Origin of the sequence: Streptomyces kurssanovii, from assembly GCF_040677245.1 — a bacterium.
Classification (GTDB): domain Bacteria; phylum Actinomycetota; class Actinomycetes; order Streptomycetales; family Streptomycetaceae; genus Streptomyces; species Streptomyces kurssanovii.
In genome coordinates this window covers 57,672-115,342 of the sequence record NZ_JBFAQK010000011.1, presented here as the reverse complement: position 1 = coordinate 115,342, position 57,671 = coordinate 57,672, and the positions used below count along the sequence as shown (strand labels likewise).

Below are 57,671 nucleotides of genomic sequence, written 5' to 3'. Positions count from 1 at the left end.
CATGCAGACCGCCTTCAAGGAAGGCAAGGTCGCCATGATGATCAACGGCCCGTGGGCCGTCGCCGACACCTACGCAGGCCCGCAGTTCACCGACAAGGCCAACCTCGGTGTCGCCCCCGTGCCCGCCGGCTCGGCCGGTCAGGGCGCCCCGCAGGGCGGCCACAACCTCGCGGTCTACGCGGGCTCCAAGAACCTGGACGCCTCGTACGCCTTCACCGAGTACATGACCTCCGCCGAGACGCAGGCCCAGGTCGCCAAGGAGCTCAACCTGCTCCCGACCCGCACCTCGGTCTACTCGCAGCCCGGTGTCGCCAGCAACGAGATCGTCAACTTCTTCCGCCCGGTCGTCGACAAGGCCGTCGAGCGCCCCTGGATCCCCGAGACCGGCAGCCTCTTCGCCCCCCTCGTGACCGAGTACACCAAGGTCCTCACCGGCCAGACCACCCCCGAGAAGGGCGCGAAGGCGGCGGGCGACGCCTACCGCAAGCTCCTGAAGGACTGGAAGTAACAGGAAGGTTGGCCGGCTGATGGCTGTGGACACCAGCAGCCAGTCGATGGCGAAGGCCGCGGGCGATGTCGCCCGCGGCCGGAGCCGCGGTACTGGCAAGCCCGAGACGAAGCTCAAGCGTTCCCTCTCCACGCACTGGTACGCCTGGGCGATGGTCGCCCCGGTGACCGTCGTGATCGCCGTGATCATCGGCTACCCGCTGTTCCGCGGCATCTACCTGTCGCTGACGGACGCGAACGAGCGGAACGTCGCCCGGAGTATCGGCGTCAACGAGATCCCCGCGACCTACGAGTTCGTGGGCCTGGACAACTACACGGAGGCCCTGACCGGCGACCAGTTCCTCGGCACGCTCGGCTGGACGCTGGTGTGGACGGTGGCCTGCGTCTCGGTCACCTTCGTCCTCGGCCTCGGCCTCGCCAACATGCTCAACCGCAGGATCGCCGGCCGCTCCCTCTACCGGATGCTGCTGATCCTGCCCTGGGCGGTGCCCGGCTTCGTCTCCGTCTTCGCCTGGCGCTTCCTCTACAACCAGGACAACGGACTTCTCAACAAGATCCTCGCGGGCGGCGGCATCGACGCCGTGCCGTGGCTGAACGACCCGACCTGGGCCAAGTTCTCGGTGATCGCCGTCAACGTCTGGCTCGGTGTGCCGTTCATGATGGTCGCCCTCCTCGGCGGCCTCCAGTCCATCCCCGGCGAGCTGTACGAGGCCGCCGAGATGGACGGCGCGAGCGCCTGGCAGCGGTTCCGCAACATCACCCTGCCCGGACTGCGTTCCGTGAGCACCACCGTGATCCTGCTGAGCACCATCTGGACGTTCAACATGTTCCCGGTGATCTTCCTGCTCACCCGGGGCGGGCCCGGCGAGGCGACGCAGATCCTGGTCACCCAGGCGTACAAGTTCGCCTTCGAGATCAGCCCGCGGGACTTCGCCCAGTCGTCCACGTGGGGCGTACTGATCCTCGTCCTGTTGATGCTCTTCGCCGCGGTCTACCGGCGAGTCCTCCGCAAGCAGGGAGAAGTCTGGTGACCACCGCCGTGAACACCTCCCGACGCGGCCGCCGTTCGCCGCTGGCCTCCGTCGGTCTGCACGCCACCCTCGTCGTGGCCTCCGTGATCGCCGTCTTCCCGGTGCTGTGGGTCTTCCTGACGTCCCTCAAGCCGGCGAAGTACGCGATCACCACGGACTTCGTGAAGGAAACGACCCTCGCGAACTACACCGACCTGCTCGAGAACACCGAATTCCTCACCTGGTTCGGCAACTCGCTGCTGATCGCGGGCCTCACCACCGTCCTCGGCGTCTTCGTCTCCGCGACCACCGGCTACGCGGTCAGCCGCTTCCGGTTCCCCGGCAAGCGCGGACTGATGTGGACCCTGCTCATCACCCAGATGTTCCCGGTCGCGGTCCTGATCGTGCCGATCTACAACATCATGGCCACGATGGGGCTGCTCAACCAGCCGGTGGGCCTGGTCGTCACGTACCTGACCATCGCCGTCCCGTTCTGCGCGTGGATGATGAAGGGCTTCTTCGACACCATCCCGATGGAGATCGACGAGTCTGGCCAGGTCGACGGACTCACCCCGTTCGGGACGTTCTGGCGGCTGATCCTGCCGCTCGCCAAGCCCGGCATCGCGGTCACCGCGTTCTACTCGTTCATCACCGCGTGGGGCGAGGTGGCCTACGCCTCCGCCTTCATGGTCGGCGACGAGAACCTGACGCTCGCGGGCGGTCTGCAGAAGTTCGTCAACCAGTACGGCGCCCAGTGGGGCCCGATGGCGGCGGCCTCCGTGCTCATCGCCATCCCGGCCGCGCTCGTGTTCCTCTTCGCCCAGCGGCATCTGGTGACCGGTATGTCCGCCGGTGCCGTCAAGGGCTGACCACTCGTATGAAGCGGCGACGCCGGTCCGTGCCTGATCCCCGGGCCGGCGTCGCACCCCACCCCATCACCTCCAGGGATGACATGACCCAGCACCTTGCTGCCCCCGCCGCCCCCACGTCCGGCACGCACACGGGCTGGTGGCGCGACGCGGTGATCTACCAGGTCTATCCGCGCAGCTTCGCCGACGGGAACGGCGACGGCATGGGCGATCTCGAAGGCGTGCGCAGCAGACTGCCGTACCTGAAGGACCTCGGTGTCGACGCCGTCTGGCTCAGCCCCTTCTACGCGTCCCCGCAGGCCGACGCCGGTTACGACGTCGCCGACTACCGTGCCATCGACCCGATGTTCGGCACGCTCCTCGACGCCGACGCGCTGATCCGCGACGCCCACGAACTGGGTCTGCGCATCATCGTGGACCTCGTCCCCAACCACTCCTCCGACCAGCACGAGTGGTTCAAGCGCGCGCTGCGCGAGGGACCGGGGTCCCCGCTGCGGGCCCGCTACCACTTCCGCCCCGGCAAGGGGGCGAACGGCGAACTCCCGCCCAACGACTGGGAGTCCATCTTCGGCGGCCCGGCCTGGACGCGTACCGAGGACGGCGAGTGGTACCTGCACCTCTTCGCCCCGGAGCAGCCCGACTTCAACTGGGACAACCCGGCCGTCGCCGACGAGTTCCGCTCGATCCTGCGCTTCTGGCTCGACATGGGCGTGGACGGATTCCGCGTCGACGTCGCCCACGGCCTGGTCAAGGCCGAGGGCCTGCCGGACCTCGGCGGCACCGACCAGGTCAAGCTGCTCGGAAACGATGTCATGCCGTTCTTCGACCAGGACGGTGTGCACGAGATCTACCGCAGTTGGCGCACCATCCTCGACGAGTACCCGGGCGACCGCATCGCCGTCGCGGAGGCGTGGACGCCGACCGTGGAGCGCACCGCCAACTACGTGCGCCCCGACGAGCTCCACCAGGCGTTCAACTTCCAGTACCTCGGCACCCCCTGGGACGCCGCCGAGCTGCGCGCCGTCATCGACAGCTCGCTCGCCGCGATGCGCCCCGTCGACGCCCCCGCCACCTGGGTGCTGTCCAACCACGACGTCACCCGGCACGCCACCCGCTTCGCCAACCCGGCGGGCCTCGGCACCCAGCTCCGCACGGCCGGGGACCGCGAGCTCGGTCTGCGCCGGGCCCGCGCCGCGACGCTGCTGATGCTGGCCCTGCCCGGCTCCGCCTACATCTACCAGGGCGAGGAGCTGGGCCTGCCCGACGTCACCGACCTCCCGGACGAGGTGCGCCAGGACCCGTCGTTCTTCCGCGCTGCCGGCCAGGACGGATTCCGCGACGGCTGCCGGGTGCCGATCCCGTGGACCGTGGAAGGCTCCTCGTACGGCTTCGGCAACGGCGGCAGCTGGCTGCCGCAGCCCGCCTCCTGGGGCGGCCTGAGCGTCGAGGCGCAGACCGGCGATCCCGGCTCCACGCTCGAGCTCTACCGCAGCGCGCTCGCGGTGCGCCGTGAGCACCCGGGCCTCGGCGCCGGGGCGGCCGTGGAGTGGCTGGAGTCCCCTGAGGGTGTGCTCGCCTTCCGCCGCGACGGCTTCGTCTGCACCGCCAACACCACCGGCGCGACGGTCCGCGTCCCGGTGCCCGGCCGCACCCTGCTCGCCAACGAGACGGTGATGATCGTGGACGACATGGCGGAGCTGCCCGCCGACACCACCGTCTGGTGGGCGGTGTGACGATCCCGCTGCCTCGGGGCGACGGAAACGGCGCCCCGAGGCTCGCCGACCTCGCCCTCCAGGCGCAGGTCAGCGAAGCCACGGTCAGCCGGGTGCTGAACGGGAAGGCAGGCGTCGCCGCCGCCACCCGGCACAAGGTGCTGGCCGCCCTCGACGTGCTCGGTTACGAGCGGCCCGTGCGCCTGCGGCAACGCAGCGCCGGGCTCGTCGGCCTGATCATCCCCGAGCTGACGAACCCCATCTTCCCGGCGTTCGCGCAGGTCATCGAACAGGTGCTGGCGGGGCACGGCTACACACCCGTGCTGTGCACGCAGATGCCCGGCGGGTCGACGGAGGACGAGCTGGTCGAGCAGCTCGAGGAACGCGGCGTCACGGGCATCGTGTTCCTCTCGGGGCTGCACGCCGATACGACGGCGGACCCTTCCCGCTATCTCAAACTGGCGGGCCGTGGCATCCCGTTCGTCCTGATCAACGGCTACAACGAGGCCGTGGAGGCGCCGTTCGTCTCGCCGGACGACCGGTCCGCGGCACGGATGGCCGTGCGGCACCTCGTCGAACTCGGCCACGAGCGCATCGGTCTGGCCATCGGTCCCACCCGCTACGTGCCCTCGCTGCGCAAGGCGGAGGGCTTCACCGAGGCCCTCCAGGCGATGCTGGGGCTGAACGAGGACGAGGCGCAGGGGTTCATCCAGCGCACGCTGTTCTCCGTCGAGGGCGGCCAGGCGGCCGCCGGTCTGCTGCTCGACCAGGGGTGCACCGGCATCGTCTGCGGCAGCGACCTGATGGCGCTGGGCGCCGTCAGGGCGGTGCGGGCGCGGGGGCTCGAGGTGCCCGGGGACGTCTCGGTCGTCGGCTTCGACGACTCGCCCCTCATCGCCTTCACGGACCCGCCGCTCACGACGGTGCGTCAGCCGGTTCAGGCCATGGCGACGGCGGCGGTCGACGCGCTGGTCGAGGAGATCGACGGAAACCCCGTGCAGCGCACGGAGTTCGTCTTCCAGCCGGAACTCGTGGTGCGCGGCTCGACGGGTGCGCCGCGGCGCTGACGGCGGCGCCGCGCAGGCGCCGGCAGACGCCGGTCGGGTGAGCGAGCGTCGGTGACGGGCGTGGTGCGGGGGCGGCTGCGGCAGCAACTCGTGGTGCGTGGCGCTGAACGGCGCCGGTCGGCCCAGAGAGCGTCGGTGACGGGCCTGGTGCCGGGGTCGGCCGCGGCAGCAACTCGTGGTGCGGGGCGGCGCGGAGGCGGCGCCGGTCGGACGAACAGGTCGGCGGTGAGGGCACGGCGCCGGGTCCCACGTCCCGGGGGACGGCGGGCCGAGGCGCCGGCGCTCGTGCGAACGCCGCGTCGCCGTGCGGCTGTTCGGGAGGCCCGGGGCCTGCCCCTGGTCGGGGCGCGGCGGGGTATTTCGGCGGCCCCGGGCCTCCAGCTTGTGGGTGTCGGCCGGTGAGCGGGGCGGGTGGCCCGACGCCCGTGACTCCACGGCCTGTTGAGCGCTCCGGCTGCCGGCCGGTGACCGGCCCGGCCGGCCGGGCGCGTAGGGCCCCGGCACTGACCGGAACCCCCGGCCGGCCGGGCGTGCAGGGCCCCGGTCCTCACCGGAACCCCCGGCCTGGGCAAGGCCGGTGGAAGGCACCCGCTGGGGTGACCGCCGACAGCCCTTGCCCGGACTCGCCACGGCCCGACTCAAGGGCCGGACCGGAGTCATGGTTGAACGTAACACCGTTGCAATGGCTTGCGAAAGAGTTTGCGGCCAGGAAACAGCGGGTTTTCAAGCATGTCACCGGAGTATGCCCGAAGGGTTGACCGGCGGCCGGGCGGGCCCTACGGTCTCGTCCGCAACGAGTTTCAGACTTCTTGCAGCAAGAAATCCCCAAGGCCTTGCGGGCACGGCGCGTTGCCGCACGAGGCTGACCCCTCGCATCCGCACCTTCTGTGAGCCCCAGGAGGAATCATGGCCAACAGAACCGTGGCCGCGGCACTCGCCGTTGTGGCAGGAGCCGCCGTCGCCGTCACGGCCCCCAGCACCGCCCAGGCCGCCCCACCCGGCGACAAGGACGTCACCGCGGTGATGTTCGAGTGGAAGTTCGACGCCGTCGCCCGCGCCTGTACCGACTCCCTCGGCCCCGCCGGCTACGGATTCGTGCAGGTGTCGCCGCCCCAGGAGCACATCCAGGGCAGCCAGTGGTGGACCTCTTACCAGCCCGTCAGCTACCGCATCGCCGGACGTCTCGGTGACCGGGCCGCCTTCCAGAGCATGGTGAACACCTGCCACGCGGCCGGCGTCAAGGTCGTGGCCGACTCCGTCATCAACCACATGTCCGCCGGTTCCGGCACCGGGACCGGCGGATCCGCGTACACGAAGTACAACTACCCGGGCCTGTACTCCTCGCCCGACATGGACAACTGCACCTCGCAGATCACCAACTACCAGGACCGCGGGAACGTGCAGAACTGCGAGCTCGTCGGGCTGGCGGACCTGGACACCGGCGAGGAGTACGTCCGCGGCAGGATCGCCGGATACCTCAACGACCTGCTGTCGCTCGGCGTCGACGGCTTCCGCATCGACGCCTCCAAGCACATGCCGGCCGACGACCTGGCCGCCATCAAGGGCAAGCTCACGAACCCGGGCATCTACTGGAAGCACGAGGCCATCCACGGCGCGGGCGAGGCCGTCTCCCCGAGCGAGTACCTCGGCAGCGGCGACGTCCAGGAGTTCCGCTACGGACGCGGCCTCAAGCAGGTCTTCACCAGCGGGAGCCTCGCCCACCTGAAGAACTTCGGCGAGGGCTGGGGCTTCATGGAGTCCGGGAAGTCCGCCGTCTTCGTCGCCAACCACGACACGGAGCGCGGCGGCGACACCCTCACCTACAAGGACGGGGCCAACTACACACTGGCCCATGTCTTCATGCTCGCCTGGCCGTACGGTTCGCCCGACGTCCACTCCGGTTACGAGTTCACCGATCACGACGCCGGCCCGCCGAACGGCGGAGCGGTGAGCAGCTGCTACAGCGACGGATGGAAGTGCCAGCACTCCTGGCGCGAGATCTCCTCGATGGTCGGCTTCCGCAACACCGCCCGCGGCCAGGGCGTCACGAACTGGTGGGACAACGGCGCCGACCAGATCGCCTTCGGGCGGGGCGACAAGGCGTACGTGGCCATCAACCAGGAGGGCGCCGCGCTCACCCGCACCTTCCAGACCTCCCTGCCGTCCGGCACCTACTGCGACGTGCAGAGCGGCAAGGGCGTCGCCGTCAACGGCTCCGGCCAGTTCACGGCCACCCTCGGCGCGGGCACCGCCCTCGCACTGCACGCCGGCGCGCGGGACTGCGGCGGCGGCTCGACCGATCCCGGACCGGTGAGCGCGGGCGCGTCCTTCGCCGTCAACGCCACCACGGTCGTCGGCCAGAACATCTACGTCACCGGCAACCAGCCGGCGCTCGGCAACTGGAACCCCGCCGGCGCGGTCAAGCTCGACCCGTCGGCCTACCCCGTCTGGAAGGCGGACGTGAACCTCGCCGCCGGCACGTCCTTCGAGTACAAGTACATCCGCAAGGACGGAGCAGGCAACGTCACCTGGGAGAGCGGCGCCAACCGCACCGCCACCGTCCCGTCCTCCGGCAAGGTCACGCTGAACGACACCTGGCGCAACTGACGCCTTCCCCGTGCTGCCCCGCGTCCCTCCCCGGGCGCGGGGCACCGCACTCGTACCACAACCACCCTCATCCAGGAGAGACCCGCCTTGATACGCCCCCGTGTCCCGCTGCGCCACATCGTGGCCGCCGCCGCGGCGACGGCGACGGTCGCGGCGCTCGTGACCGCCCTTCCGGCGGCCGCGGCGCCCGAACCGCCGAAGCCGCCGTCGGACAGATCGCTCGCCGCAGAGCCCGCCCGCCACGACCTCACCCGCGAGCAGTTCTACTTCGTCCTGCCCGACCGCTTCGCGAACGGCGACCGGAACAACGACCGCGGCGGACTGACCGGTTCGCGCCTCACCACCGGCTACGACCCCACCGACAAGGGCTTCTACCAGGGCGGCGACCTCAAGGGGCTCACCGAGAAGCTGGACTACATCAAGGGTCTCGGCACCACCGCCATCTGGATGGCGCCCATCTTCAAGAACCAGCCCGTGCAGGGCGAGGGGAAGGACGCGGGCGCCGGCTACCACGGTTACTGGATCACCGACTTCACCCAGGTCGACCCGCACTTCGGCACCAACGCCGACCTGGAGAAGCTGATCGACAAGGCCCACGCCAAGGGCATGAAGGTCTTCTTCGACGTCATCACCAACCACACCGCCGACGTCGTGGACTACAAGGAGAAGTCGTACGGCTACCTCTCCAAGGGCGCCTTCCCCTATCTGACCGAGGACGGCGTGCCGTTCGACGACAGCGACCACGCCGACGGCACCAGGCGCTTCCCGCGCACCGACGAGGACTCCTTCCCGCGCACCCCCGTCGTGCCGGACGCCAAGAAGAACCTCAAGGTCCCCTCCTGGCTCAACGACCCGGAGATGTACCACAACCGCGGTGACTCGACCTTCGCCGGCGAGTCCTCCGAGCACGGCGACTTCGTCGGCCTGGACGACCTGTGGACCGAACGTCCCGAGGTCGTCGAGGGCATGGAGAAGATCTACCAGCGCTGGGTCCGCGACTTCGACATCGACGGCTTCCGCATCGACACGGTCAAGCACGTCAACACCGAGTTCTGGACACAGTGGGCGACCTCGCTGGACGAGTACGCCGCGAAGCGCGGCCGTGACGACTTCTTCATGTTCGGCGAGGTCTACTCCGCGGACCCGGCCATCACCTCGAAGTACGTCACCCAGGGCCGTCTCGACGCCACGCTCGACTTCCCGTTCCAGGACGCGGCCCGCGCCTTCGCCTCGCAGGGCGGGCCCGCCGAGAAGCTGGCGAACCTCTTCGGGCAGGACTACCGCTACACCACGGACAAGGCCAACGCCTACGAGTCGGTGCCCTTCCTCGGCAACCACGACATGGGCCGCTTCGGCACCTTCCTGGCGCAGGACAACAAGGACGCCGACGACGCGGAGCTGCTGAAGCGCTACCGGCTCGCCAACGAGCTGATGTTCCTCAGCCGCGGCAACCCCGTCGTCTACTACGGCGACGAGCAGGGATTCACCGGGGCCGGCGGCGACAAGGACGCGCGTCAGACGCTGTTCGCCTCGAAGACCGCCGACTTCCTGGACGACGACCAGATCGGCACCGGCCGTACCCACGCCGAGGACGCGTACGACACCTCGCACCCGCTCTACCGGCAGATCGCCGCGCTCGCGAAGCTCACCAAGGCGCACCCCGCGCTGCGTGACGGCATCCAGCAGCAGCGGTACGCGCAGGACTCGGTGTACGCCTTCTCCCGCACCGACGCCCGGGCGGCGACCGAGTACGTCGTGGCGGTCAACAACGCCACGGAGGCGAAGACCGTCCAGGTGCCGACCGGTTCGGCCGCCATGGACTTCACCGCGATCCACGGCGCCGACGGCACCGTCCGCAGCGGGGCCGACCAGAAGATCGAGGTGACCGTCCCGGCGCTCTCCTCCGTCGTCCTCGAGGCGGGCGGACCGCTCGCCGCACCCGCCGCCGTGCCGTCGATCACGCTCGAGGCACCCGCGGCCGGCGCCACCGGAACCGTCGAGATCTCCGCGGACGTCGACGGCGGGCAGCTGAACCGAGTCGTGTTCGCCGCCCAGGCCGGCAACGGCAAGTGGCAGGTCCTCGGCTCCGCCGACCACGCCCCCTACAAGGTCACCCAGCACATCACGGCCCCGGCCGGAACGGCCCTGCGCTACAAGGCCGTCGTCGTCGACAGCGCGGGCCGTACCGCGAGTGCCACGGCCTCCACCACCAGCGGCGCCCCGGCCGTCGAGCAGCCGCCGAGCGCCACCCAGCGCGACTACGCGATCGTCCACTACAAGCGCGCCGACGGCGACTACGACGACTGGGGCCTGTACACCTGGGGCGACATCGCCGAGGGCGAAGGCACCACCTGGCCCGCGGGCAAGCCGTTCACCGGCCGTGACGCCTATGGCGCCTTCGCCTACGTCAAGCTCAAGCCCGGTGCCTCCTCCGTCGGCTTCATCGCCGTGAACAAGGACGGCGTGAAGGACACCGACGCCGACCGCGTGATCGACCTGTCGAAGACGGGCGAGGTCTGGATCGAGCAGGGCAGGCCGGAGGTGCGGAACGCGGCGCCGGAAGGCGCCTACCCGCCGCAGGACACCACCAAGGCCGTCCTGCACTACAAGCGCGCCGACGGCGAATACGCGGGCTGGGGCCTGCACACCTGGACCGGGGCCGCGAACCCGACCGACTGGTCGAAGCCGCTGGAGCCGGTGCGGACCGACGCGTACGGCGCGGTCTACGAGGTGCCGCTCGCCGCCGGTGCCACGTCACTCAGCTACATCCTGCACAAGGGCGACGAGAAGGACCTGCCGTCCGACCAGTCGCTCGACCTCAAGGCGAACGGCCACGAGGCGTGGCTGCTCGCCGGCCAGGAGAAGTACCTGCTTCCGCAGCCCAAGGGCGGCGGAGCGGCACTGGACCTCACCAAGGCGCAGGCGGTCTGGATCGACGAGAACACGGTCGCCTGGAACGGCAGCGACGCCGCGGCCTCCAGCGCCCTGCTCTACTCGCGCGACGGTTCGATCGCGGTCAAGGACGGCACCCTCACCGGTGACCGCCGCGTGCTGCGCCTCGCGAAGACCGAGCTCACCGACGCGCAGAAGGAGAAGTTCCCGCACCTGTCGAAGTACACCGCCCACACGGTCGACCCGCGCGACCGCGACCGTGTCCGGGAAGCGCTGAAGAGCCAGCTCGTGGCGGCCCAGTACGCCGCGAACGGAGCCGCGGTCACGGCCACCGGGGTGCAGATCGCGGGAGTGCTCGACGACCTGTACGCCGCCGGCGCCACCAAGGCCGATCTCGGTGCCACCTTCGACCGCCACGGCGTGCCGACGCTGCGGCTCTGGGCGCCCACCGCCCAGCACGTCTCCCTCGAACTCGAGGGGAAGACCGTCGCGATGCGCCGCGACGGGACCAGCGGCGTCTGGTCGGTCAAGGGCAGGAAGAGCTGGAAGGGGGACACGTACCGGTACAACGTGAAGGTCTGGGCCCCCACCGTCCAGAAGGTCGTCACCAACAAGGTCACCGACCCGTACTCGCTGGCGCTGACCGCGGACTCGGAGAAGAGCGTCGTCGTCGACCTGTCCGACAGGTCATTGGCGCCCAAGGGCTGGTCGGCGCTGAAGAAGCCCGCCGCCGTGCCCCTGAAGGACGCGCAGATCCAGGAGCTGCACATCCGCGACTTCTCGATCGCGGACGCCACCGCCGAGAACAAGGGCACCTACCTCGCCTTCGCCGACAAGGACAGCAAGGGCTCGAAGCACCTGCGCGAACTCGCCGGCGCCGGGACCTCGTACGTGCATCTGCTGCCCGCCTTCGACATCGGCACCATCCCCGAGAAGAAGTCGGACCAGCGGCAGCCCGAGTGCGACCTGAAGATCTACGCACCCGACTCGGACGAGCAGCAGGCGTGCGTCGCCGCGGCGGCCGCGAAGGACGCGTTCAACTGGGGCTACGACCCGCTGCACTACACCGTCCCCGAGGGCTCGTACGCCACCGATCCGGACGGTACGAAGCGCACGGTCGAGTTCCGGCAGATGGTCAAGGCGCTGAACGAGGACGGCCTGCGCACCGTCATGGACGTGGTCTACAACCACACCGTGGCCGCGGGACAGTCGGACAAGTCCGTACTGGACAAGATCGTGCCCGGCTACTACCAGCGGCTGCTGGCCGACGGCAGCGTCGCCACCTCCACCTGCTGCGCCAACACCGCGCCGGAGAACGCGATGATGGGCAAGCTCGTCGTCGACTCCATCGTCACCTGGGCGCGGAACTACAAGGTGGACGGCTTCCGCTTCGACCTGATGGGACACCACCCGAAGGAGAACATCCTGGCGGTGCGCGCCGCGCTCGACGAGCTGACGCTCGAGCGGGACGGCGTGGACGGCAAGAAGATCATCCTTTACGGGGAGGGCTGGAACTTCGGCGAGGTCGCCGACGACGCCCGGTTCGTCCAGGCCACGCAGAAGAACATGGCGGGCACCGGCATCGCCACCTTCTCCGACCGGGCGCGCGACGCCGTCCGCGGCGGCGGACCGTTCGACGAGGACCCGGGTGTGCAGGGCTTCGCCTCCGGTCTCTACACCGACCCCAACACGTCCAAGGCGAACGGCAGCGAGGCCGAGCAGAAGGCGCGGCTGCTGCACTACCAGGACCTGATCAAGGTCGGTCTGTCCGGCAACCTCGCGTCCTACTCCTTCACCGACACCAGCGGCCGCACCGTCAAGGGCTCCGAGGTCGACTACAACGGCGCCCCGGCCGGCTACGCCGCCGTGCCCGGTGACGCCCTGGCCTACTCCGACGCCCACGACAACGAGTCGCTGTACGACGCCCTGGCGTTCAAGCTCCCGGCCGGCACGTCACCGGCCGACCGGGCCCGGATGCAGGTGCTCGCGATGGCGACCTCGGCCCTGTCGCAGGGACCCTCGCTCTCGCAGGCGGGCTCGGACCTGCTGCGGTCCAAGTCGCTGGACCGCAACTCGTACGACAGCGGTGACTGGTTCAACGCCATCCACTGGGACTGCCGCGACGGCAACGGATTCGGCCGCGGACTGCCGCCGGAGGCCGACAACAAGCCCAAGTGGGGCTTCGCGAAGCCGCTGCTCACCGACCCGTCGCTGACCGTGGGCTGCGCCGAGATCAACGGCGCCTCCGCGGCCTACCGTGACCTGCTGAGGATCCGCACCGGGGAGCCGGCGTTCGGCCTGTCCACCGCCGGGCAGGTCCAGTCGGCGCTGTCCTTCCCGCTGTCGGGCAAGGAGGAGACCCCGGGCGTGATCACGATGCGGCTCGACGACCTGGTCGTGGTGTTCAACGCCGGTCCGCGGCAGCAGACCCAGCGGGTCGCGGCACTGGCTGGTGAGGACTACGCCCTCCACCCGGTCCAGCGCGCCGGCGCGGACGAGACCGTCAAGTCGGCCGCCTACGAGAAGGGTTCGGGCACCTTCACGGTCCCGGCACGCACGGTCGCCGTCTTCGAACGCGGCTGAGCCTGTGCCGCCGATCCCCTGGCCCGGAACCCCCGGGCCAGGGGATCGCTGTGTTCCCGGGCACGGCTTCCTGTTCCTCCACCCGTGTCGCTGTTGGGCCGAACGGGTGAGGGGGGTGAGGATGGACCCATGAGTAGGTACGAGAGGTACGACGTCACCGACGAGCAGTGGGAGGGCCTGGCCCAGGTGGTCCCGCTGCGCGGCCGCAACGAGTGGCCGTCGCGGGTCGACCACGTCACGGTCCCACGGGAGTACGAGGCCGCCGAGCACCGTCGTTTCATCGTCCTGCGCGTACAGGTCTTCGGTGACGCGCGCGAGGTCGCCGAGTACCTCGTCGCGGGGATGCCGGTGCTGCTGGACCTCACCGGGGCCGACACCGACGTCGCCAAGCGGATCCTCGACTTCAGCAGCGGTGTGGTGTTCGGACTCGGGTGCCAGATGCACCGGGTCGACCGGAACGTCTTCCTGCTCGCGCCCGTCGGCACCGAGGTCGAGGGGGCCACGGCCGCCGCCGTACCTCATTCGTAGGAAGGTCCCTCAGGCGGAACGGTTCGGCGTGTCCAGGGCTGCGTACCGTCCCGATCATGGACACGAAGACGCAGGTCATGGACGCGAGAGAGCCGGTCATGAGCCGCCCGCCGGGCGTGGATCCGGACACGTCGCCCGGCCGCGGGAGCAACGCCCGGCCCGCCGTCACACAGTTACGGCTCTCCGCCTTCAGATCGCACCGCGCCGCCGCCTTCCCGCTCGGCCCCATGACGCTCTTCGCGGGGCCGAGCGGCAGCGGCAAGTCGAACGCGCTCCAGGCGTACGAGGCGCTGGCGCTCCTGGGCGCCGGCCGCGACCTGGCCACCGCGTTCCCCGACCCGGCGGAGTGCGTCCCGGAGCGGGCCGTCGCCGACAGGCAGGGGCGGCGCGGTTTCCGTATCGGCTGCACGGTCGACGGCCCGGCCGGCCCGGTCCTGCTCGACCTGGCCGTGCAGACCGAGCCGAGCCTGCGGGTGGCGGGCGAACGGCTCACCGCCGGCGGCCGGACCCTGCTGACCACGGCACTGCGCGACCCCGCACGGTCCGTCGTGGAAGCGGCCTGGCACACCGCCGGCTCCGCGACCGTCACCCGTGGTCCGCTGCCCGACGACAGGCTCGGCACCGCGCTGCTGCCGCTGCGCGTCGCGGGGAGCACCGAGGCGCAGTTGCAGGTGCTCGCCGCGGCCGAACAGGTCGTGGTGGCACTGCGGTCGGTGTTCGCCTGCGACCCCCGGCCGGAGCGGATGCGTCAGCCCGTGCCGGCGGGGGCGGGGCGGCTCCGCCGCGGCTGCGACAACCTGGCGGAGGTACTGCACCGCACCCGCAGTGAATGCGCCAAGCGGCACGCGAGGCTCGCGTCGGCGGCGCGGACGGGGTGCGCGGGAGCGGTGGCCGACGTCGCGGTCGAGGAACTGGCGGGCGGGCGGGTACGTGCCCTGCTGGCGCGCGGCGGTGCGCTGGGCTCGACACCGGTGGGGCGGCTCGGTGAAGGGGAGCTCAGGTTTCTGGGGCTCGCCCTGGTACTGCTCACCGGGCCGGGCGTGCTCGCCATGGACCAGGTGGCGGAGGTGCCCGTGGCCTACCAGTCGCTCACGGTGCTCGCCGACGGCTTCGACCGCAGCCTCGACCCCGAACAGACCCGTCAACTGGTGGCGCTGGGGGCGGAGATGTGCGCGCGGGGGCACATCAGGCTGGTGGGGACCGTCACGGACGCATCGTGCGCGCGGGGGGTCGACGGCGTGACGGTGGTAGACCTGGTGCCGTGACGAGAGACGACGGGCTGGATGTCGAGGGGCTGCAGCGCAGACTGGCCGGGTTCGCGGCGGCGCGCGGCTGGGAGCCCTACCACACGCCGAAGAACCTGGCCGTGGCGCTGAGCGTCGAGGCGGCCGAACTGGTCGAGATCTTCCAGTGGTTGACGCCGGAGGAATCGGCGAGGGTGATGGAGGAGCCGGAGGGGGCGCACCGGGTGCGGGACGAGGTCGCGGACGTGCTGGCGTACCTGCTGCAGTTCTGCGAGGTGCTGGGGATCGACGCTCTTCAGGCTCTGTCGGAGAAGATCGACCGCAACGAGATCCGTTTCCCGCCGAAGTGAGAACCGGGGACGAACATCCGGGTACCACCGGGCACACAACGCTACTTCGTCACTCTCCGGAGTTGTCGAGTTATCCACAACGGCCTTGCTGTCCACAGATTTCCGAATTCCCCTGGCTTTCCGGCTCAACGGGCTTCACTCTGGGTAATGAACTCAGTGGGCAGAATTTCGTACGAACGGGGGTGCGTACATGGATGCGGAACGGCTCGTCAGGATGTGCCGTCATGCGCTGGCCCAGAGCCGCGCGGTGCCGGAGATCGTCGCGGAGGCCTGGCAGGCCCAGGCGCTCGCGCAGGCGATCGGCGCACGGCTGGCGCTCGTCGGCCCGCCGGAACTGCGCGGCGAGGCCAGAGGGCTGAGCGAGATCGGCGGTCGCGGATGCGGCGTGCTGGACCATCCGATGGTGCGCAGCGGCACCGTCCGGGCCACGGGACTGACCGAAGTGGCTGATCCGGAGGCCACGTTACTCGGTCTGAACGTGCTGCTCGGTGACGTCGGCATCGCACTCGTCGGCGTCGCCTGCGCCACGGACGACGAGGGGCTCTACTGGCAGTGCATCGAGACGATAGACGCCGCCGACGAGTCGAGCGACCGGGTGCGCGGCATGCTGCGCCGGCTCGCCGAACGCGAACCGGACCGGCCTCCCGAAACCGTCCGCGGCCGCGCCGGGCCCTGACGGCCACCGGGAGCCTTCGGCCGCGACGGGCCGGGAGTCCAGGGTGCAGGATGGAGCCATGGATCTTCGAATCTTCACCGAGCCCCAGCAAGGCGCGAGCTACGACACCCTGCTGGCCGTCGCCAAAGCCACCGAGGACCTCGGCTTCGACGCCTTCTTCCGCTCCGACCACTACCTGAGCATGGGCTCCTCCGACGGACTGCCCGGACCGACGGACGCCTGGATCACCCTGGCCGGACTGGCCCGTGAGACCAAGCGCATCCGCCTCGGCACCCTGATGACGGCCGGCACCTTCCGACTGCCCGGTGTGCTGGCGATCCAGGTCGCCCAGGTCGACCAGATGTCGGGCGGCCGGGTCGAACTGGGCCTCGGCGCCGGCTGGTTCGAGGACGAGCACAAGGCGTACGGCATCCCCTTCCCGAAGGAGAAGTTCGCCAGGCTCGAGGAGCAGCTCGCGATCGTCACCGGACTGTGGGCCACGGAGGTGGGCAAGACCTTCTCCTACGACGGCACGCACTACCAGCTGTCCGACTCGCCCGCGCTGCCCAAGCCCGCCCAGCAGAAGATTCCCGTGCTGATCGGCGGCCACGGAGCGACCCGCACGCCCCGCCTCGCCGCCCAGTACGCGGACGAGTTCAACCTGCCCTTCGCGTCGATCGAGGACACCGAGCGGCAGTTCGGCCGGGTCCGCGCAGCCGCGGAGAAGGCCGGCCGGGCCCCCGGCGACCTCGTCTACTCCAACGCGCTGGTGGTCTGCGTCGGCAAGGACGACGCGGAGGTGGCCCGTCGCGCGGCGGCGATCGGCCGCGAGGTGGACGAGCTGAAGGCGAACGGACTGGCGGGCTCGCCCGCGGAGGTCGTCGACAAGATCGGGCGCTATGCCGCCACCGGCTCGTCCCGTCTCTACCTCCAGATGCTCGACCTCGACGATCTCGACCACCTGGAACTGATCTCGTCGCAGGTCAGCTCGCAGCTGAGCTGACCGAAGGGAACACCGTGAAACCCGCCCGTACGCTCGCCGCCGCCCTCGAGGAAGGCCCCGTCGTCCTGGACGGCGGTCTGTCCAACCAGCTCCAGGCACAGGGCTGCGACCTGACCGGCAGCCTCTGGTCGGCGCGGCTGCTCGCCGACGACCCGGAGCAGATCGAGGCCGCGCACACGGCGTACGTACGGGCGGGAGCCCAGGTGCTGATCACCTCCAGCTACCAGGCCACGTTCGAGGGGTTCGCCCGGCGGGGACTCGGCCGGGAGCAGGCGGCCGGACTGCTGGGCCGCAGCGTCGGCCTGGCCAGGTCCGCGGCGGACGCCGCCGGCCATGAGGTGTGGGTCGCCGCGTCCGTCGGACCGTACGGCGCCATGCTCGCGGACGGCAGCGAGTACCGCGGCCGGTACGGGCTCGGCGTGCGCGAGCTGGAGCGGTTCCACCGGCCGCGGATCGAGGCGCTCGCCGCCGCCGGCCCGGACGTGCTCGCCCTGGAGACCGTGCCCGACACGGACGAGGCGCGTGCGCTGCTCGACGCCGCCGAAGGGTGCGGCGTGCCGGTGTGGCTGTCGTACACGGTCGCGGACGGCCGCACGCGCGCCGGCCAGCCGCTCGCCGAGGCCTTCGCGCTCGCCGCAGGCCGTGACCAGGTCATCGCCGTGGGCGTCAACTGCTGCGACCCGCGCGAGACCACGGACGCGGCCGCGCTCGCCTCGGAGGTCACCGGCAAGCCGGCCGTCGTGTACCCGAACAGCGGCGAACGGTGGGACGCCGTCTCCTGGTCCTGGCAGGGCGGTTCGGGGTACGACCCGGGCAGGGTGCGGGAATGGCGCGAGGCCGGGGCACGCCTGGCCGGAGGCTGCTGCCGGGTCGGACCCCGCGAGATCGCGGAGCTCGCGCGGCTGCTGCGCCCCTGAGAGAGCGGCGGACACGCCCGGTGGCGTGCCGGACACGGGCCGTCCCCCTGACGAAAACCCCTGGTCGGGGCCGCCGATGCGGACGATACTCAAACGCGTGTTCCTGACGATCAGTACCACCGGCACCGTTGAACGCCCCGCGACCGACCTGGGATATCTGCTGCACAAGCATCCCGACAAGGCGCAGGCGTTCTCCACCTCGCACGGCACGGCGCACGTCTTCTACCCCGAGGCGTCCGCCGAGCGGTGCACGGCCGCACTGCTCCTGGAGGTGGATCCGGTGGCGCTGGTGCGGCGCGGCAAGGGCAAGGGCCGCGGCGGCGCACCCGACTCGGCACTCGCCCAGTACGTCAACGACCGCCCCTACGCGGCGTCGTCGCTGCTGGCCGTCGCCCTGACCACCGTGTTCAAGAGCGCCGTGCGCGGCGTCTGCGCCGCATTGCCCGGACGGGCGGAGGCCCCGATGCCGCTGCGTGTCGAGGTGCCCGCCCTGCCGGCCCGCGGCGGCGCCGAGCTGGTCCGCAAGCTCTTCGGGCCGCTCGGCTGGAGCACGGTCGAGGCCGAACCGGTCGCGCTCGACGAGCGGTTCCCCGAGTGGGGCGACTCCCGCTACGTGCAGCTGGTGCTCGAAGGGGAGCTGCGGCTCGCCGACGCGTTGCGCCAGCTCTATGTGCTGCTGCCGGTCCTCGACGACGCCAAGCACTACTGGGTCGCGCCCGACGAGGTCGACAAGCTGCTGCGCGCGGGTGAGGGCTGGCTCGCCGATCACCCCGAACAGAAGCTGATCACCAGCCGCTACCTGTCGCGCCGCTGGGGACTGACCCGTCAGGCCATGGAGCGTCTCGAACTGGTGCGGCTGGCCGAGGCCGACGACCTCGCCGTCGAGGACGTCGACAACGCGGTCGACGAGACCACCGACACGGAGGAGCGCCCCGTACCGCTCGCCGAGCAGCGCAGGGCCGCCGTCCTGGCGGCGCTGCACGCCGCCGGCGCGAGCAGGGTGCTCGACCTCGGCTGCGGCCAGGGCCAGTTGGTGCAGGCCCTGCTGAAGGACACGCGGTTCACCGAGATCGTCGGCGTCGACGTGTCGGTGCGGGCGCTGACCGTCGCCGGCCGACGCCTCAAGCTGGACCGCATGGGCGAGCGGCAGGCGTCCCGCGTCAAGCTGATGCAGGGCTCGCTCACCTACACCGACAAGCGGCTGACGGGATACGACGCCGCCGTGCTCAGCGAGGTCATCGAGCACCTCGACCTGCCGCGGCTGCCGGCCCTGGAGTACGCGGTGTTCGGCTCCGCCCGGCCGCGGACGGTGCTGGTGACCACACCGAACGTCGAGTACAACGTCCGCTGGGAGAGCCTGCCCGCCGGGCATGTGCGCCACGGCGACCACCGCTTCGAGTGGACCCGGCAGGAGTTCCGCGACTGGGCCGAGGGCGTGGCGGAGCGCCACGGCTACGGCGTACGGCTCGTGCCCGTCGGGCCCGACGACCCCGAAGTGGGCCCGCCCACGCAGATGGCGGTGTTCGAGATGACCGAGAAGGAGGCGAAGGCCGCATGACCAGCACGACACTCTCCGAAGGCACGACCACGCCCGGCCGCCGGCTCCCGGTGACCGACCTGTCGCTCGTCGTCCTCGTCGGGGCCACCGGCTCCGGCAAGTCGACCTTCGCGCGCCGGCACTTCAAGCCCACCGAGGTCATCTCCTCCGACTTCTGCCGGGGACTCGTCGCCGACGACGAGAACGACCAGAGCGCCAGCGGCGACGCGTTCGACGTCCTGCACTACATCGTGGGCAAGCGGCTCTCGGCCGGCCGGCTCACCGTCGTCGACGCGACGAGCGTCCAGGCGGAGAGCCGCCGGCAGCTGGTGCAGCTGGCCAGGCAGCACGACGTCCTGCCGATCGCGATCGTGCTCGACATGCCCGAGGACGTGTGCGCGGAGCGCAACGCCGGCCGGCCCGACCGGGCCGGCATGCCCCGCCATGTCATCGCCCGCCACCGCCGTGAGCTGCGCCGTTCGCTGCGCGGCCTGGAGCGCGAGGGCTTCCGCAAGGTGCACGTCCTGCGCAGCGTGGAGGAGGTGGAGAGCGCCGAGATCGTCCTCGAACGCCGCTACAACGACCTCCGCCACCTCACCGGCCCGTTCGACATCATCGGCGACATCCACGGTTGCAGCTCCGAGCTGGAGACCCTGCTCGGCAAGCTCGGCTACGTGGACGGCGCACACCCCGAGGGCCGTACCGCCGTCTTCGTGGGTGACCTCGTCGACCGCGGTCCCGACAGCCCCGGCGTGCTGCGGCGGGTGATGGCGATGGTCGCCGCCGGCAACGCCCTGTGTGTGCCCGGCAACCACGAGAACAAGCTCGGCCGCTGGCTGAAGGGCCGCAACGTCCAGCACACCCACGGCCTCGCGGAGACCATCGAGCAGCTGGGCAAGGAGGACGACGCGTTCCGCGAGCAGGTGAGGGAGTTCATCGACGGCCTCGTCAGCCACTACGTGCTCGACGAGGGCAGGCTCGTCGTCTGCCACGCGGGCCTGCCCGAGAAGTACCACGGCCGCACGTCGGGGCGGGTGCGTTCGCACGCCCTGTACGGCGACACCACGGGGGAGACGGACGAGTTCGGACTGCCCGTCCGCTACCCGTGGGCGGAGGACTACCGGGGCCGCGCCGCCGTGGTCTACGGCCACACACCGGTCCCCAGCACCTCATGGATCAACAACACGATCTGTCTCGACACCGGCGCCGTCTTCGGCGGCAGGATGACCGCACTGCGCTGGCCCGAACGCGAACTGGTCGACGTCCCGGCCGAGAAGGTCTGGTACGAGCCGGTCAGGCCGCTCGTCACGGAGGCGCCGGGCGGGCGTGAGGGCCGGCCGCTGGACCTCGCCGACGTGCAGGGCAGGCGGGTGGTCGAGACCCGGCACATGGCGCGCATCGGTGTGCGCGAGGAGAACGCGGCGGCGGCGCTCGAGGTGATGAGCCGCTTCGCCGTCGACCCGCGGCTTCTCACGTATCTGCCGCCCACGATGGCCCCGACGGCAACCTCCAGGGAGGACGGCTACCTGGAGCACCCGGTGGAGGCGTTCGCCCAGTACCGGTCCGACGGCATCGCCAGGGTCGTGTGCGAGGAGAAGCACATGGGCTCTCGGGCGGTGGCCCTGGTCTGCCGTGACGCGGACGCGGCGCGTGAACGGTTCGGCGTCGAAGGTCCCACCGGAGCGCTGCACACCCGCACCGGGCGGCCGTTCTTCGACGACCCGGCGGTCACGGAGGAGATCCTCGGACGCCTGCGCACGGCCGTCACCGAGGCCGGGCTGTGGGACGAACTCGACACCCGCTGGCTGCTGCTGGACGCGGAGCTGATGCCCTGGTCGCTCAAGGCGTCCGGGCTGCTGCGCTCGCAGTACGCCGCGGTCGGCGCCGCCTCCGGGGCCGTGCTGCCGAAAGCGACCGCCGCCCTGGAGGCCGCCGCCGCACGCGGTGCCGCCGTGGAGGGGCTGCTGGACCGGCAGCGCGAGCGCACCGCCGACGCGGCCGCGTTCACCGAGGCGTACCGGCGCTACTGCTGGAGCACCGACGGACTGGAGGGGGTGCGTCTCGCGCCCTTCCAGATCCTCGCGGCCGAGGGCCGCTCGCTCGCCGCGGTCCCGCACGACGAACAACTGGCCTGGCTGGACAAGCTGGTGGAGCACGATGCCACCGGTCTGCTCCAGGTCACCAGGCGGCTGATCGTCGACACGGGCGACGAGGCGTCGGTGCGCTCCGGTGTCGACTGGTGGCTGGAGATGACCGGGCGGGGCGGCGAGGGCATGGTCGTCAAGCCGCTCCAGGCGCTCGCGCGGGACGGGAAGGGACGTCTCGTGCAGCCGGGCATCAAGGTCCGCGGCCGTGAGTACCTGCGGATCATCTACGGTCCCGAGTACACCCGGCCGGGCAACCTGGAGCGATTGAGGGAGAGGTTCCTGAACCACAAGCGCTCTCTCGCCCTGCGTGAGTACGCCCTGGGCCTCGAGGCGCTGGACCGGCTGGGCGAGGGGGAGCCGCTGTGGCGGGTCCACGAAGCCGTGTTCGCCGTGCTGGCTCTGGAGTCGGAACCGGTGGACCCGCGGCTGTGAGCCGCTGCTCCCTCGGCCCGGCGGCGAGCGCGGCCGATCCGGCCGCGACGGCTGTGTGACGGACTCGGGCGCCCGGCGGGCGCCCGAGTCCGTTCGTACCTGGGGGGCTCGTTCACGAGGTACGGCTGAGGATCATGCGCCCGCACGTTGATGAGTGCGCCCCCTCGTGCCCCCGAGCTCCATCGAGGTCATATTGACCGACCAATGACCGGCCCATAGCGTCATTGCCCCGACGCAGTGTGACGGTTGGTCAACTCTGTGGCACCGAGTGCCTTGTGAGCCCACTGCGCGGGAAGGAACGCCGGCGAAGGACGTGGTCCCCCGAAGGGCCAGCACATCCGCTGCGGGGGGCGAGTCGATGAGTCTGTTCGGAGGGGGCCGTTCGTTCCTCGACGCCCTCACCCCACAGGACCGTGCCACGCTCACCGCACTCGGAGCGCCGCGCGTCTACGCGTCCGGTGACGTCATGATCGAGGAGCGTGACACCAGCACCTTCGTGCTCCTGGTGCTCTCCGGCTGGGCCGTGGTCTCCGTGGGCACCGACCGCGGCGGCCGTCTCATCCTCGCCCTGCGCGGGGCCGGCGAGGTCGTCGGCGACCTCGCGGCCGTGGACCGTGGCCCGCGCAGCGCCACGGTGACGGCGCTCGGCCAGGTGCGCACCGTGGCCGTCTCCGGCGAGCGATTCCGCAGCTTCCTCGCCGCCAGGCCGCAGGCCACGGCGCTGATCATGCGTCAGCTCACCGCCCGGCTGCGGAGCTCGGACGTGGAGCGCCGCTCGCTGGCGTCCGGCTCCGTGCTCCAGCGCCTCGCCGCCCGCCTGGTCGAACTCGGCGGACGGGTCGGCCGCACCGACGGCGACGGCACCGTCATCGACCTGCCCCTGCCGCAGCACGACCTGGCGGCGGCGATAGGGGCCACCAGGGAAGCGGTCGCCAAGGTGCTGCGGCTGCTGCGGGAGCAAGGCGTGGTCCGCACCGCCCACCGGCGGCTGATCGTCACCGACATGGACCTGCTGCGGCTCCTCGCACAGGGCCGCGAGCAACCGCCGCAGCGCGGACCGGCGAAGAAAAGCCCGCCACTTGTGTAAACGGCTACATCGCCCGTCGCACGACGCACCGAGTCTTGTTCCCGAGACGACAGCACCCAGGGGGTCCGAGTGAGCAGTGCAGCAGCCGTGAACAGACTGGTGGTCTTCGGGGACGCCTGCGGCTCGGGGCGCTTGGGCCTCGACGCGAAAAGGCGCATGCGGGCCGCCATGTACGGGGCCTTCGCCGAGGCGTACGCCTCCGTGGGCGTCGAGGTGGACCGTGTCCACCAGGAGGACCGCGGAGACGGGATCCTCGCCGCGCTCGACCCCGGCGTACCGCCGACGCTGATGGTCGGCACCTGGCTCGACACGCTGTTCCAGAGCCTGCGCGAGCACAACGCGGGCAGCGCCGACCGCCTGCGGCTGCGGATCGGGATGAACGCCGGCCCGGTGCTCGACGACGGCAGGGGGCTGGTGGGGCGTGCCGTGGACGTGGCGGCACGGCTCTGTGACAGCCCGGTCGCCAGGCGGACGATGGAACGCGCCCCCGGCAGCGATCTGCTGGTGGTCGTCTCCGACTGGCTCTACGCCAACGTGGTGGCGGAGGGCGGCCGTTACGTCGAGCCGGAGACGTACCGCAGTGCGCGGGTCCGGATCAAGGAGACCGACGAGACCGCCTGGTTCCACATCCCCCGGTTACCCGCGCCCCCGCTGCCCGACGACCGGCCCGCGTCAGGGCCCGGCACCGTGCACCGGAGTACGGGCGGCGCGGACGGACCGGGGACCGAGACGGGCGGTGGGCCGGTACAGGGGGACGGCCCACCGCCTCCGGACCCGCCGCAGCCGCGCACCACAGGCACGAAGGGCCCCGCAGGCCCCGCCGGCACGGCAGACCGGGCAAGGACGGCAGGCCCCGCCGGCACGCCGGACGCGGCGAGGGGAGCAGGCGGCACGGACACCGCCGGCACGACCGTCACCCACATCAACGCCCAGGGCGACGTGGCGGCGTTCGAGAACAACGTGTTCCACGGTCAGGTGACCGGCATCCGCAAGAGCCGCGGCCCGGCCGCCCCCGACGGGGACGGTGCCGCATGAGCAGCGACCACGAAGAGGCCCCGCCGCCCGACGCCCCGGCGGACGAGCAGAAGCCGGCCCCCGCGCCCGACCGGAAGCCCGCGGAACCGGACGCGGAAGCCGCCGCGCAGGACGCCGCGGAACCGGCTCCTGAACCGCCCAACCCCTTCGCCACGGCGGGCCGCAGCCCCATGGGATCCGCCGGCGGCACCGGCGGTTCCGGCACCGCCCACGCGGCACGCCGGACCTTCGCACCGCGGCAGGCGGAGCGGTTCGTCACCTTCGGCGACGACGGCCAGTACTTCCACGGCAACTACTTCATCAACCAGTTCGGCGCCGGCCCCGGCCCGGCCATGCTCGACGGACCCGTGCCCGCGGAGGAACTGCGCCGGCTCGCCGGGGTCTACTGCGAGACCCCCGGATACGGCCGGATGCGGACGAGGCTGCGCGAATGCGGGCTGCTGGTCCTGTGCGGGGAACGGGGGAGCGGCCGCACGGCCACGGCCCTCGCCCTGCTCTCCGAGCTCACCGACAACCAGGTCACCCGGCTGGACCCCAGTGAGGCCGTGCACCGGATCTCCGGCGACATGCTCAAGGAGGAGCACGGGCACCTTCTGGAACTCCCGTCCGACGAGCTGCAGCGGGAGGGCGGCCGGAGCACCCGCGGCGACGGCCGGGACGAGGGACGTCACCCCGGCCGGCTCACGGAACTGCACCTGGACCGCTTCAGCAGGCAGCTGCTGACCGCCAAGGCGTTCGGTGTCGTCCTCGTGGAGAGCGGGGACCTGGCCGACCGGCTGCTGCGCGGCCGTTACGGGATGCAGCTCCGCCCGCCGGGGACCGAGGACGTCCTCCACCGCCACCTGCGCATCCAGCTGCTCGGTGAACCGCCGGAGGCCCTCGACGCCTGCCGCCAACTGGCGCGCCGCGAGGACCTGAAGGGCGCTCTCGGCCTCGACGAACTGCGTCCCAAGGAGGCCGCCGGTCTCGCTGAGCTGCTCGCCCGCCACTGGCGCGGCGAACTGGGCGACGACGAACTCCTCGACGGCTGCACCACCTTCGTACGGGCACAGGCCCGTGCGTGGTTCGCCGGCGCGGACCGTCCCGGCACCCTCCCCGAGGCGGGTCCCGCGCTGGGCGCCGCGGCTTTCCGCATCGCCGTCGCCGTGTTCAACGGATCGCCCTACGGCCTGGCCGCCGAGGCCGCCGAGCAGCTCGCCTGGGAGATGTCCGTCACCCTGGACCCCGAACAGCCCGTCGGGCGGCGGCTGTTCGGCACCCACGCCGACGACCGCCCCGCGCTGGCCCGGGCTGTCGTGGAGGACGCGGAGTTCGACCTCGGTGACGCCCAGATCCCGGTACGCGCCATCCGCTTCCAGGGCGAGGCCCTCGCGACCGCCGTCCTGCGCGAGGTGTGGAACGGCTACCACAACGCGCGCGGTCCGGTGGTGCGCTGGCTGCGCACCCTGTGCGACGACCCGCGGCCCCAGGTGTGGGTGCGGGCCTCCGTCGCCGCCGGAGTCCTCTGCTCCTGGGACTGGGTCCACGGGGCGGGCGAACTGATCGGCCCGATGGCCGCGGTGGACAGCCCCGTCCAGCAGATGTCGGCCGCGACCGCCCTCGCGGAGGCGTCCAGGGACGCGTCCGTACGGCCCGCGGTCGGCGCGCTGCTGAAGGAGTGGGCCACGTCCGAGGACGAGGCGCTGGTGACGACGGCGCTGCTGGCCCACGGGTACGGCATGGCCGCCGGTTCCGTCCGCGCCTCCCTCGACGCGCTGGCGAAGGCGGTCCGGGCCGGCGACGTGACGACGCTGTCCAACGCGGCGTTCAGCGTCACCCGGCTGCTGGCCGGCGCGGAACCGGCGACGGTCGTCTCCCGTCTCGGCGCGTGGCTGCGCGGCGGACAGCGGGAACTCGCCGACCTGGTGCTGCTGAGCGTGCTGGGCACGCTGACCACGCGCACCACGTATCTGTGGGGACTCGACGAGACCGAGGCGCTGGAGGAGCACGCCCGCCGGCCGCTGCTCGTGGCCCTGCTCGCCACCCACGAACCCCTGGTCGGCAAGCTCGCCGACCTGGTGAGCCTCACCCTCGGCACCGCCCGCTCCGGCGAGGTGGCGCTCGAAGCACTCGGGCGGGTCCTGCGCCAGTGCGCGGACGACCCCGCACAACTGGAGGTGGTCCGCGGCTTCCTCCCGTTGATCACCGTGGAGCGCAGGGACCGCGACCGGGTGCGGCACCTGCTGGCCCGGCTGGTCCGGGACGAGGACGACCCCTTGGACAAGAACGCCGCCCGCCTGCTGTGGGAAGCGGCGGCGGAAGGAGCTGAGCGATGACCCCGTCAGGCGCCGGAGAACCGCCCGCGCAGCAGCCGTTCCGGCCCGACGAGCGTGCAGGCGCCGACGAGCGGGACGGTGCCGCCGAGCCGCGCAAGGGGCCGCTGCTGCGGGAGTGCGTCCTGCCGTACACGCGGCGCAGCGGCCAGGTTGCGGCCGTGTACCTGTACCCCAACGGCGGCCACAGCGTGCTGTGGCCGAGCCGCAGGGAGGACCACGACAAGCCCTGGTTCGGAGGGCCCCGTGCCGTCTTCGAGGTCATCCTCGGACGCCATGTCACCGCCTTCGACCTCGCCCTCCCCGCAGCCGGCGACGCCCAGTCGTTCAAGACGCGCGCCGAGGTGCAGTGGGAGGTGGACGACCCGCGGCTGGTGGTCGAGAAGGCCGTCTGGGACGTACGCGAGATGCTGCACGGCGACCTGCTGTACGGGCTGCGCCAGGTGTCCCGCCGGTTCCGGCTGACGGAGGCGCAGCGCGCGGAGGAGGCCGTCCAGGCCGAACTGCGGGCCGGCCGGATGGACCTGGGCGCCGATCTCGGCCTGCGTACCCGGGTGCATGTCTTCATCGACCTCAGCGACCAGGTCAGGGACCGGGTCGCCGAGCGCGACGACGTCGCCTTCGAGATGGAGAAGGACCGTGCGCAGGCCGAGGCGGACCGGCGGAAGGACCGGTACGAGCGCGAACGCGTCGCGGAGCGCGCCGCCCAGCTGGAGGAGGTCCTGCGGCGCGGCGAGGAGGCCGAGATCACCCATCTGATGGCGAGCAACCCCGACAAGGTGTGGGAGATCCGCCAGGCGATCCGGCAGGAGAAACGGGAGGGCCAGGCCGACTATCTGCACCTGTTCAACCGGCTGCTCGACGCGGGAATGCTGGAGCGGCACGACGTGGGCGAGCAGATGTACGAGGTGCTCCGGTATCTGAGGGACAACAGCAGCAGGGTGACCGGCAGGGTCACCGACCGGGTGCTCACGTCCCCCGAGGGGGGCCGGCCCGCGCTGTCCTCCCGGCGGGAGGAGACCCCGGAGCCGAGGCGGCCGTTCTGGGACGAGGAGCCGGAGGACGCCGCCGGCCCGGCCCCCGACGAGGGGCACGTCTACGAGCCCACCCGGGTGCAGTCGTCCGCGGAGCGGGATCGCGACGGGCGGCCGGCGACCGGATCGGGCGGCCCCCCGCCGAGCGCGGACTTCGACGACTGGGGGGACGAGTGAACGGCGGCGCACCCCCGGGCCGGGGGGCCGGCGCGGGTGCCGGTGCCTCTCCGGGGCCCGCCCCCGGTGCGGGTCCCGCACCCGTACCCGGCGCGGGTCCCGCACCCGTACCCGCAACCGGCACCGTCGGCCCCACCCGCGGCAGCGCCTCCGCCGGTGCCGACCCCGGCGGCGACGTACGGTTCGTCGCCGAGCGGCTGCTCAACTCCGTACGCGAGGACATCGGCCGGGCCGACGCCAAGGCGGCGATCCTGCTCTCCGGAGCGGTCGCCGCACTGGCCGTAGCCTTCTCGCGCAACGAACTCCCGCTGCCGGCGTCCCGCGCGGCGGCAGCCACCGTGACCGCCGGGCTGCTGCTCTACGCGGCGGGCGTGCTGATGCTCGTCGGCGTGATACTGCCGCGCACGCGGACCGGCGCGGACACCACCTTTCTTCGCGATCTCGCGGTCGGCACGCCGACCGATGAACTGCTCGTCCGGCTCTCGGAGTCGGGCGAGGACGTCGTGCGCTGGCTGGTCGGCCAGGCACGGGTGCACGGGGCGGTCCTGGCCGCCAAATACCGGTGGTTGCGCATGGGGGTCTGCACGCTGACCTTCGGCGCGCTGCTGGTCCTCTTCGGCGAGCTGTGGTGAGAGACGATGAGAATGTTCCGCAAGACGGGTGTGCCGGTGCTGGTCTGCGCACTCCTGATACTTCCGGCCGCGGCGCCGGGACAGGCCGCCGGCCCGCCGGGCAGGGCGGCCGCGCCGGCGTCCGACGGGCCCGACCCGATCGACTTCGCGGTCGTCGTGGACCAGTCGGAGAGCCTGTCCGACGAGGACCTGGCACGTGAGGTGGAAGCCGCCTCGCTGATCACCCAGGGCGAGATCTCCGCCCGTTCACGCGCCGCCGTCATCGGCTTCGGCAGCTCGGAGAAACCGGGCCAGTCACCGGTCAGCGAAGTATGCGCCCTCACCACGGCCGACACCGCGGGGCGGCAGCGGCTGAGCGACTGCGTGCAGCAACTGGCCCACCGCGACGACAAGAAGACGGGACCCGGCACCGACTTCCCCGCGGCCGTGCGGCAGGCCGTCGACCGGCTGGCGGAGAAGAGCGACAAGGAGACCCCCAAGGTCGTCTTCCTGCTCACCGACGGCCGCCTCGACGTCTCCGACAGCCCCGAGTACGGCACCGACGGGGCGAACCGCCAGGCCAACGGCGCGAAGCGCCTCACGGAGGAACTGGCCAGGGCGCGGCGGGAGTCCGTGCAGATCTGGCCGCTCGGCTTCGGCGACAGCATCGACCGGGCCGCGCTGACCAGGATGGCCGAGGGCGGATTCCGCAACGGCTGCGCCGACGTGCCCGACGCCGCCCCGAAGATGCGCGTCGTCGACAGCTCGGCGCAGATCGACAAGGCGCTCCAGGAGACCTTCGCCGCGGCCCGCTGCGCCCGCGTGGCGCACGGCACGGTCGGCAAACCGCCCGCCGACCTGTCCGTCACCATCCCGCCCATCGCCACCGACGGCTCCCTCACGGTCAGCAAGCACGACCCCAAGGTCACCGTCACCTACTACGACCCCAAGGGCCGGCGGGTGCCGACCCAGGGCGAGTTCGACGGTTCCGCGTTCGAGACCAGCGGACAGGACGGGCCGGTCGAGGCGCTGCGGGTGAAGAACCCGCTGCCGGGCAAGTGGCGGATCCGTATCGAGGCGCCGGAGGGCCACCGCGACCGCGAGGTCGCCGTGCGCGCCATCTGGCAGGGCAGGCTCCGTTCCGCGGTGACGCTCAGCCCAGCCTCGCCCCGCCCGGGGGAGGAGGCCGTCGTCGAGGTCCGTATGCAGACCCGGCGGGGCGTGGTCATCACCGACCCCGAGCAGCTCAACGGCATCCGGGTCTCCGCCCGGATGACCGGCGCGGGGTTCGACCCCGTCGTCGTACCGCTGGCGGACGGCGGCAAGAAGCCCGACGAGAGCGCGAAGGACGCCCGCTACGCCGGACGGTTCACCGTCCCCGCCACCGCCTCCGGGGAACTGCGGCTCACCACCGAGATGACCGCACCCGGCATCACCAGCGACCGCCGGCCCCTGCACGCCCGCGTTTCGCAGGGCCCCCCGGTGCTCACCGCCGGGCTGAGCGTCGACCGCGGCGACGTCCACCCCGGCCAGACGGTCAGCGGCACCCTGGACGTCACCAACAACGACTCCGGACCGCACACCCTGCGGCTCTCCCTCGCCGACCAGCCGCCCGGATCGGCGCTGCGCATCAGCCCGGCGACGGTGAACGCCGCACCCGGCGGCAGTTCCACCCCGTTCACCGTCACGCTCGGCCCGGACGTTCCCCTGGGCGAGCTGTCCGGACGGATCACGGTGACCGACCTCGGCGACGGAGGCCGGGTCGTGGACAACGTCTTCCTCGGGGTGCGCGTCACCGCCGAACCCACTCTGTGGGACAGGTGGTGGTGGGCCTTCACCGGCGCGGCGCTCCTGCTGTGCGCGCTGGCCGCCGTGGTCGCCGTGCGGCTGCGGGCAGGGGCCAGGCGACGGGACCTCTCCGGGGTACGGCTCGAACTGCGGGCGGAGGGACAGCGCCCCGACACGCTGACCGTCAGAGCCGGCCAGAGCCCCGGCGGGGAGTTCCTCTTCGGCGTCGGCCGCTCCGGCGGCGGGGCACCCGCGCTACGGCGCGGCGGAGGCTCCCAGGCGTACCGCCTGCGGCGCACGGCGGCCGGACAACTCCTGCTCAAGCCGCCCGGCGGACCGGAGCGGGCCATCGGGCAGGGCCAGCCGGCCGGCCTTGCCGACGGGTTCGAACTCGTCGTCGGCGACGCGCGTACCGCCTCCGGAACGGGCAGGTCCGGCCGGGACGGGCAGGGCCGGGGCCAGGGCGGCGGCCCCTTCGGCCGCCGTCGTGTGCCGGGACCGCGGGCCCCGAGGCCGCAGGGCTCCTCCGATCGCACCGGCCCCCGCGGCGGACGGACCCGGGGCGAACCCTCCGCCGCCCCGCCGCGACGGGGAACCACCCCTCCCGACCCCAACTTCTGACCCACCTCTCGGCCACGAGCGCCCGTCCACGGCGGCGCAAGGGGAGACAGACATGAAGATCTACCAGCCCATGCTCTACGTCGGTCTGGGCGGCACGGGTGCCAGGATCGGCGCGGACCTGGAGCGCGGACTGCGCCGGGAGCTGTGCGGGCCCGACGGCAACAAGCTGGTCACCGACGGCCGCAGGCTGCCGTTCCAGCTGCCGGACTGTCTGCAGTTCGTCTACGCGGACTTCAGCGAGTCCGAGCTGGACCGGCTCCAGCCCGCCGGCCTCAAGGCGGGGGAGAGCGCAGCCCACGCCCGTACCTCACGGATCATCCACGACCTGCTGCCCAGCGACTACGACAGCTCGCCCGAGGTGGCCCGGATGCTGCGGGTCGCGCTGCACGAGGAGACCCACCACTGGCTGCCGCCCCAGGAGCGGCAGCCCCGGGTCGCGCCCCTGCACACCGGCGCCGGGCAGTTGCCGACCGTGGGCAGGTCGGCGCTGTTCGCGACGCTGCGCAGCGGACTCGAGCCGGTGCTGCGGCAGTTGCGTGAGGCGATCGGCGCGATCAGCAACTCGCAGGGCGACCTGCGGGAGATGGGCGGCGGACAGATCCGCGGCTGCGACGTGTTCGTGGCGTTCTCCGTGGCCGGCGGCACCGGAGCCGGCATCTTCTACGACTTCATCCATCTCATCGGGCACGAGTTCCGCCGGTCCAAGGTCAAGGGCGTCAAGATCTATCCGCTCGTCGTCATGCCCTCCGCGTTCCCGCCGGAGGCCGGCGGCGGCCGTGAGGCCGAACTGAACTCGTCCCGCGCCCTGGTCGACCTCTCCCGCCTGGTCGACGACCAGAACGTGCCCAGTGCCCGGTCCGACTTCGGCGACGTGGAGGAGCAGGGATCACTCGGCGTCCGCTACCCGGGCGAAGGCCTCGTCACGCTGCGCCCGTCGACGGTGCAGACCGCGTTCCTGTTCAGCCGCACCGCCGGCATCGAGCCGGAGGACCTGCGCCGCTCCATCACCGCGATGGTGATGTCCCTCATCGGCACGGAACTCGGCGACGACAGCGGCCAGGGCCGCACCGAGGGCGACTACCAGTCCTTCGCGGCCAGCTTCGTCAACAAGAGCGTGGAGCGCTCCAAGCCGTCCAGGTCGGGCATCGGCCACCGGTCCATGTCGACCAGCCTGGCCGCCTCACTGACCGTGCCGGTCGACGACCTGGCCGAGATAGTGGCGGGCCGGCTGCTGGCGCAGGCCGTGCGGGCGATGGACGAGGAGGCGCGCAAGCCGGCCGACGACGGCACCGAACGGGTCCGCGACCTGTTCGACCGCTCCGCCATCGGCCGGCTGTGGTTGCGGGAGGCGCCGGAAGTGGTGCCGCCCGACCCGCTGCCCAAGGGCACCAGGGCCATCATGCAGGCCCTGCGGAACCGGCTCGGCGACATGGACGACGCACTCGGCAGGCTCCAGCGGGAACTGGACTCCGAGATCCCACGGCTGGTCGAGGAGTTCCGGCCGGGGTCGGGCTGCCGCGAACTGCTGGGCGTGATCGACCCGTTCAAGCTGGAGAGGCTTCTCGCCGGACTGCCCGGCCATCCGCAGCGGGTCGCGGAGGCCGGGTTCGTCGGCATGCTCGACAACCGCAGGAACGACCCGGAACGCGGCGAGGGCGTGGACGTCCACCCACCGCAGATCCCGCTGATCAAGCGGGCGGTCGGCGGACTCGTACCGGCCCGCTGGGGCGACCCCGACGTGCAGAACGCCCTCGACGAACAGGACGCCTGGTACCGGTGGCGGGCCCGGCAGAAGTGGCACCGCGGCTGGAAGGACCAGGAGTCGCGCTGGCGGCCCCCGCTGCTGCGCACCACCAAGGAGATCGGCGAGCTGGTCAAGGCGCTGCGCGGACACGAGGAGGACGAGCGCAAGTTCTTCGCGGAGCGGCGCAAGGAGCTCTACCGCAAGGACCGCAAGGGCGTGCTGTACCTGCTTCCTCCGCAGAACACCCTCGCCGCCTTCTACGACGACGTGATCCGCCGGCTCTACCAGCACGAGGACCTGCCGGAGAACCCGGGCGCCGCCCGCCTGGTGGCCAAGCTGATCCGGCCGGACGACTGGATGCGGGCCCTGGAGTCCGTGCGCCGTTCGCCGCAGGCCGGGGTCAAGGAGATCAAGCAGGTCATCGAACGGCGGGTCAAGGGATTGTTCGTGGAGTCGAGCGTGCTCGGCGACCGTCCGCTGCTGCCGTCCCTGGGGGTGCTGCTGCAGGCCGCGGCCGGTGACGAGGACGCCGCCGCGAAGGTGGACACCCGATGGCTGGAGCAGTTCCGCTCCCAGCTCGTCGGACTGCTCCCGGTCGGCTTCGAGCCGGACGGCAGCGGCCCGCTCAAGGTGCTCATCGTGCACCCGCAGAGCGAGGCAGGCTCGGGGGCCGCGGCCTTCCTCAAGCGTGAACTGCGCCTGCCGTACGGGACGGTGCCCGAATTCCGTGCCGTGGACACGGAGTCGATCACGGTGGTGCTGTTCCGCAGCGGCATGAGCCTCACCGACGTCTCGGAGGTGCGGCACGTGCTGCGGCTCTGGGCGGAGGCCCGGGACGCCGCCGGCGTGGACGACTTCCTGCACTGGCGCCAGCGCCTCGGCTACCGCGACGACTGGCTGGCCAGCACCGAGGAGGACCGGCGCCGCATCCTGCACCGCATCCTGTGCGCGGTCTGGAACGGCCTCGTCGAGGTCAAGGGATCACCCGACTCGCCCGAGCAGATCCGCATCCGCCTCCAGGAGGGCGGCGCGGCCACCATGACCCTGCGCCTCGAGGCCTTCGACAACAGCGTCTCCAGCTGGGCGGGGCTGCTGCGGGCCTACGAGCAGTGGGCTCTGCTCGACGAGGGCCGGATCGTCGAGGAGGTCTGCGAGCGGCTGATGAGCGCACAGCCGGTCGGTCTCGCCACCACACCGGAAGCCCCCTCGCCGCTGTTCCGCCGGCTGGTGCACGAGGTGGCGCCCCGCCAGCTCGCCCTGCTCAAGGAGCTGAGCGGGCAGTTCGGCGCCGAGGACGAGGAATGGCTCGTCCCGCTGCGCGACTTCTGGGAACAGACCTTCCCCGGCGCACTCGACATGCGCTTCCCCGGCGCCACCCGCCCCACCCGGCCCAACCTCCGGGCGCTCGACCAGCGCGTCGCGCAGAGCGAGGCCGCACGCCGCCAGGATGACGCGCCGGTCCCGGGGCCGCGCGACGAGCCGCGACCCGACCCGCGTGACGAGCGGCGACACGAACCACGCGACGAGCCGCGACCCGACCCGCGCTCGGACCCCCGGCGCGAACGGACGTACGCGGACGGGCAGGACGGGGGCCACGGACGGGGCGACGTGGGCCACGGCCGACGGGACGCGGGCCACGACCGTGACGCGCACCCGTACGACCACGAACCGGCCGCCGGCCCCCGCCGGGACGAGGGCGCCGCCCGCACACAGCCGCCGGCCCCCGCCGACCCCTGGGACGAGGGCGACTGGGGCCGCCACGGCCACGACCAGGACGGCGACCGATGGTGACCATGGAACAGAACCGCCCGGCCCATGCCGTCGTCGTGGACCTGCGGCACGGGGAACCGGTGACCGCGGCACTGAAGGAGACGGAGCACGACCGCACGCGGCGGTTCCTCGTCATCGACGACGCGGCGGACCTCGTGGACCACCAGCTCCGCTACGAGCAGCTCTACTCCTACGGACCGGCACGGCTGCTCTGCCTCGCGACCGGCGCCCCAGGGCAGCGGCAGCTCCATCGGCCGCTGCCGCTCGGCCCGCCGGAGGCCGGTGTGCTGTGGCTGCCCGACACGCTCGTGGGCGCCGCCCCGGGGACCGACAGGTTCGACGCGTCGCTGCGGCCGCTGCTGGAACTCCTCGTGGAACCGGCCGTGTTCGACAGCGTCCTCGGACAACTGGCGGACGTGCCGCACGGCGTCGCCGTGCCCGCCGTGCACGTACTGGAGCACGACCTGACGGAAGAGGCGCGGTCACGGGCGTGGCGGCAGGCGCTGGAGCACCTCACCGGCCAGGACCTGCCCGTATCCGTCGCCCCTCCGGAGGGCGGCACCGCGTCCGGCGGGACCCGGCGGGACGGTCTCACACCCGAACTGTCGCTCCTCCTCGGCCGGTCGGTCCCGCGCAGCCTCGCCGACCGGCCGTGGCTGACGCCCGGCGGCCGGACCGACATCCGGCACGAGGAGTGCGTGGACGCCCTGCACGACACCAGGGACGCCTACGAGGCGATCCGGGGCGCGGCCGGTCTGTTCGGCGGGGCCGGCAAGGAGGCCGACCTCCCCGCACGGTTCGAGGGCCTCGCCGGCGCGCTGGCCGCGTACAGAGCGGAGGTCGCGGGCGCGCTCGGCGACGGTGGCGGCGACCGTGTCCGCCCGGAACAGCGCGCGCGGCTGCTCGAGCGCGGCATCGAACTGACGGAGGTGCCGGAGGTGACCCGCGCGAGCGTGGGACCGGCGTTGCGCGACCACACGGAGCGCCTCCTCGGGCAGCGGCTGCCCCTGCGGTCCGTCGCGGCGACGCTCAACGCGCTCTCCGGCCGGTCGGCTCCGGCGGGAAGCACGGCGAGACTGCGCCGGCTCGACGAGACCTGTCCGCCGGAGCGGGTCGCGGAACTCCCGCTGCCGCCGCCGTTCCTGATGCGCCGCCATTGGGCGGCCGACGTGGGCCTGGCCCTGCTGATCTGCTGCGTCGCCGGACTGTGGCCGGGAATCGGGTGGTTCAGCGGCCCGCTCTGCGCGGCGGCGGGCGCGGGTCTCGCCGTACTGATGCTGCGGCGCCGGCCCAGTCGTTCCCGCGACGGCCGGCTGGACGGGGGCGGCGACACCCGCGCCCTCGCCCGCCTCGCCGCGGGCGCCGCCGGCGGGGCGGCCGGCGCGTTCGCCGGCACGGCGCTGTCCCTGCCGGCCTGGGCGGGCGCGGCGGCCCTGGCGCTCGCGCTGACCGCGCTGGTGCTGCTGGCGGTACGCGACTGGACGGCGGCGGTCGACGACTGGTGGGGGCAGACGGACTGGGCCTTCGCCGCGGGAGCGGTGGAAGGGGTCGACGAACTGCTGGCCGACACCGTCGTGCACGACTGGCTGCTCGCCGACGCCCGCTACCACTGCTCCGACGCGGCACGTGCCGTCGCCGTGCTGGTGGGATCACTCGCCGACACGGTGGAGGAAAGGCTCGACGCCGGTCCGTCCGTGGACCGGGGGCTGCCGGCGGACGAACCGGGCGGTCCGTCGGCCGGGCAGGCGGGCGGCTTCGACTGGGACAGCTGGGGCGACGGGGCCGACGACGACTGGCCGGAACCGGCCGTCCCGGACGCCGCCTCGCACACGGCCTTCCCGGACGGCGGGGCCGCTCACGACCCGTACGCAGCGGGGGACTTCGGCCCGGATACAGGGCAGAGCCCCGGCCCGGACCTCGGTTCCGACCTCGGCCCGGGCTTCGGCCCGGAATTCCGCTCAGGCTACGGCGGCGACGCCGCGCCCGGCTTCGGCTCCGGCTTCCGCCCGGGCTTCGACGATGGCCACGCCACGGGTGCCGCCCCGGACCCGGCCGCCGGCGGCCGCTCCGTGCCGCACACCGAGGGGACGCGGGCGCACACCGACGGGACACGACCCCACGCCGCGGAGGAACAGCCGCATGCCCTGCGCAGCCTGTGGCCGTCCCGCTCCGACGGCGACGGCCCGCCCTGGCTCGAGCGGGAGACCGGCGACGGCGGTCCGGAACTGGTCGACACGCTGGTCGGTGACCTGACCCACGGCGCCGCGCTGATCCTCGCCTCCCGCTGGGCCGCCGTGGAGCGTGAACCGGCGACCGCCACCAGGGTGCCGCTGCGCCCCCTGATGAACGAACTCCTCGACGAGGAGCACCGGCGGCTGATCAGGGACGCGGCCGCCGCGCCGCCCCCGTACGCCCCGGACCCGGGGAACCGGCCCGGCATCGCCGGCCTGCTCGGTGTCTCCTCCGACCGGGTGCGCCGTCTCCTGGCCGACGGCGGCACGGAGCACGTCGTCCCGCTGTGCGGGGCCGAGCACCGGCGGCTGCTCTCCAAGGACCCGCACGCGGCGCGGCGGTTCCGCTTCGCGCCGGAGGCCCTGAGGCGCGGCGCGGAGCCGGAGACCGGCCAGGACGCGTGGCCGGCCACGGCGGAAGACGTCGTGTGGACGGCGGGCGGCAGGCACGCCGGGGTGCTCACGCTGGTGCCGATGCGCCCGGACACGGTCAGGTCGGTCAGGGGAGAGGAGGGCGGAACGCGATGACCGTGCCGCACAGCACGGGGACACCGGCGGGGGACGTGGAGGAGCTCGAGTTCTACACCCACCGCCAGGACCCCGTCCGTTTCTCCGCCCGATTCTCCGACGACGTCCGAAAGCCCGAGCGGGCGCCGCTGCTGGCCAGGCAGGTGACCCTCAGCAAGGGCTGGCGGGTGATCCAGTACCGGCTGCCGCGCTCCGCGCAGGGCGGCGCCGACGCCTACGGCGCGCTCGAGCGGGAGGTCAGCGCGGCGGTCGCGGTGGAGCGGCAGCACGGGGCCGAGCCCTACAGCGAGCTGTTCACCCGTCTCGTCGGGTTCCATCTCGACGCTCCGGAGCCCTTCGTCCTCTACAAGGCGCACGCGGGGCGGCCCGTCGCCGCCCGGCAGGGCGCGCTGACCGTGGCGGAACAGCACAAGGTGCTCAGCCAGCTCGCGCTCGCGGTGCGCCTGCTGGAGGACGTCCAGTTGGTGCACCGGGACATCAACCCCTACACGGTCCGCTGGGACGGCACCCATGTGCGGCTGGGCGAGCTGTACCGCACCCAGCGGGTCGACGAGCCCCGCGAGGCGTTCGGTGCTGCGCCGTGGGCCGCGCCGGAGCAGCGGGACGGCGTGGGCACCGCCGATCCCCGCGACGACCTGTGGTCGGTGGCCCGGCTCATGTACTTCCTGCTGTCCGGCCGTCCCGGGGACGCGACCGCGCCTCCCGAGGACCTGGCCGACTTCCGCAGGCTCGCCGCGCTCACCGAAGGTGGTGCGTTCGCTCCCCTGGCGGAGATGCGGGCGGCGCCGGCCGAGCTGATGCGCCTGCTGAACGTCGGCGATCCGCCGGCCGTGGTCTCCTCCGCCCCGGACCCGCTCGGACGCGCCCGCGCGGAGTTCGACGCCAGGCTCGCGGAGAAGCGCGACCGGCTCGGGCTCGCCGCCCCGGCGGAGCAGGAGCAGGTGTACGTGGAACTGGTCGACCCCCCGCCCCGCCGCTCGCTGCGGCGGCTGCTGGGCGGCGGCCGTCCGCCCGCTCCCAGGCCGGCTCCCGAACCCCGGCAGAACGGCCCGGTGGACGTGCCCCTGCCCTCCAGGCCCCCGTTGTGCCCGCACTGTCTGCTGCCGGTGCACTACGACGAGACGCAGCTCTTCACACTCGACAGCAAGAAGGAGCCCAGGAAACTGGACCTGAGCGCGGAGTACCGTCCGATGCACCGTCAGGACGCCCTGCGCCAGGCCTTCCAGATGTGCCCGCACGCGGACGAGAACCAGCCGCACCGGCTGCCCGTCCCCTACCTCACCAGCGGTGAACCGCTCACCGTCGCCATGGTCGGCAGCTCCGCAGCCGGCAAGACCCACCTGCTGGCCGCCATGCTCGGCGAGATCGAACAGGGCGGTCTCGAGCCGTACGGGCTCAAGTGCCTTCCGCTCAACCCGGAGGAGCACCGCGAGTACCTCGCCGAGACGGTCCACCCGCTGCACCGCGGGGAGGTGCTGCGGCGTACGGGGCAGGTGCGTTTCGCCGAGTTCGCGGACGGTCTGCTCGTCACCGGGCACGGGGTGACCCGGCCCGTCGTCTTCTTCGACCTGGCAGGCGAGGACCTGGCGCAGAACAGCGACGTGACCCGGTTCCTCATGGGCGTGGGCGCGTTCATCTTCGTGCTCGACCCGCTGCGGGCGCTGCGCCTGCCCCAGCTCGACCCGGTGCGTGAGCGCACCGGACTGGTCCAGCGCGACCTCGGCGACGAGGCGTTCGCCACCGTGCTCGGCCGGATCCCGCGCACCGGCCCGTACATCACCGCCCCCGCCGCCGTGGCACTGAACAAGAGCGACCTGGTCCGCTTCGACCCCTCGGTGGACCGCTGGCTGGCCCGCGGTCTGCCGGCGGTCCTGGACGAGCGCACCCTCCGCGCGGAGAGCCGCGACGTCCACGCCTTCGTCCGGCACCACGGCAGCCAGGCCTGGCTGAAGCCGTTCGACGACTGCGCCCGCTGCACGCTGCACTTCGTGGCGGCGACCGGCGGCCAGGAGAGGGGCGAGACGTTCCCGCACGGCGTGCGGCCGCGCCGGGTCCTCGCCCCGCTGCTGTCCGTGTTCGCGATGTGCGGGCTCCTGCCCGGAGCCGAGTTGAGGGAGACAGGGGTATGACGTCACGTCACACCGGGACCGTGGACCAGATCGTCTTCCGCTGGGACGCCGCAAACCCGATGGGCAACACGGGCTTCGGCCCGGTCGCCTGGTCCGGCGAACGCAGCGAGGTCGTACGACTGTTCCGGCCCGTCACCCACCTGCTCAGGTCGGCGGGCCCCGACACGTCCCCCGCGCTCGTGCGCCTGGTGAGCGAGGACTCGGCGACGGCGCTGCTGGTGCACCGGACGTCCGGGCGCGGCCTCGGAGGCCGCCAGGACACCTTGTGCCACGCCCTGTACGGGGCAGAGCGGAGCCTCGGCCCCGAGACCTGCCTCGGGCTGCGCACCTGGGACTGGGAGGGCAGTGGCATCGAGCTCGGCGAGGTCCGCGGCGCGCTGGACCCGGTGCCGCTCGGCGCCCTCGAACGGTCGGCCCTCGAGGGCGGGAAGCGGCTGGCCGGCGGGCTCCGCCGGACGGAGGCCGAACTGACGGCGGTCGCGGCGGAGGTGCTGCGCGACCCGGCCGCGCTGCACACCGTGCTGGACCGCGCGGGCGACGACGGACCGTGCCTGCTGCTGTGGGCCCTGTACGGGATCTTCGGCAAGGCCCTGCCGCAGCCGTGGACGTTCGCCACGCACGACACCGCGGAGAGCCGTCGGATCAGGTTCATGTTCGTGAGCCGCTGGTCCAGTTCGCCCGACCAGGACGGGCCGAGGGTCCGCACGGACCCCCTCCAGGCACCGGACGGCCGGCCGCGGGACGTGGCGGAGCGCCTGGTACGCGCCTACCTGTACGCGGTCGAACGAGGCGACGCGCACGAGTTCGAGCTCGCCGACGCGCTGTCGACGGCGCTGCCCCGTGGCGCGGCCGTGAGCAGCCGCGCGCTGTTGGCCGCCTCGGAGGACGCCCTGGCCGCGCTCGTGCGCCGCACCGGCAACGCACGGTCCGGGCCCCGCCCGTACCGTCCGGAGCCGTCCACGGCGGACGCGTACTACGCGGACGAGCCGTCCACGCCTGCGCCGTACCGCACGGGTGAGGCACCGGGGGCCGGGCCGTACCGTACGGAGCCGTCCCGGTCCGTTGAGTACGGCGCGGAACCGTCGACGCCCGCTCCGTACCGCACAAGGGAGCCGGTCGTGCCGGCGCCCGCCTCCGAGCGGTCCGTTCCGGACGGGTCCCGCCGTGCGGGCGGCCCCGGCGGCCCCGCGCCGTTGGACGAACCCGACCGGCCACTGTCCGCAACGCCGTTCGCCACGCCGCCCGTTCATGACACGCGGCCGCCGGTGGCACCGCCTGCCGGGCCACCGGGGCGGCTTCCCTTCGTCCGCCCGACCTGGCCGGAGCCGGACGGGGAGCGGCGCCGGCGGCCGGTGCTCGGCCGCCGCTCCGCCCCCAGGGAGACCGGCTCACTGCCCGCGCGGCTGGTCGGCTGCCGTGACGAGCGGGAACTCGCCGACACCATCAGGGAGTCGGGCAACGGCGACCTGCTGACGGTGCTGGAGGGCGACCCCTCGTACGACGTGCTGACGCTGGTCGTGCGCCGGATCGCGGAGGGCTGGCCCGACTGGACCGCGGGGGAGCGCAAGCGCATGTGCGACGCGGTCCTCGGCCGGCGGCTCTATCTCTCTCCCGGTGCCTCCGCCGCCCGGGGCGGCCCGGACGACGCCGTCCGCGCCGCGAACGCGGCATCGCTGTACCGATGGGCCGTGCGGCCGTTCGCCGCCGAACCGGATGTGGGGAACCGCCTGGAGAGGCTGCTGCCCGAACTGTGCGGCGGGACCGACCCGATCGGGCGCGGCGCGGCCGAGCAGATCCTCACCGGCCGCACCGACCCGGGGATCACGCTGCCGGTGTGGCAGGCGCTGGTGCGCCGGTCGATGACGCATCCGGGGCCGCCGCCCGCTCACGTCACGCACGAGCCTCCGGAGCCCCCCGGCCGGGCGGCGGAGCGCCTCGAGCAGCGGCCCCTCACCCCGGAGCGGCCGCCCGGTCCGCCGGAGTACCGGGAGCGCCCCGCGTGGCCGGGCGAGCCGCCCCGCCGCGCACCCGAGCCGGACCGCCGCCCCGAGCCGGACCGCCGCCCCGAGCCGCCCCATCGTGCATCGGGCCCGGACCGTCGTGTGCCCCATCCAGCCCGGCAACCCCACCACGACCCGGAGCCTCCGGGCGCCGCCGCGGCCCAGCCGCAGACCCGGACCGTCTACCCGTCCGGCGAAGGGGGGCGGTCCGGGAGCGACCACGGCGGGCGCCGCTCGTCCGCCACGACCGCCGGGAACGGGCGGGGGTTCGTCCTCGCCCTCGGCGGCTTCGGTGCGGTGCTGGTGGTCCTCATCGTGGTCCTCGCCGTGACGTCCTGAAAGCCCGCCGCGGCGGCAGAACCGCGGCCGGGCGGCCGACGGGCGGCCGACGCGCGGCAGAAGCGCGACGGAAGAGCGGCCGAAGATCCGCGTACGGCGTGTGTCCGGCGGCCCGCACGGCCAGGATGGGGGCATGGGATTCCATGTCGACTCCGAGGCCGGGCGGCTCCGCCGGGTCGTACTGCACCGGCCCGATCTGGAGCTGAAGCGGCTCACACCGAGCAACAAGGACGCACTGCTCTTCGACGACGTGCTCTGGGTGCGCCGCGCCCGGCAGGAGCACGACGGGTTCGCGGACGTGCTGCGCGACCGGGGGGTGGAGGTCCATCTCTTCGGTGATCTGCTGCGCGAGTCGCTGGAGCTCTCCGAGGCCAGGAAACTCGTGCTGGACCGGGTCTTCGACGAGAAGGAGTACGGCCCGCTCGCCACCGACCACCTGCGGGCCGCCTTCGACGAACTGCCCACCGCCGCCCTGGTGGAGGCCTTGGTCGGCGGGATGACCAAACGGGAGTTCCTGGCGGGCCATTCGGAACCGACGTCCGTGCGTTTCCATGTGATGGATCTGGACGACTTCCTGCTCCACCCGCTGCCGAACCACCTTTTCACCCGTGACACCTCGGCATGGATCTACGACGGCGTCGCCATCAACGCGATGCGCTGGCCGGCCCGCCAGCGCGAGACGGTGCACTTCGAGGCGATCTACAAGCACCATCCGCTCTTCGTGGGCCCGGAGGCGGGCCCGTTCCATCACTGGTCGGAGGGGCAGGACGACTACCCGTCCACCATCGAGGGCGGCGACGTGCTGGTGCTCGGCAACGGCGCGGTGCTGATCGGGATGAGCGAGCGCACGACGCCGCAGGCCGTGGAGATGCTGGCGCGCGGACTGTTCGCGGCCGGTTCGGCGCGCACGATCGTGGCCCTCGACATGCCCAAGCGGCGGGCGTTCATGCATCTGGACACGGTCATGACGATGGTGGACGGCGACACCTTCACCAAGTACGCGGGTCTCGGCATGCTCCGCTCGTACACCATCGAACCGGCCGAGGGCGGGGGCCTCAAGGTCAGTGACCATCCGCCGGAGCGGATGCACGACGCGATAGCGGCCGCGATCGGACTGAAGGAGGTCCGGGTGCTGACGGCGACGCAGGACGTGCACGCGGCCGAGCGTGAGCAGTGGGACGACGGCTGCAACGTGCTTGCCGTGGAGCCGGGCGTCGTCGTGGCCTACGAACGCAATGTCACCACCAACACCCATCTGCGCAAGCAGGGCATCGAGGTCATCGAGATCCCCGGCAGCGAACTGGGCAGGGGCCGTGGCGGTCCGCGGTGCATGAGCTGTCCCGTCGAGCGGGATGCTGTATAGCAATGCAGAGGATCGTATAGAGTTCCATTGTCACCGCATCCGCCACGCAGGAGCAGCCATCATGGCGATACATCTCGAAGGCCGCCACTTCCTCAAGGAGCTCGATTTCACCGCCGAGGAGTTCCGCGGTCTCGTCGACCTGGCCGCAGAGCTCAAGGCGGCCAAGCGCGCGGGCACCGAGGTGCAGCGGCTGCGCGGCCGCAACATCGTGCTGATCTTCGAGAAGTCGTCGACCCGCACCCGCTGCTCCTTCGAGGTGGCGGCCGCCGACCAGGGCGCTTCGACGACCTACCTCGACCCGTCGGGCTCCCATATCGGCAGCAAGGAGTCCGCCAAGGACACCGCCCGGGTGCTCGGCCGGATGTTCGACGCCATCGAGTTCCGCGGTGACGGCCAGGACATCGTGGAGGAGCTCGCGGCCCACGCGGGCGTGCCCGTCTACAACGGCCTCACCGACGACTGGCACCCCACCCAGATGCTGGCCGACGTCCTCACCATGAAGGAGCACAGCGACAAGCCGCTGGAGGCGCTCTCCTTCGCCTACCTCGGCGACGCCCGCTTCAACATGGGCAACTCGTACCTGGTAACCGGTGCTCTTCTGGGCATGGACGTCCGGATCGTCGCGCCCAAGGCGTACTGGCCCGCCGAGGAGGTCGTCGCTCAGGCGCACCGGGCCGCTGCCGTGAGCGGCGCGAGGATCACGCTCACCGAGGACGTCGCGGAGGGCGTGCGGGGCGCCGACTTCGTCGCCACCGACGTCTGGGTGTCGATGGGGGAGCCCGCGGAGGTCTGGGACGAGCGGATCAAGGCGCTGGCTCCCTACGCCGTGACCATGGACGTGCTGCGCGCCACCGGCAACCCGGGGGTGAAGTTCCTCCACTGCCTGCCCGCCTTCCACGACCTGGGCACCAAGGTCGCCCGGGAGATCCACGAGCGGCACGGGCTGACGGAGCTGGAGGTCAGCGACGAGGTCTTCGAGTCGGAGCACTCCGTCGTCTTCGACGAGGCGGAGAACCGTATGCACACCATCAAGGCCGTGATGGTGGCCACGCTGACGGGTGTCACGGCCGGCGGGAGCACGGCATCCGTATAGCCATGCGCCGAATTGGGTGATCATGCGTACAGCGGGCTAGTATGTCCGCCATCAGTGGGGTCCGGGCTCGCACGCCCGGACCCCACTCGTGCGTCTCCGTACGACCGGACCACCGAATCGCCGAACGACCGAACGACCGAACCACCGAAGAAGAGAACGTCCCCATGCGTATCAAGAGCCCGGCCCAACTTGTCGCCGATTCGGGCGCCGACCTCGAGGGTCACGGCCTCCGACGGACCATGGGGCTCTTCCAGCTCGTCTGCTTCGGTGTCGGGGCCATCGTCGGCACCGGCATCTTCGTCGGCCTGTCCGACTCCGTCTCCGAGGCCGGGCCCGCGGTCGTCGTCTCCTTCGTGCTCGCCGCGATCACCTGCGTCTTCACCGCCTTCTCCTTCGCGGAGCTGGGCAGCGCGATCCCGGTGTCCGGCAGCTCGTACTCGTTCGCCTACGCCACCCTCGGCGAGCGCACGGCGTTCCTCGTCGGCTGGTGCCTGCTCCTCGAGTACGGCGTCTCCGCGTCCGCGGTCGCCGTCGGCTGGGGCCAGTACCTCGAGGAACTGCTCCACAGCCTCACCGGTCTCACGCTGCCGGCGGCGCTCTCCGCTCCGCCGGGCGACGGCGGCGTCGTCAACGTCCCCGCCGTCGTGGTGATGGTCCTCGCGGCGCTGCTCCTGGCGCGCGGCGTGCGCGAGAGCGCCCGCGCCACCGCCGTCATGGCCGTGGTCAAGATCGCGATCCTGGTGCTCTTCTGCGCGATCGCGTTCACCGCGTACACCTCGGACAACCTCTCCCCGTTCTCGCCGCACCATCTGGCGGGCGTCACGTCGGGCGCGTCCCTCGCCTTCTTCTCGTACATCGGCTTCGACGCGATCACCACGGCGGGCGAGGAGGTCAAGAACCCCCGGCGCAACATCCCGCTCGCGATCATGATCTGCATCGGCGTCGTCACGCTGCTCTACTGCTCCGTCGCTCTCGCCGCCATCGGCGCCATGTCCGCCGACGACGTCGCCGACAGGCCGGCGGCCCTGTCGCTGATCGTGAACGACGTCACCGGTTCCACGCTGGGTGGCGGCGTGATCGCCTTCGGCGCGCTGGTCGCCATCGCCTCGGTCGTCCTGGCCGTGATGTACGGCCAGACCCGGATCCTGCTGTCCATGTCCCGCGACGGTCTCGTCCCGCGGGTCTTCGAGCGGGTCTCGCCGAAGACGTCCACCCCGGTCGCGGGCACCTGGATCGTCGCCGCGACCTTCGCCGTCCCCGCCGCGGTCGTACCGCTCGACGTGGTGATGAACCTGACGACCATCGGCACGCTCGCCGTGATGGCCGTCGTCAACGTGGCCGTCATCGCGCTGCGCCGCCGTTACCCGGACACCGAGACGCGGTTCCGTGTGCCCTTCCACCCGGTCACGCCGGTGCTCGGCGTCGCCTGCTGCCTGTATCTGATGTGGGGGACGGGCCGGGCCACCTGGCTCCAGTTCTCGGTGTTCCTGCTGGCCGGAGGCGTCCTCTACGCGCTCTACGGCCGCCGGAACTCCCGTCTCGCGGCCGGCCCGCACCAGGCCGGGACCGAACAGAAGCGGCTCGTCGACGCCTAGGGTCCTAGGGTCCTTCGTTGGATCAGGCCGATCCCGGGAGGGTGAACCAGACCGCCTTGCCGCGTGCCGTGGGCCGATGACCGCAGGCGGTGCTCAGCGCCCGGATCAGGAGCAGGCCGCGGCCGTGCTCCTGCCAGGGATCGGGCTGCGGCAGCGGGGCGGACGGCGACAGTCCGTGGGGCGGCGTCGGGTCGTGGTCGTGGACCTCGACCTGGCAGCCCGTCGGCAGCAGCTCCACCACGAGCTCTATGGGTGAACCGCCGGGGGTGTGCTCCACGGCGTTCGCGACCAGCTCGGCCGTGAGCAGCTCGGCGGTGTCACGGTCGGGGGGCGCGGGGTGGTCGCCGCCCGCCAGCGCCGCACGCACCAGGGCGCGGGCGATGGGCACGGCCGCCGTGGTGTGCGGCAGCGGGACACGCCATGAGGCGGAGTCGGTGGCTGGGGACAAGGCGGGCTTTCTGTTCGGTGGCAGTTGCTGATCACGACCCTACGAAGTCCGGGACGCCGGAACAGGGGCGAGTACCCCGCCGGCCCGGCACCTGTGCCACAACCGGTACGGGACTTTCGCGGAGTCGCAACACTCGTATCGCGCACTCATGACGGAAGTCACGAATGAGTGATAGCTTCGAAGTCAGAGGCAGCGCAGCAGACCGCCCGTGCCGAGGGAGGCCCCACTCCATGAGCCCCTTTACCGGTTCCGTGCCACGTACGCAGGAGTGGCGTCATCTGCAGGTGACGAGGAAGGACGGTGTCGCGACCGTCACCCTCGCCCGCCCGGAGAAGCTCAACGCCCTCACCTTCGGCGCCTACGCCGACCTGCGCGACCTGCTCGCCGAGCTGTCACGGGAGCGGTCGGTGCGCGCCCTCGTGCTCGGCGGCGAAGGACGCGGATTCTGCTCCGGCGGGGACGTCGACGAGATCATCGGCGCGACCCTGTCCATGGACACCGCCCAGCTCCTCGACTTCAACCGGATGACGGGCCAGGTCGTACGGGCGGTCCGCGAGTGCCCCTTCCCCGTGATCGCCGCGGTGCACGGCGTGGCGGCGGGCGCGGGCGCGGTGCTGGCGCTGGCCGCGGACTTCCGGGTCGCGGACCCGTCGGCGCGGTTCGCCTTCCTCTTCACCAAGGTGGGGCTCTCCGGCGGTGACATGGGCGCGGCCTATCTGCTGCCCCGCGTCGTCGGCCTCGGCCATGCGACCCGCCTGCTCATGCTGGGCGAGCCGGTCCGCGCGGCGGAGGCTGAACGCATCGGCCTGATCAGCGAACTGGCCGACGAAGGCCAGGCGGACGCCCGGGCCGCCGAGCTCGCCCGCCACCTCGCGGACGGCCCGGCACTGGCGTACGCCCAGACGAAGGCGCTGCTGACGGCCGAGCTCGACATGCCGCTCGCGGCGTCGGTCGAGCTGGACGCGGCGACGCAGGCGCTGCTGATGAACGGCGACGACTACGCCGAGTTCCACGCGGCCTTCACCGAGAAGCGGCCGCCCAAGTGGCAGGGCCGCTGACATGTCCTCCCTGACGCCACCCCCTGCCGGGCCCGCGGCCACGACCCAAGCGGCAGGCTCGGACCGGCCCCGGCCCGCGGTCCCGGACGCCGAGGCCCCGGCGGTGCGGAAGGCGCGGCCGCTTCGGATCGCCGTCATCGGCGGCGGGCCCGGCGGGCTGTACGCGGCCGTGCTGCTCAAGCGGCTCGACCCCGCACGCGAGATCACCGTCTGGGAACGCAACGCGCCCGACGACACGTTCGGCTTCGGCGTCGTGCTGTCCGACGAGACCCTGGGCGGGATCGAGCACGCCGACCCCACCGTCCACCGCTTGCTCCAGCGCGAGTTCGTCCGCTGGGACGACATCGACATCGGCCACCGCGGACAGACCCTGACCTCCGGCGGACACGGCTTCGCCGCCCTGGGCCGCCGCAGGCTCCTGGAGATCCTCCACGAACGCTGCGAGTCCCTCGGCGTACGCCTGCGCTTCCGTACCCCGGCGCCGCCCGCCGCCGAACTCGCCGCGGACCACGACCTCGTCATCGCCGCGGACGGCGTCCACAGCGCCACCCGCGAGGCGCACGCCGACGTCTTCGCGCCCCGTGTCACCACCCACCGCTGCCGCTACATCTGGCTCGCCGCCGACTTCGCCTTCGACTCGTTCCGGTTCGAGATCGCAGAGACCGAGCACGGCGTGATGCAACTGCACGGCTACCCCTACGCGGCCGACGCCTCCACCGTCATCGTCGAGATGCGCGAGGAGGTCTGGCGTGCCGCCGGCTTCGACACCTGTGACGAGCAGCAGTCGACGGAACGCTGCGCCAAGGTCTTCGCCGAGGTCCTCGGCGGCCGGCCCCTGCGCGGCAACTCCTCCGCCTGGACCGCCTTCCGCACCGTCGTCAACGACCGCTGGTCGCACGGCAACATCGTGCTCCTCGGCGACGCCGCGCACACCGCCCACTTCTCCATCGGCTCCGGCACCAAGCTCGCCGTCGAGGACGCCCTCGCCCTCGCCGCCTGCGTCGAGGAGCAGCCCGGCCTGCCGGCGGCCCTCGCCGCCTACGAGAGCGAACGCCGTCCGGTCGTCGAGTCCACCCAGCGCGCGGCCGCCGCCAGCCTGCGCTGGTTCGAGGAGCTGGCAGTCCACACCGACCAGCCGCCGCGCCAGTTCGCCTTCAACCTCCTCACCCGCAGCCGCCGCGTCACCCACGACAACCTGCGGCTGCGTGACCCCGCCTTCACCGACGCGGTCGAGCGGGACTTCGGCTGCCCGCCGGGCACGCCGCCGATGTTCACCCCGTTCCGGCTGCGCGGCCTGACCCTGCGCAACCGTGTCGTCGTCTCACCGATGGACATGTACGTCGGCGAGGACGGCATGCCCGGCGACTTCCACCTCGTCCACCTCGGCGCCCGCGCCCTCGGCGGGGCGGGCCTGGTCATGACCGAGATGGTGTGCGTCAGCCCCGAGGGCCGGATCACCCCCGGCTGCACCGGGCTCTACACGGCCGAGCAGGCGGCCGCCTGGCGCCGCGTCACCGACTTCGTCCACCACCACGCGCCCGGCACCGCGATCGGCGTCCAGCTCGGCCACTCCGGCCGCAAGGGCTCCACCCGGGTCATGTGGGAAGGCATCGACCAGCCGCTCGACACCGGCAACTGGCCGGTGTCCGCCGCCTCCCCGCTCCCGTACCGGCCGGGGGTCAACCAGGTCCCGGGCGCCCTCGACCGCACGGGGCTCGCCGAGATCAGGCAGCAGTTCGCCGCGGCCGCCCGGCGCGCCGCCCGCAGCGGCTTCGACCTCCTCGAACTCCACTGCGCCCACGGCTATCTGCTCTCCGGTTTCCTCTCGCCGCTGACCAACCGGCGTCTCGACGCGTACGGAGGTTCGCTCGAGAACCGGCTCCGCTTCCCGCTAGAGGTGTTCGACGCCGTGCGGGAGCAGTGGCCGCAGGACCGGCCGATGACGGTCCGGATCTCGGCCACCGACTGGGCCGACGGCGGGACCACCGCGGAGGACGCCGTCGCCGTCGCCCGCGCCTTCGCCGCTCACGGCGCCGACGCCATCGACGTCTCCACCGGCCAGGTCGTCGCCGAGGAACGCCCCGAATACGGCCGCTCCTACCAGACCCCGTACGCCGACCGGATCCGCAACGAGGCGCACATCCCGGTGATCGCCGTCGGCGCGATCTCCTCCTGGGACGACGTCAACTCGATCCTGCTGGCCGGCCGCGCCGACCTCTGCGCCCTGGCCAGGCCGCACCTCTACGACCCGAACTGGACGCTCCACGCGGCGGCCGACCAGAACTACACCGGCGACGGGGCGCCCTGGCCGCTGCCGTACCGCGCGGGCAGCCGTAAGCCGCCCACGGGCCGCACGGACGCCCCCAAACCGAGGCTCACCCTCGGCTGAGGACGGCCGGCGTGGGCACCGGCTTGGCCCGGAAGCCGTGCAGATGGCGTGTGGCCGTGTCGATGGTGATCCAGCGGCCGGTGTGCCGGCCGCGCCCTATGGTGGTCAGCTGCTCGTGCCCCATGCCGGGGTAGGCGGACGCGACGAACACCTTCGCACCGCCCTGGTACGCCCTGGTGCCGGGCCGCAACTCCTGCCCGAAGTCCCCGTACCGCCGCCACAGCACCACGTTCGCCGCCACCGTCCAGGCCGGTTCGAGCTCCTCGCTCACGGCCGTGATTCACCGGTCACGAACGGCGCGCCCGCGTCCCGGAGCCGTGCGTGCAGCCGTCCGAAGACCTCGGCGGACCGCCCGCCGGGCCAGCCCTGGGGCAGCAGCTCGGCGGGCAGGCCGGGGTCGGCGTAGGGCAGCCGCCGCCACGAGTCCAGCGCCGGCAGATAGTCCCGGTACGCGTCCTGCGCGGGCGTCTCCTCGCGGGCGTCCCAGGAACGCAGCACGGGCTCGTGCCGGTCGAGGAAGTCCTCGTGCTGCTTGGCGATCGCCGCCAGGTCCCACCAGCGGGAGACCGCCTCCGCCGTCGCCGCGAAACCGAGGTGCTCACCGCGGAACAGGTCGACGTACGTGTCGAGTCGCAGCCGCCGCAGCGTGTGCCGGGTCTCCTCGCAGAGCCGGGCGGGGGCGATCCACACCCCGGGCGCGGCGGCCCCGAAGCCGAGTCTGACCAGCCGCGAGCGCAACAGGTGGCGCTTGTGCCGCTCGGCCTCGGGCACGGAGAACACGGCGATGACCCAGCCGTCGGACAGATCGGCGGAGGACGGCGCGTAGATCCGCCGGTCCCCGTCGTCGAGCAGTTGCCGGGCGTCCGCGGACAGCGCGTAACCGGCCGCGCCCTCCGGGGTGCGCTCCGGTACGAGCAGCCCGCGGCGTTTGAGCCGGGAGACGGAGGAACGCACGGACGGGGCGTCCACGCCCAGGACGCCCAGCAGCCGGATCAGCTCGGCCACGGCGAGCGGACCCGGCCGTTCGCGTCCGTACGCGCCGTACAGGGTGACGATCAGGGATCTGGGGGTGTGCTGCTCGGCCACGCGATCACTCTAGAGCTCGCAGCCGGTAGCGCTGCAGCTTGCCGGTCGGTGTACGCGGCAGAGCGTCGAGGAAGACGATCTCCCGCGGGCACTTGAAGGGCGTCAGCCGCTCCTTGACGAAGTCCCGCAGGGCATCGGCCGTCGCCTCACCGTTCGCGGCGCCCTCCCGCAGCACGACGTAGGCCACGGCGATCTGGCCCCTCAGCTCGTCGGGCCGTCCGACGACCGCTGCCTCCGCGACGTCGGGATGGTGCAGCAGCGCGTCCTCCACCTCCGGACCGGCGATGTTGTACCCGGCCGAGATGATCATGTCGTCGGCGCGGGCGACGTAGCGGAACCAGCCGTCGGGCTCGCGGACGTAGGTGTCACCGGTGAGGTTCCAGCCGCCCCGGACGTACTGGGTCTGCCGAGGGTCGGACAGATAGCGGCAGCCCACCGGGCCGCGTACGGCCAGCAGCCCGGGCTCGCCGTCCGGCACCGGCAGGCCCTCGCCGTCCACCACACGCGCCTGCCACCCGGGCACCGGGACCCCCGTGGTGCCCGGCCTGATCGACCCGTCCGCGGCGGAGATGAAGATGTGCAGCAGCTCGGTCGCCCCGATGCCGTTGATGATCCGCAGCCCGGTCCGCTCCAGCCATGCCTGCCAGGTCGCGGCGGGCAGGTTCTCCCCGGCCGACACGCAGCGGCGCAGCGACCGGATGTCGTGGGAGTCGAGCTGGTCGAGCATCACCCGGTACGCGGTCGGCGCGGTGAACAGCACCGACACCCGGTGCTCCGCGATCGCCGGCAGCAGCTGCCCGGGGCCGGCCTGTTCCAGCAGCAGCGCCGACGCCCCGGCCCGCATGGGGAAGACGACGAGCCCGCCGAGCCCGAAGGTGAAGCCGAGCGGCGGGCTGCCGGCGAACACGTCGTCGGGCTCCGGCCGCAGTACGTGCGCGGAGAACGTGTCGGCGATCGCCAGCACGTCCCGGTGGAAGTGCATGCACCCTTTGGGACGGCCGGTGGTGCCCGACGTGAAGGCGATCAGCGCGACGTCGTCGGCCGCCGTCGGCACCGGCTCGTAGGGCTCCGGCCCGGCCGCGGCGGCCAGGCGCAGCAGGTCGTCGGGCGCGTCGCCGCCGTACGCGGTGATCCGCAGCCCCGGCACCTCCGCCTTGACCAGGTCGTCGACCGTCCGCACGTCGCACAGGGCGTGGCCGACCGAGGCGATCTCGCACACCGTGGCCAGTTCCCCGGCCCGGTGCTGCGCCAGGACGGTCACCGCCACGGCACCCGCCTTCATCACGGCGAGCCAGCACGCGGCGAGATGCGGTGTCGTCGGCCCGCGCAGCAGCACCCGGTTGCCGGGGACGACCCCGAGCTCCGCGGTGAGGACGTGCGCGATCCGGTCCACCTGCTCGCGCAGGTGCCCGTACGACCAGACCTCTCCCGCGCCCGAACGGAAGACGGGGCGGTCCGCGCCGAAGCGCTCGATCGTACGGTCGAGCAGCTCCTCGCCGCAATTGAGCCGCTGTGGGTACCGCAGCCCGGGCAGCTCGAAGAGGAGTTCCGGCCACTCGCCGGCGGGCGGCAGATGGTCGCGCGCGAAGGTGTCGAGGTGGGCCGAGGGTGTCAGCTCCATGGGTCGCCCCCTGTCGGGTCGGCGTCGCCAAACGAGCGTATCGTGACAGTGACGACAGTCAACAGTTCGCGATACCGTGCTTTTCGAGGGCGCCCGCCCGGGCCGTCCCCGGCCGTCCGCGGGCCGTCCAGGCCGTTCTCAGTGGGAGCACGAATGTCCGCATTCTCGCTCGATCCGGTACAGACCGCCTGGTGTGCACGGCTGCGCACCCTGACGGAGGAACGTCTGCGCCCGCTCGCGGAGAAGGGCGAACCGGGCCGCGTCAACCGCCCCTTGGTCCAGGCCCTCGGGGAACTGGGCCTGCTGGAACGCCTGTTCACGGCCGGTGCGCTCGAACTGTGCCTGCTGCGCGAGTCCCTGGCGTACGGATGCACGGAGGCGGAGACCGCCCTCGCCCTCCAAGGGCTCGGCACCTCGCCGCTCGTCCAGGCGGGTGACGACGCGCAGCGCGACCGCTGGCTCCCCGAGGTGATCGCGGGCCGGGCCGTCGCCGCCTTCGCGCTCAGCGAGCCGGAAGCGGGCTCCGACGCCGCCGCCCTCGCCCTGAAAGCCGTGCCCGACGGCCGCGGCTGGCGGCTGAGCGGCGAGAAGCGGTGGATCTCCAACGCCCCGGAGGCCGACTTCTACACCGTCTTCGCCCGCACCACCGAAGGCGCGGGGGCACGCGGCGTCACCGCGTTCCTCGTCCCCGCCGACCGCCCCGGTCTCGCCGGCAGCGCGCTGGAGATGCTCTCCCCGCACCCGATCGGCGCGCTCACCTTCGACGACGTTCCGGTCACCGGCGACGACCTGCTCGGCGAGCCGGACCGAGGCTTCCGCGTCGCCATGAGCACCCTCAACCTCTTCCGCCCCAGCGTCGGCGCGTTCGCCGTCGGCATGGCACAGGCCGCCCTCGACGCGACCCTCGCCCACACCGCCGCCCGCCGCGCGTTCGGCGGCCCGCTGAGTGAACTCCAGTCCGTCGCCCACACGGTCGCCGAGATGGCCACCCGCACCGAGGCCGCCCGGCTGCTCGTCCACGCCGCCGCGTCGGCGTACGACGCCGGGGCCGCCGACGTGCCCAAGCGGGCGGCGATGGCCAAGCTGCTCGCGACGGAGACCGCCCAGTACGTCGTGGACTCCGCGGTCCAGCTGCACGGCGCCCGAGCCCTCCAGCGGGGCCATCTCCTCGAACACCTCTACCGCGAGGTCCGCGCCCCCCGGATCTACGAGGGCGCCACCGAGGTGCAGCGCACCATCATCGCCAAGGAGCTCTACGCCGAGGAGGCGCGCGCATGACCCTGTCCCGCCACAACCCGGCCGAGCTCTCCCCGCCCACCGGCTTCTCCCACGCCGTCACCGCCACCGGGAGCCGCCTGGTCTTCCTGGCCGGCCAGACGGCGTTGGATACCGACGGCAAGGTCGTCGGAGACACGCTCCCCGCGCAGTTCGAGACCGCCCTGTCCAACCTCCTCACCGCGCTCGCCGCGGCCGGCGGCACCCCGCACGACCTCGCCCGGGTCACCGTCTACGCGACCGACGTCGCCGACTACCGGGTCCACGCCCGCGAACTGGGCCGCGTCTGGCGGCGCCTGGCGGGCCGCGACTACCCGGCCATGGCCGTCGTCGGGGTCGTACGGCTGTGGGACGAGCAGTGTCTGGTCGAGGTGGACGGGGTGGCGGTGCTGCCCTGAGCCGGGCGGTCCGGCGCCCCTTGATCGACTGGTGGGCCTTCACCCGACAGGCTTAACGTCGAACAGTGGACGGCCCCGTTCATCCCCCGCGCCGGGGGGACCCCTCACGAGGCACGATGCGCCATGACGACTCCGCAGCCGACCTCCTCCGTCAGGACCGCCGCCCCCGATCGCGGTGGCGGAAACGGAATGGCACTGTTCGTCATCGCGTCCTGTCAGCTGATGGTGGTCCTCGACATCACCATCGTGAACATCGCGCTGCCACACATCCAGAGCTCGCTGGACTTCTCCACCACCAGCCTGTCCTGGGTGGTCAACGCCTACACGCTCACCTTCGGCGGTCTGCTGCTCCTCGGCGGCCGGGTCGGTGACATCCTCGGCAGGCGGCGCGTGTTCATCTTCGGCGTGCTGCTCTTCGTGCTGGCGTCCCTGCTCGGCGGACTCGCCCAGAACTCGGGCCAGCTGCTCGCCGCCCGGGCCCTCCAGGGCGTCGGCGGCGCGATCGCGTCGCCGACGTCGCTCGCGCTGATCACCACCACGTTCACCGAGGGACCCGCACGCAACCGGGCCTTCGGCGTGTTCGCGGCCGTGTCCGCCGGCGGCGGCGCCATCGGCCTGCTCGCCGGCGGCATGCTCGTCGAATGGCTCGACTGGCGCTGGGTGCTGTTCGTCAATGTGCCGATCGGTCTGCTCATCGCGATCGCCACGCCCCGCTGGATCAAGGAATCGGAGCGACACCCCGGCCACTTCGACGTCGCCGGTGCGCTGACCTCCACGCTCGGCATGGTGGCGCTGGTCTACGGCTTCATCCGCGCCGCACAGGAGGGCTGGCGCGACACCTGGACACTGGCGTCGTTCGGCGCCGCCCTGGTGCTGCTCGTCGTGTTCCTCGCCGTCGAAAGGCGCTCGAAGCAGCCGATCACGCCGCTGCACATGTTCGCCGACCGCAACAGGGCGGGCACGTACGGCATGATGCTGGCGCTCGCCGCCGCCATGTTCGGCATGTTCTTCTTCCTGACCCTGTTCGTCCAGAACGTGCTGGGCTTCGGGCCCCTGCGCGCCGGTCTGGCCTTCCTGCCGGTCAGCGCGGTCATCGCCATCGGCGCGGGCATCGCCTCGCAGCTGCTGCCGAAGTACGGCCCGAAGCCCTTCATGGTGACCGGCGCCGTACTGGCCGCCGCGGGACTGGCGTGGCTGACACTGACCGACATCCATTCCACCTACGCGGGCAGCATCCTCGGGCCGATGCTGGTCTTCAGCCTGGGAATGGGCATGCAGTTCGTGTCACTGACGCTGATGGCGCTCTCCAACGTGCCGGTGCACGAGTCCGGCGCGGCGTCCGGCCTGCTGAACGCCACTCAGCAGGTGGGCGGTTCGCTGGGTCTGTCGATCCTTGTCACGGTCTTCGGCACGGCGAGCACCAACGAGGCGAAGGACCTGATCCCGCAGTTCATGGCGGAGGCGACCCCGGCGGAGCGGCTCGCCTTCCGGCGCACCGGCGAACTCCCGCCGCCCTGGGCGGACCAGGTACTGACCTCCGGTGTGTCCGCGGCGTTCGTCATGGCGGCGATCTTCGCGGTGCTGGCGGCCCTGATCGCGCTCGTGGCCATCCAGGTCCGCCCCTCCGACCTCGAACGGCTCAAGGGCGGTGTCACGCCCGGTCCGGGTACCTGACCCCCGGGCACTTCCGACGGAACTCGGCCCGTACCGGGAGAAATTACCCATTGACCCATGGGCCTTATAGGCGTTCCATGGACATAAAGGACACATAAGGCTGCTGGTAGGAGGCGGCGTCCACCATGACCACCCACGCAGACATAGAACAACACCCGGACCTGGCCGAGATGCGTTCCCGCTTCGAGCGGGCGACCAACACTCCGCGTGCCCAGGCCGTGGAGACACTGGGCCTTGTCACCGGCATCTACCTGGCGGCATCCCCATGGATCGTCGGCTTCAGCGGACTGACCAACCTGGCCGTGGCCAACCTGATCACCGGTATCGCCTTCGCCCTGTGCATGGGCGGCTTCAGCTCCGCGTACGAGCGCACCCACGCCATGGCGTGGGCGGCATGCGCCATCGGCGCGTGGACGATCATCGCCCCTTGGGTCGTCGCCGGTGAGATGGACACGACCCGCAGCGTCGTCAGCAACGTCATCGTCGGTGCGGTAGCGCTGATCTGCGGCCTGGCCATGGCCGCCGCGGCAGGCGCACGGGGCGGGGGCGGCGGCGGTCGCAGGCGCGGCCCCGGCTGACAGCCACTGCTTTCGGGCACGGTGAAGGGTCCCGGCGACAGGAACCGGGGCCCTTCCCCCTGCCGTGGTCCGCTCGGGTGAGGGAGCCGTCGGCGGCCGTGTCCACGCGCCCCGCCCGCCAAGGGCTCAGCGGGCAAGGAAATCCAGGAGCGCCTGGTTGAACCGGTCCGCGTGCGTCACGTTCAGCCCGTGGGGCGCGCCCTCGATCAGGACCAGGCTGCTGTCGGCGAGGCTCTCGTGCGTCCGCCTGCCGCTGACCTCGAACGGGACGATGGCGTCCGAGTCGCCGTGGATGACCAGGGTCGGCACGTTCACCGCGGCGAGGTCGTCGCGGAAGTCGGTACGCGCGAACGCGGCGATGCAGTCGAGCGTGCCTTTGGGGGACGCGAGAGTGGCGATGCCGACGTTGTAGGCGTGCTGCGCCGCACTGACCAGATCGGTGCGCTCGCCGACCCGGAAGAAATCGGTGACGAACCCGTCCACGAAGGCCGGCCGGTCCTCGAGGACACCCACCTCGAAACGGCTGATCGTGGCGTCGTCCAGGCCTCCGTCGGGGTTGTTCGCGGACCGGTAGAGATACGGCGGCACGGCGGCCGCCAGCACGGCCTGCCTGACCCGCCCGGTCCCGTAGATGCTGATGTAGCGGACCACCTCCCCACCGCCCATGGAAAAGCCGACCAGTGTCACATCGGTGAGGTCGAGATGGACGAGCAGAGCGCCGAGGTCGTCCGCGAGGGTGTCGTATTCATAGCCGCCCCACGGCTGCGACGACTGCCCGAATCCGCGGCGGTCATAGGTGATGACGCGATATCCGGACTCCACCAGCGGTGCGATCTGCTTCTCCCAGGACCGGCCGCTCAGCGGCCATCCGTGGACGAGCACGACCGGTCTTCCGTTTCCGAAGTCCTCGTAGTGGAGTTCGACGGTGGCGTCTTTCCCGGTGTTCAGTTCGATCCTCGGCATCGGAGCGACGTCCCTTCGCTGAAAAGGCGGAATGTCCTGACCGCCGTCCCCCGCACATGAGATCCGCCGCACGACGGCGATGAGTGCGAACGTGTTCCACGACATCATTCCGGCACGTCGAATCGGTGTCCGGCGAGCATGTCCGAACGGGTGAAGATCCCTGGGTGGAAATCTCTGCCGCCATCGTTCCGCGAGCCGGAATCCGAGCCGTTTTCAGCCGCTCCCGGGCGCGGGTTCTCGAAAAAAACGGGCCGGAATCCACGGGCGCCGGGACGCGCGCTCTGTGACACGGTTCGCAGGGGTGGCACCATGGCCGCACGCACAAGGCGCGGCCGTCACTCGTTTCCTGGGGGATCGATGAACACCAGGCTCCCGCTCCCGTTCCGTCTCCCGATCCGGCTCGTCGCCGCGATGGCCCTGACCGTCCTGGCACTCGTCGGCTGCACCGGCTCCGGCGGCTCGGCCAGCGCGTCGGAATCGCCGTCGTCCCGCCCCGCGACGTCCTCGCCGCCGCAGTCCGCTCCCGCGCCCGACCCGCCTGCCACCACCGCGCCGGGCACGCCCTCGGCGACCGCGTCCGCGTCGGGCAGCAGCGCACCGTTGCCCGGGTTCTCGGACCTCCAGCCGCTGTGGCCGTTCACCACACCCGAGCAGGCCCGCGCGT

Annotated in this window: 39 protein-coding genes and 1 pseudogene (2 of these 40 cut by a window edge); 35 read left to right on the top strand and 5 right to left on the bottom strand. The window is 72.1% G+C overall.

What is annotated here, in order from left to right; all coding sequences use genetic code 11:
• The 28 genes from AB0K36_RS11490 to AB0K36_RS11355 all read left to right on the top strand — a co-directional run.
• A protein-coding gene (locus tag AB0K36_RS11490; RefSeq protein ID WP_364591633.1) for an extracellular solute-binding protein crosses the window boundary here: on the top strand, window positions 1-508 show its final stretch. It extends 767 nt beyond the left edge of the window; the window shows 508 of its 1,275 coding nt (coding positions 768-1,275); its start codon lies off the left edge, out of view; the stop codon is at window positions 506-508.
• A gap of 19 nt (window positions 509-527) precedes the next feature.
• A complete protein-coding gene (locus tag AB0K36_RS11485; RefSeq protein ID WP_364591630.1) occupies window positions 528-1,538 on the top strand; it encodes a carbohydrate ABC transporter permease in 1,011 nt (336 codons plus the stop codon).
• Window positions 1,535-2,386, top strand: a complete 852-nt coding sequence (locus AB0K36_RS11480) for a sugar ABC transporter permease (protein WP_435877839.1) — start codon at window positions 1,535-1,537, stop codon at window positions 2,384-2,386. Before AB0K36_RS11485 ends, AB0K36_RS11480 begins: the two co-directional genes overlap by 4 nt.
• 83 nt (window positions 2,387-2,469) lie before the next feature.
• Complete coding sequence (locus tag AB0K36_RS11475) at window positions 2,470-4,119, top strand: glycoside hydrolase family 13 protein (protein ID WP_364591627.1); 1,650 nt, start codon at window positions 2,470-2,472, stop codon at window positions 4,117-4,119.
• Complete coding sequence (locus AB0K36_RS11470) at window positions 4,107-5,165, top strand: LacI family DNA-binding transcriptional regulator (RefSeq protein ID WP_364591624.1); 1,059 nt, start codon at window positions 4,107-4,109, stop codon at window positions 5,163-5,165. The genes AB0K36_RS11475 and AB0K36_RS11470 overlap by 13 nt, the downstream gene beginning before the upstream one ends.
• Window positions 5,166-6,071: 906 nt before the next feature.
• Window positions 6,072-7,772 (top strand): carbohydrate-binding module family 20 domain-containing protein, encoded by a 1,701-nt coding sequence (locus tag AB0K36_RS11465; protein ID WP_364591621.1) that lies wholly within the window; start codon window positions 6,072-6,074, stop codon window positions 7,770-7,772.
• An 87-nt stretch (window positions 7,773-7,859) separates the two neighbouring features.
• The gene (gene pulA, locus AB0K36_RS11460) at window positions 7,860-13,247 is read left to right on the top strand and encodes a pullulanase-type alpha-1,6-glucosidase (protein ID WP_364591618.1); all 5,388 of its coding nucleotides are present in this window, start codon (window positions 7,860-7,862) and stop codon (window positions 13,245-13,247) included.
• Window positions 13,248-13,376: 129 nt separating this feature from the next.
• Window positions 13,377-13,775, top strand: coding sequence for a cell division protein SepF (locus tag AB0K36_RS11455; protein WP_005310628.1), 399 nt, complete (start codon window positions 13,377-13,379; stop codon window positions 13,773-13,775).
• 56 nt (window positions 13,776-13,831) lie between these two features.
• Window positions 13,832-15,040 (top strand): AAA family ATPase, encoded by a 1,209-nt coding sequence (locus AB0K36_RS11450; RefSeq protein WP_435877838.1) that lies wholly within the window; start codon window positions 13,832-13,834, stop codon window positions 15,038-15,040.
• Window positions 15,037-15,369 carry a nucleotide pyrophosphohydrolase gene (locus AB0K36_RS11445; RefSeq protein ID WP_189471773.1) on the top strand — a complete coding sequence of 111 codons (333 nt, stop codon included), beginning with the start codon at window positions 15,037-15,039 and terminating at the stop codon, window positions 15,367-15,369. Before AB0K36_RS11450 ends, AB0K36_RS11445 begins: the two co-directional genes overlap by 4 nt.
• A 190-nt stretch (window positions 15,370-15,559) precedes the next feature.
• A complete protein-coding gene (locus AB0K36_RS11440; RefSeq protein WP_159685562.1) occupies window positions 15,560-16,045 on the top strand; it encodes a DUF6099 family protein in 486 nt (161 codons plus the stop codon).
• 58 nt (window positions 16,046-16,103) lie between these two features.
• A complete protein-coding gene (locus AB0K36_RS11435) occupies window positions 16,104-17,027 on the top strand; it encodes an LLM class F420-dependent oxidoreductase (protein ID WP_364591613.1) in 924 nt (307 codons plus the stop codon).
• 14 nt (window positions 17,028-17,041) lie between these two features.
• Entirely contained in the window at window positions 17,042-17,944 is a 903-nt protein-coding gene (mmuM, locus tag AB0K36_RS11430; protein WP_364591610.1) for a homocysteine S-methyltransferase, read from the top strand.
• A 97-nt stretch (window positions 17,945-18,041) separates the two neighbouring features.
• The gene (locus AB0K36_RS11425) at window positions 18,042-19,502 is read left to right on the top strand and encodes a 3' terminal RNA ribose 2'-O-methyltransferase Hen1 (RefSeq protein WP_364591608.1); all 1,461 of its coding nucleotides are present in this window, start codon (window positions 18,042-18,044) and stop codon (window positions 19,500-19,502) included.
• Entirely contained in the window at window positions 19,499-22,060 is a 2,562-nt protein-coding gene (locus AB0K36_RS11420; protein ID WP_364591606.1) for a polynucleotide kinase-phosphatase, read from the top strand. Before AB0K36_RS11425 ends, AB0K36_RS11420 begins: the two co-directional genes overlap by 4 nt.
• Before the next feature lie 358 nt (window positions 22,061-22,418).
• The gene (locus AB0K36_RS11415; protein ID WP_307708838.1) at window positions 22,419-23,147 is read left to right on the top strand and encodes a Crp/Fnr family transcriptional regulator; all 729 of its coding nucleotides are present in this window, start codon (window positions 22,419-22,421) and stop codon (window positions 23,145-23,147) included.
• Between the two features lie 69 nt (window positions 23,148-23,216).
• Entirely contained in the window at window positions 23,217-24,182 is a 966-nt protein-coding gene (locus AB0K36_RS11410) for a nucleotidyl cyclase domain-containing protein (RefSeq protein WP_364591604.1), read from the top strand.
• A complete protein-coding gene (locus tag AB0K36_RS11405; protein ID WP_364591602.1) occupies window positions 24,179-26,497 on the top strand; it encodes a hypothetical protein in 2,319 nt (772 codons plus the stop codon). Before AB0K36_RS11410 ends, AB0K36_RS11405 begins: the two co-directional genes overlap by 4 nt.
• Window positions 26,494-27,705, top strand: coding sequence for a hypothetical protein (locus tag AB0K36_RS11400; protein WP_364591599.1), 1,212 nt, complete (start codon window positions 26,494-26,496; stop codon window positions 27,703-27,705). Before AB0K36_RS11405 ends, AB0K36_RS11400 begins: the two co-directional genes overlap by 4 nt.
• Entirely contained in the window at window positions 27,702-28,337 is a 636-nt protein-coding gene (locus tag AB0K36_RS11395) for a Pycsar system effector family protein (RefSeq protein ID WP_364591596.1), read from the top strand. Before AB0K36_RS11400 ends, AB0K36_RS11395 begins: the two co-directional genes overlap by 4 nt.
• 6 nt (window positions 28,338-28,343) lie before the next feature.
• Window positions 28,344-30,725: a VWA domain-containing protein gene (locus AB0K36_RS11390; protein ID WP_364591593.1), complete on the top strand. Its 2,382-nt coding sequence runs from the start codon at window positions 28,344-28,346 to the stop codon at window positions 30,723-30,725.
• Window positions 30,726-30,777: 52 nt separating this feature from the next.
• Window positions 30,778-34,260, top strand: coding sequence for a tubulin-like doman-containing protein (locus AB0K36_RS11385; RefSeq protein WP_364591590.1), 3,483 nt, complete (start codon window positions 30,778-30,780; stop codon window positions 34,258-34,260).
• A 2-nt stretch (window positions 34,261-34,262) separates the two neighbouring features.
• Entirely contained in the window at window positions 34,263-36,998 is a 2,736-nt protein-coding gene (locus AB0K36_RS11380; protein WP_364591587.1) for a hypothetical protein, read from the top strand.
• Window positions 36,995-39,127 carry a hypothetical protein gene (locus AB0K36_RS11375; RefSeq protein WP_364591584.1) on the top strand — a complete coding sequence of 711 codons (2,133 nt, stop codon included), beginning with the start codon at window positions 36,995-36,997 and terminating at the stop codon, window positions 39,125-39,127. Before AB0K36_RS11380 ends, AB0K36_RS11375 begins: the two co-directional genes overlap by 4 nt.
• Complete coding sequence (locus AB0K36_RS11370) at window positions 39,124-41,466, top strand: hypothetical protein (protein ID WP_364591581.1); 2,343 nt, start codon at window positions 39,124-39,126, stop codon at window positions 41,464-41,466. The genes AB0K36_RS11375 and AB0K36_RS11370 overlap by 4 nt, the downstream gene beginning before the upstream one ends.
• 133 nt (window positions 41,467-41,599) lie before the next feature.
• On the top strand, window positions 41,600-42,829 hold the full coding sequence (locus tag AB0K36_RS11365; protein ID WP_364591578.1) for an arginine deiminase: 1,230 nt from the start codon (window positions 41,600-41,602) through the stop codon (window positions 42,827-42,829).
• Between the two features lie 61 nt (window positions 42,830-42,890).
• A complete protein-coding gene (gene argF / locus AB0K36_RS11360) occupies window positions 42,891-43,922 on the top strand; it encodes an ornithine carbamoyltransferase (protein WP_364591575.1) in 1,032 nt (343 codons plus the stop codon).
• A 164-nt stretch (window positions 43,923-44,086) separates the two neighbouring features.
• Entirely contained in the window at window positions 44,087-45,517 is a 1,431-nt protein-coding gene (locus AB0K36_RS11355; protein WP_364591572.1) for an amino acid permease, read from the top strand.
• Window positions 45,518-45,539: 22 nt separating this feature from the next.
• On the opposite strand, the gene AB0K36_RS11350 is transcribed toward AB0K36_RS11355, so the two are convergent.
• Window positions 45,540-45,989 (bottom strand): ATP-binding protein, encoded by a 450-nt coding sequence (locus tag AB0K36_RS11350; RefSeq protein WP_435877844.1) that lies wholly within the window; start codon window positions 45,987-45,989, stop codon window positions 45,540-45,542.
• A gap of 206 nt (window positions 45,990-46,195) precedes the next feature.
• Here AB0K36_RS11350 and AB0K36_RS11345 point away from each other — a divergent pair, with 206 nt between their 5' ends.
• Both AB0K36_RS11345 and AB0K36_RS11340 read left to right on the top strand, forming a co-directional pair.
• Complete coding sequence (locus AB0K36_RS11345; protein WP_364591567.1) at window positions 46,196-47,023, top strand: enoyl-CoA hydratase family protein; 828 nt, start codon at window positions 46,196-46,198, stop codon at window positions 47,021-47,023.
• Window position 47,024: 1 nt separating this feature from the next.
• A complete protein-coding gene (locus tag AB0K36_RS11340) occupies window positions 47,025-49,412 on the top strand; it encodes a bifunctional salicylyl-CoA 5-hydroxylase/oxidoreductase (RefSeq protein ID WP_435877836.1) in 2,388 nt (795 codons plus the stop codon).
• Here AB0K36_RS11340 and AB0K36_RS11335 read toward each other — a convergent pair.
• The 3 genes and pseudogenes from AB0K36_RS11335 to AB0K36_RS11325 all read right to left on the bottom strand — a co-directional run.
• Window positions 49,405-49,683, bottom strand: a pseudogene (locus tag AB0K36_RS11335) (hypothetical protein); the annotation flags it as partial. The gene AB0K36_RS11340 and the pseudogene AB0K36_RS11335 overlap by 8 nt on opposite strands.
• Window positions 49,680-50,498 carry a PaaX family transcriptional regulator gene (locus tag AB0K36_RS11330; protein WP_364591561.1) on the bottom strand — a complete coding sequence of 273 codons (819 nt, stop codon included), beginning with the start codon at window positions 50,496-50,498 and terminating at the stop codon, window positions 49,680-49,682. The gene AB0K36_RS11330 and the pseudogene AB0K36_RS11335, both read right to left, overlap by 4 nt.
• Before the next feature lie 4 nt (window positions 50,499-50,502).
• Window positions 50,503-52,119: an AMP-binding protein gene (locus AB0K36_RS11325; protein ID WP_364591555.1), complete on the bottom strand. Its 1,617-nt coding sequence runs from the start codon at window positions 52,117-52,119 to the stop codon at window positions 50,503-50,505.
• A gap of 153 nt (window positions 52,120-52,272) precedes the next feature.
• On the opposite strand from AB0K36_RS11325, the gene AB0K36_RS11320 reads away from it, so the two are divergent.
• The 4 genes from AB0K36_RS11320 to AB0K36_RS11305 all read left to right on the top strand — a co-directional run bounded on the left by AB0K36_RS11320 (window position 52,273) and on the right by AB0K36_RS11305 (window position 56,044).
• Window positions 52,273-53,397 (top strand): acyl-CoA dehydrogenase family protein, encoded by a 1,125-nt coding sequence (locus AB0K36_RS11320; RefSeq protein ID WP_364591552.1) that lies wholly within the window; start codon window positions 52,273-52,275, stop codon window positions 53,395-53,397.
• Window positions 53,394-53,792: a RidA family protein gene (locus tag AB0K36_RS11315; protein ID WP_189471731.1), complete on the top strand. Its 399-nt coding sequence runs from the start codon at window positions 53,394-53,396 to the stop codon at window positions 53,790-53,792. The genes AB0K36_RS11320 and AB0K36_RS11315 overlap by 4 nt, the downstream gene beginning before the upstream one ends.
• 189 nt (window positions 53,793-53,981) lie before the next feature.
• Window positions 53,982-55,466, top strand: coding sequence for an MFS transporter (locus tag AB0K36_RS11310; protein ID WP_364591549.1), 1,485 nt, complete (start codon window positions 53,982-53,984; stop codon window positions 55,464-55,466).
• Between the two features lie 125 nt (window positions 55,467-55,591).
• On the top strand, window positions 55,592-56,044 hold the full coding sequence (locus AB0K36_RS11305) for an SPW repeat protein (RefSeq protein WP_364591546.1): 453 nt from the start codon (window positions 55,592-55,594) through the stop codon (window positions 56,042-56,044).
• A 126-nt stretch (window positions 56,045-56,170) separates the two neighbouring features.
• Here AB0K36_RS11305 and AB0K36_RS11300 read toward each other — a convergent pair whose 3' ends face one another.
• Entirely contained in the window at window positions 56,171-57,007 is an 837-nt protein-coding gene (locus AB0K36_RS11300; RefSeq protein WP_364591543.1) for an alpha/beta fold hydrolase, read from the bottom strand.
• 357 nt (window positions 57,008-57,364) lie between these two features.
• Between AB0K36_RS11300 and AB0K36_RS11295 the strand changes: the two genes are divergently transcribed.
• On the top strand, window positions 57,365-57,671 hold the 5' end (the start) of the coding sequence (locus tag AB0K36_RS11295; RefSeq protein WP_364591540.1) for a hypothetical protein. Its footprint extends 548 nt past the window's final position; 307 of the gene's 855 nt are visible here — the first part of the coding sequence; its start codon is at window positions 57,365-57,367; its stop codon lies off the right edge, out of view.

Bases quoted from the DNA above. Each gene is read 5' to 3' on its own strand.
- AB0K36_RS11485 (WP_364591630.1), top strand. From the start codon at position 528: ATGGCTGTGGACACCAGCAGCCAGTCGATGGCGAAGGCCGCGGGCGAT.
- AB0K36_RS11475 (WP_364591627.1), top strand. From the start codon at position 2,470: ATGACCCAGCACCTTGCTGCCCCCGCCGCCCCCACGTCCGGCACGCAC.
- AB0K36_RS11465 (WP_364591621.1), top strand. From the start codon at position 6,072: ATGGCCAACAGAACCGTGGCCGCGGCACTCGCCGTTGTGGCAGGAGCC.
- AB0K36_RS11455 (WP_005310628.1), top strand. From the start codon at position 13,377: ATGAGTAGGTACGAGAGGTACGACGTCACCGACGAGCAGTGGGAGGGC.
- AB0K36_RS11450 (WP_435877838.1), top strand. From the start codon at position 13,832: ATGGACACGAAGACGCAGGTCATGGACGCGAGAGAGCCGGTCATGAGC.
- AB0K36_RS11440 (WP_159685562.1), top strand. From the start codon at position 15,560: ATGGATGCGGAACGGCTCGTCAGGATGTGCCGTCATGCGCTGGCCCAG.
- AB0K36_RS11435 (WP_364591613.1), top strand. From the start codon at position 16,104: ATGGATCTTCGAATCTTCACCGAGCCCCAGCAAGGCGCGAGCTACGAC.
- AB0K36_RS11420 (WP_364591606.1), top strand. From the start codon at position 19,499: ATGACCAGCACGACACTCTCCGAAGGCACGACCACGCCCGGCCGCCGG.
- AB0K36_RS11415 (WP_307708838.1), top strand. From the start codon at position 22,419: ATGAGTCTGTTCGGAGGGGGCCGTTCGTTCCTCGACGCCCTCACCCCA.
- AB0K36_RS11405 (WP_364591602.1), top strand. From the start codon at position 24,179: ATGAGCAGCGACCACGAAGAGGCCCCGCCGCCCGACGCCCCGGCGGAC.
- AB0K36_RS11400 (WP_364591599.1), top strand. From the start codon at position 26,494: ATGACCCCGTCAGGCGCCGGAGAACCGCCCGCGCAGCAGCCGTTCCGG.
- AB0K36_RS11390 (WP_364591593.1), top strand. From the start codon at position 28,344: ATGAGAATGTTCCGCAAGACGGGTGTGCCGGTGCTGGTCTGCGCACTC.
- AB0K36_RS11385 (WP_364591590.1), top strand. From the start codon at position 30,778: ATGAAGATCTACCAGCCCATGCTCTACGTCGGTCTGGGCGGCACGGGT.
- AB0K36_RS11380 (WP_364591587.1), top strand. From the start codon at position 34,263: ATGGAACAGAACCGCCCGGCCCATGCCGTCGTCGTGGACCTGCGGCAC.
- AB0K36_RS11375 (WP_364591584.1), top strand. From the start codon at position 36,995: ATGACCGTGCCGCACAGCACGGGGACACCGGCGGGGGACGTGGAGGAG.
- AB0K36_RS11370 (WP_364591581.1), top strand. From the start codon at position 39,124: ATGACGTCACGTCACACCGGGACCGTGGACCAGATCGTCTTCCGCTGG.
- AB0K36_RS11365 (WP_364591578.1), top strand. From the start codon at position 41,600: ATGGGATTCCATGTCGACTCCGAGGCCGGGCGGCTCCGCCGGGTCGTA.
- argF (WP_364591575.1), top strand. From the start codon at position 42,891: ATGGCGATACATCTCGAAGGCCGCCACTTCCTCAAGGAGCTCGATTTC.
- AB0K36_RS11355 (WP_364591572.1), top strand. From the start codon at position 44,087: ATGCGTATCAAGAGCCCGGCCCAACTTGTCGCCGATTCGGGCGCCGAC.
- AB0K36_RS11345 (WP_364591567.1), top strand. From the start codon at position 46,196: ATGAGCCCCTTTACCGGTTCCGTGCCACGTACGCAGGAGTGGCGTCAT.
- AB0K36_RS11340 (WP_435877836.1), top strand. From the start codon at position 47,025: ATGTCCTCCCTGACGCCACCCCCTGCCGGGCCCGCGGCCACGACCCAA.
- AB0K36_RS11325 (WP_364591555.1), bottom strand. From the start codon at position 52,119: ATGGAGCTGACACCCTCGGCCCACCTCGACACCTTCGCGCGCGACCAT.
- AB0K36_RS11320 (WP_364591552.1), top strand. From the start codon at position 52,273: ATGTCCGCATTCTCGCTCGATCCGGTACAGACCGCCTGGTGTGCACGG.
- AB0K36_RS11315 (WP_189471731.1), top strand. From the start codon at position 53,394: ATGACCCTGTCCCGCCACAACCCGGCCGAGCTCTCCCCGCCCACCGGC.
- AB0K36_RS11310 (WP_364591549.1), top strand. From the start codon at position 53,982: ATGGCACTGTTCGTCATCGCGTCCTGTCAGCTGATGGTGGTCCTCGAC.
- AB0K36_RS11305 (WP_364591546.1), top strand. From the start codon at position 55,592: ATGACCACCCACGCAGACATAGAACAACACCCGGACCTGGCCGAGATG.
- AB0K36_RS11300 (WP_364591543.1), bottom strand. From the start codon at position 57,007: ATGCCGAGGATCGAACTGAACACCGGGAAAGACGCCACCGTCGAACTC.